This is a genomic window from Streptomyces sp. NRRL F-4489 (assembly GCF_001509485.1).
Classification (GTDB): domain Bacteria; phylum Actinomycetota; class Actinomycetes; order Streptomycetales; family Streptomycetaceae; genus Streptomyces.
In genome coordinates this window covers 1-57,671 of record NZ_LLZI01000180.1, presented here as the reverse complement: position 1 = coordinate 57,671, position 57,671 = coordinate 1, and the positions used below count along the sequence as shown (strand labels likewise).

46 protein-coding genes and 1 pseudogene (1 of these 47 running past the window's edge) are annotated in these 57,671 nt (G+C 74.3%); 23 read left to right on the top strand and 24 right to left on the bottom strand.

Annotation, left to right across the window (positions count from 1 at the left end):
- Positions 1–418 carry the end of a phosphocholine-specific phospholipase C gene (locus tag ADL22_RS14815; protein ID WP_066978462.1) on the top strand. It extends 1,640 nt beyond the left edge of the window, so only the last 418 of its 2,058 coding nucleotides appear in the window; its start codon lies beyond the left edge, outside the window; it ends in the stop codon at positions 416–418.
- A gap of 127 nt (positions 419–545) precedes the next feature.
- A complete protein-coding gene (locus tag ADL22_RS14810) occupies positions 546–1,604 on the top strand; it encodes an aldo/keto reductase (RefSeq protein WP_066978518.1) in 1,059 nt (352 codons plus the stop codon).
- 41 nt (positions 1,605–1,645) lie between these two features.
- Here the strand turns inward: ADL22_RS14810 and ADL22_RS14805 are convergent, their stop codons facing one another.
- Both ADL22_RS14805 and ADL22_RS14800 read right to left on the bottom strand, forming a co-directional pair.
- A complete protein-coding gene (locus tag ADL22_RS14805) occupies positions 1,646–2,821 on the bottom strand; it encodes a L,D-transpeptidase family protein (protein WP_234430706.1) in 1,176 nt (391 codons plus the stop codon).
- 173 nt (positions 2,822–2,994) lie between these two features.
- Positions 2,995–4,245 carry a DUF6777 domain-containing protein gene (locus ADL22_RS14800; RefSeq protein ID WP_079064128.1) on the bottom strand — a complete coding sequence of 417 codons (1,251 nt, stop codon included), beginning with the start codon at positions 4,243–4,245 and terminating at the stop codon, positions 2,995–2,997.
- Positions 4,246–4,499: 254 nt separating this feature from the next.
- Here ADL22_RS14800 and ADL22_RS14795 point away from each other — a divergent pair, with 254 nt between their 5' ends.
- Complete coding sequence (locus ADL22_RS14795; RefSeq protein WP_066978456.1) at positions 4,500–5,849, top strand: streptophobe family protein; 1,350 nt, start codon at positions 4,500–4,502, stop codon at positions 5,847–5,849.
- A gap of 22 nt (positions 5,850–5,871) precedes the next feature.
- Here ADL22_RS14795 and ADL22_RS14790 read toward each other — a convergent pair whose 3' ends face one another.
- Genes ADL22_RS14790 through ADL22_RS14780 form a run of 3 tightly spaced genes read right to left on the bottom strand, consistent with a single transcriptional unit; the run spans position 5,872 to position 9,894 of the window.
- Positions 5,872–6,909: a serine/threonine-protein kinase gene (locus ADL22_RS14790; protein ID WP_079064127.1), complete on the bottom strand. Its 1,038-nt coding sequence runs from the start codon at positions 6,907–6,909 to the stop codon at positions 5,872–5,874.
- On the bottom strand, positions 6,906–7,487 hold the full coding sequence (locus ADL22_RS14785) for a hypothetical protein (protein ID WP_066978453.1): 582 nt from the start codon (positions 7,485–7,487) through the stop codon (positions 6,906–6,908). The genes ADL22_RS14790 and ADL22_RS14785 overlap by 4 nt, the downstream gene beginning before the upstream one ends.
- Before the next feature lie 58 nt (positions 7,488–7,545).
- Positions 7,546–9,894 carry an FHA domain-containing protein gene (locus tag ADL22_RS14780; protein ID WP_066978451.1) on the bottom strand — a complete coding sequence of 783 codons (2,349 nt, stop codon included), beginning with the start codon at positions 9,892–9,894 and terminating at the stop codon, positions 7,546–7,548.
- 264 nt (positions 9,895–10,158) lie between these two features.
- Between ADL22_RS14780 and ADL22_RS14775 the strand changes: the two genes are divergently transcribed.
- Positions 10,159–11,631 carry a nucleobase:cation symporter-2 family protein gene (locus ADL22_RS14775; RefSeq protein ID WP_066978448.1) on the top strand — a complete coding sequence of 491 codons (1,473 nt, stop codon included), beginning with the start codon at positions 10,159–10,161 and terminating at the stop codon, positions 11,629–11,631.
- Positions 11,632–11,681: 50 nt separating this feature from the next.
- Here the strand turns inward: ADL22_RS14775 and ADL22_RS14770 are convergent, their stop codons facing one another.
- The gene (locus tag ADL22_RS14770; RefSeq protein ID WP_079064132.1) at positions 11,682–12,317 is read right to left on the bottom strand and encodes a transcriptional regulator; all 636 of its coding nucleotides are present in this window, start codon (positions 12,315–12,317) and stop codon (positions 11,682–11,684) included.
- Between the two features lie 910 nt (positions 12,318–13,227).
- Here ADL22_RS14770 and ADL22_RS14765 point away from each other — a divergent pair.
- Both ADL22_RS14765 and ADL22_RS14760 read left to right on the top strand, forming a co-directional pair.
- Positions 13,228–15,594: a glycosyltransferase gene (locus tag ADL22_RS14765; RefSeq protein WP_066978444.1), complete on the top strand. Its 2,367-nt coding sequence runs from the start codon at positions 13,228–13,230 to the stop codon at positions 15,592–15,594.
- On the top strand, positions 15,591–16,814 hold the full coding sequence (locus ADL22_RS14760; protein WP_066978441.1) for an acyltransferase family protein: 1,224 nt from the start codon (positions 15,591–15,593) through the stop codon (positions 16,812–16,814). The genes ADL22_RS14765 and ADL22_RS14760 overlap by 4 nt, the downstream gene beginning before the upstream one ends.
- A gap of 43 nt (positions 16,815–16,857) precedes the next feature.
- Here ADL22_RS14760 and ADL22_RS14755 read toward each other — a convergent pair whose 3' ends face one another.
- The gene (locus tag ADL22_RS14755) at positions 16,858–18,828 is read right to left on the bottom strand and encodes an amino acid transporter (RefSeq protein ID WP_066978438.1); all 1,971 of its coding nucleotides are present in this window, start codon (positions 18,826–18,828) and stop codon (positions 16,858–16,860) included.
- A gap of 275 nt (positions 18,829–19,103) precedes the next feature.
- Here ADL22_RS14755 and ADL22_RS14750 point away from each other — a divergent pair, with 275 nt between their 5' ends.
- Positions 19,104–19,568 carry a DUF4118 domain-containing protein gene (locus tag ADL22_RS14750; protein WP_234430705.1) on the top strand — a complete coding sequence of 155 codons (465 nt, stop codon included), beginning with the start codon at positions 19,104–19,106 and terminating at the stop codon, positions 19,566–19,568.
- A gap of 18 nt (positions 19,569–19,586) precedes the next feature.
- Here ADL22_RS14750 and ADL22_RS14745 read toward each other — a convergent pair whose 3' ends face one another.
- Both ADL22_RS14745 and ADL22_RS14740 read right to left on the bottom strand, forming a co-directional pair.
- Positions 19,587–20,069 (bottom strand): hypothetical protein, encoded by a 483-nt coding sequence (locus ADL22_RS14745; RefSeq protein WP_066978435.1) that lies wholly within the window; start codon positions 20,067–20,069, stop codon positions 19,587–19,589.
- 115 nt (positions 20,070–20,184) lie between these two features.
- Entirely contained in the window at positions 20,185–22,956 is a 2,772-nt protein-coding gene (locus ADL22_RS14740; RefSeq protein ID WP_079064130.1) for a SpoIIE family protein phosphatase/ATP-binding protein, read from the bottom strand.
- Positions 22,957–23,431: 475 nt separating this feature from the next.
- On the opposite strand from ADL22_RS14740, the gene ADL22_RS14735 reads away from it, so the two are divergent.
- Positions 23,432–24,490 carry a sodium:calcium antiporter gene (locus tag ADL22_RS14735; protein ID WP_066978428.1) on the top strand — a complete coding sequence of 353 codons (1,059 nt, stop codon included), beginning with the start codon at positions 23,432–23,434 and terminating at the stop codon, positions 24,488–24,490.
- A 68-nt stretch (positions 24,491–24,558) separates the two neighbouring features.
- Here the strand turns inward: ADL22_RS14735 and ADL22_RS14730 are convergent, their stop codons facing one another.
- A complete protein-coding gene (locus tag ADL22_RS14730; RefSeq protein ID WP_079064126.1) occupies positions 24,559–25,692 on the bottom strand; it encodes a cation diffusion facilitator family transporter in 1,134 nt (377 codons plus the stop codon).
- Between the two features lie 69 nt (positions 25,693–25,761).
- Here ADL22_RS14730 and ADL22_RS14725 point away from each other — a divergent pair, with 69 nt between their 5' ends.
- Positions 25,762–26,175, top strand: a complete 414-nt coding sequence (locus ADL22_RS14725; protein ID WP_234430703.1) for an ArsR/SmtB family transcription factor — start codon at positions 25,762–25,764, stop codon at positions 26,173–26,175.
- A gap of 92 nt (positions 26,176–26,267) precedes the next feature.
- Positions 26,268–26,651, top strand: coding sequence for a MerR family transcriptional regulator (locus ADL22_RS14720; protein WP_066978502.1), 384 nt, complete (start codon positions 26,268–26,270; stop codon positions 26,649–26,651).
- On the opposite strand, the gene ADL22_RS14715 is transcribed toward ADL22_RS14720, so the two are convergent.
- Positions 26,648–26,932 carry an Imm53 family immunity protein gene (locus tag ADL22_RS14715; RefSeq protein ID WP_066978499.1) on the bottom strand — a complete coding sequence of 95 codons (285 nt, stop codon included), beginning with the start codon at positions 26,930–26,932 and terminating at the stop codon, positions 26,648–26,650. The two genes, ADL22_RS14720 and ADL22_RS14715, sit on opposite strands and share 4 nt — an antisense overlap.
- A gap of 320 nt (positions 26,933–27,252) precedes the next feature.
- Here ADL22_RS14715 and rsgA point away from each other — a divergent pair, with 320 nt between their 5' ends.
- Positions 27,253–28,386, top strand: coding sequence for a ribosome small subunit-dependent GTPase A (gene rsgA, locus ADL22_RS14710; RefSeq protein ID WP_066978426.1), 1,134 nt, complete (start codon positions 27,253–27,255; stop codon positions 28,384–28,386).
- A 114-nt stretch (positions 28,387–28,500) separates the two neighbouring features.
- Here rsgA and ADL22_RS14705 read toward each other — a convergent pair whose 3' ends face one another.
- Complete coding sequence (locus tag ADL22_RS14705; RefSeq protein WP_066978423.1) at positions 28,501–28,983, bottom strand: DUF456 domain-containing protein; 483 nt, start codon at positions 28,981–28,983, stop codon at positions 28,501–28,503.
- Between the two features lie 297 nt (positions 28,984–29,280).
- Here ADL22_RS14705 and ADL22_RS14700 point away from each other — a divergent pair, with 297 nt between their 5' ends.
- Both ADL22_RS14700 and ADL22_RS14695 read left to right on the top strand, forming a co-directional pair.
- Positions 29,281–31,023: a pyruvate dehydrogenase gene (locus ADL22_RS14700; protein WP_066978420.1), complete on the top strand. Its 1,743-nt coding sequence runs from the start codon at positions 29,281–29,283 to the stop codon at positions 31,021–31,023.
- A gap of 251 nt (positions 31,024–31,274) precedes the next feature.
- On the top strand, positions 31,275–31,760 hold the full coding sequence (locus tag ADL22_RS14695) for an ATP-binding protein (RefSeq protein ID WP_079064124.1): 486 nt from the start codon (positions 31,275–31,277) through the stop codon (positions 31,758–31,760).
- 95 nt (positions 31,761–31,855) lie between these two features.
- On the opposite strand, the gene ADL22_RS14690 is transcribed toward ADL22_RS14695, so the two are convergent.
- Positions 31,856–32,974, bottom strand: a complete 1,119-nt coding sequence (locus ADL22_RS14690) for a DUF2637 domain-containing protein (protein ID WP_066978412.1) — start codon at positions 32,972–32,974, stop codon at positions 31,856–31,858.
- A gap of 197 nt (positions 32,975–33,171) precedes the next feature.
- Positions 33,172–34,020 (bottom strand): (2Fe-2S)-binding protein, encoded by an 849-nt coding sequence (locus ADL22_RS14685; RefSeq protein ID WP_066978496.1) that lies wholly within the window; start codon positions 34,018–34,020, stop codon positions 33,172–33,174.
- A 197-nt stretch (positions 34,021–34,217) separates the two neighbouring features.
- Here ADL22_RS14685 and ADL22_RS14680 point away from each other — a divergent pair, with 197 nt between their 5' ends.
- Positions 34,218–34,961: a GntR family transcriptional regulator gene (locus ADL22_RS14680; protein WP_066978408.1), complete on the top strand. Its 744-nt coding sequence runs from the start codon at positions 34,218–34,220 to the stop codon at positions 34,959–34,961.
- A 27-nt stretch (positions 34,962–34,988) separates the two neighbouring features.
- Here ADL22_RS14680 and ADL22_RS14675 read toward each other — a convergent pair whose 3' ends face one another.
- The 3 genes from ADL22_RS14675 to ADL22_RS14665 all read right to left on the bottom strand — a co-directional run bounded on the left by ADL22_RS14675 (position 34,989) and on the right by ADL22_RS14665 (position 38,983).
- Positions 34,989–35,858 (bottom strand): hypothetical protein, encoded by an 870-nt coding sequence (locus ADL22_RS14675; RefSeq protein WP_420711564.1) that lies wholly within the window; start codon positions 35,856–35,858, stop codon positions 34,989–34,991.
- A 300-nt stretch (positions 35,859–36,158) separates the two neighbouring features.
- Positions 36,159–37,016, bottom strand: a complete 858-nt coding sequence (locus ADL22_RS14670; protein ID WP_234430702.1) for a hypothetical protein — start codon at positions 37,014–37,016, stop codon at positions 36,159–36,161.
- A 305-nt stretch (positions 37,017–37,321) separates the two neighbouring features.
- Positions 37,322–38,983 (bottom strand): PucR family transcriptional regulator, encoded by a 1,662-nt coding sequence (locus ADL22_RS14665; RefSeq protein ID WP_066978402.1) that lies wholly within the window; start codon positions 38,981–38,983, stop codon positions 37,322–37,324.
- A gap of 261 nt (positions 38,984–39,244) precedes the next feature.
- On the opposite strand from ADL22_RS14665, the gene ADL22_RS14660 reads away from it, so the two are divergent.
- The 5 genes from ADL22_RS14660 to ADL22_RS14640 all read left to right on the top strand — a co-directional run bounded on the left by ADL22_RS14660 (position 39,245) and on the right by ADL22_RS14640 (position 46,064).
- Positions 39,245–40,147: an FAD binding domain-containing protein gene (locus ADL22_RS14660; RefSeq protein WP_066978399.1), complete on the top strand. Its 903-nt coding sequence runs from the start codon at positions 39,245–39,247 to the stop codon at positions 40,145–40,147.
- Positions 40,138–40,731 (top strand): (2Fe-2S)-binding protein, encoded by a 594-nt coding sequence (locus tag ADL22_RS14655; protein ID WP_066978396.1) that lies wholly within the window; start codon positions 40,138–40,140, stop codon positions 40,729–40,731. The genes ADL22_RS14660 and ADL22_RS14655 overlap by 10 nt, the downstream gene beginning before the upstream one ends.
- Before the next feature lies 1 nt (position 40,732).
- Positions 40,733–43,117, top strand: a complete 2,385-nt coding sequence (locus ADL22_RS14650; protein ID WP_066978393.1) for a xanthine dehydrogenase family protein molybdopterin-binding subunit — start codon at positions 40,733–40,735, stop codon at positions 43,115–43,117.
- Positions 43,118–43,371: 254 nt separating this feature from the next.
- Positions 43,372–44,835, top strand: coding sequence for an NCS2 family permease (locus ADL22_RS14645; protein WP_066978390.1), 1,464 nt, complete (start codon positions 43,372–43,374; stop codon positions 44,833–44,835).
- Positions 44,836–44,870: 35 nt separating this feature from the next.
- A complete protein-coding gene (locus tag ADL22_RS14640) occupies positions 44,871–46,064 on the top strand; it encodes an XdhC family protein (RefSeq protein ID WP_066978387.1) in 1,194 nt (397 codons plus the stop codon).
- A gap of 188 nt (positions 46,065–46,252) precedes the next feature.
- Here ADL22_RS14640 and ADL22_RS14635 read toward each other — a convergent pair whose 3' ends face one another.
- The gene (locus ADL22_RS14635) at positions 46,253–46,825 is read right to left on the bottom strand and encodes a GNAT family N-acetyltransferase (RefSeq protein WP_066978384.1); all 573 of its coding nucleotides are present in this window, start codon (positions 46,823–46,825) and stop codon (positions 46,253–46,255) included.
- A 118-nt stretch (positions 46,826–46,943) separates the two neighbouring features.
- On the opposite strand from ADL22_RS14635, the gene ADL22_RS14630 reads away from it, so the two are divergent.
- From ADL22_RS14630 to ADL22_RS14615, 4 genes are all read left to right on the top strand, one after another.
- Positions 46,944–47,888 carry a LysR substrate-binding domain-containing protein gene (locus ADL22_RS14630; RefSeq protein WP_066978380.1) on the top strand — a complete coding sequence of 315 codons (945 nt, stop codon included), beginning with the start codon at positions 46,944–46,946 and terminating at the stop codon, positions 47,886–47,888.
- Between the two features lie 204 nt (positions 47,889–48,092).
- Entirely contained in the window at positions 48,093–49,634 is a 1,542-nt protein-coding gene (locus ADL22_RS14625; RefSeq protein ID WP_066978377.1) for an AMP-binding protein, read from the top strand.
- A 282-nt stretch (positions 49,635–49,916) separates the two neighbouring features.
- Positions 49,917–51,605 carry an AMP-binding protein gene (locus ADL22_RS14620; protein WP_066978374.1) on the top strand — a complete coding sequence of 563 codons (1,689 nt, stop codon included), beginning with the start codon at positions 49,917–49,919 and terminating at the stop codon, positions 51,603–51,605.
- Positions 51,606–51,726: 121 nt separating this feature from the next.
- On the top strand, positions 51,727–52,404 hold the full coding sequence (locus tag ADL22_RS14615) for a hypothetical protein (protein WP_066978372.1): 678 nt from the start codon (positions 51,727–51,729) through the stop codon (positions 52,402–52,404).
- Positions 52,405–52,457: 53 nt separating this feature from the next.
- Here ADL22_RS14615 and ADL22_RS14610 read toward each other — a convergent pair whose 3' ends face one another.
- From ADL22_RS14610 to ADL22_RS34765, 6 genes and pseudogenes are all read right to left on the bottom strand, one after another.
- A complete protein-coding gene (locus ADL22_RS14610; protein WP_066978369.1) occupies positions 52,458–52,835 on the bottom strand; it encodes an MmcQ/YjbR family DNA-binding protein in 378 nt (125 codons plus the stop codon).
- Between the two features lie 51 nt (positions 52,836–52,886).
- Entirely contained in the window at positions 52,887–53,411 is a 525-nt protein-coding gene (locus ADL22_RS14605; RefSeq protein WP_066978366.1) for a GNAT family N-acetyltransferase, read from the bottom strand.
- A 53-nt stretch (positions 53,412–53,464) separates the two neighbouring features.
- A complete protein-coding gene (locus ADL22_RS14600; RefSeq protein ID WP_066978490.1) occupies positions 53,465–54,214 on the bottom strand; it encodes a hypothetical protein in 750 nt (249 codons plus the stop codon).
- A 445-nt stretch (positions 54,215–54,659) separates the two neighbouring features.
- Positions 54,660–56,117, bottom strand: coding sequence for a catalase (locus ADL22_RS14595; protein ID WP_066978487.1), 1,458 nt, complete (start codon positions 56,115–56,117; stop codon positions 54,660–54,662).
- Positions 56,118–56,340: 223 nt separating this feature from the next.
- Entirely contained in the window at positions 56,341–57,564 is a 1,224-nt protein-coding gene (locus ADL22_RS14590; RefSeq protein ID WP_079064123.1) for a thiamine pyrophosphate-binding protein, read from the bottom strand.
- A gap of 8 nt (positions 57,565–57,572) precedes the next feature.
- Positions 57,573–57,671, bottom strand: a pseudogene (locus tag ADL22_RS34765) (2-hydroxy-3-oxopropionate reductase); the annotation flags it as partial.

Genomic DNA, 57,671 nt, shown 5'->3' with positions numbered 1-57,671 from the left:
CGAGGCCGGCAAGACCGTCTCCGACACCTGGAACACGGCCTATTCCAAGGGGAGTTACGACCTGACGGTGCACGGGCCCAACGGCTTCCTGCGCACCTTCAAGGGCCCCGGCAAGAAGCTCACCCCCGAGGTCATCGCCCGCCACAACGCCGCCTCCGGGCGCGTCGAGCTGTCCCTGACCAACCCCGGCACGGCCCCCTGCACCCTCACCGTCGCCAACGCCTACACCGGCACCCGGCAGACGGTCCGGGTGGACCCGGGCGGCACCCTCACCCAGGCCGTCGACCTCGGCCCGAGCCGCCGCTGGTACGACCTGACGGTCACCGCCGACACCGACGCCGGATTCCTGCGCCGCTTCGCCGGCCATGTCGAGACCGGGGCGCCGGGCGTCAGCGACCCGGCCCTGCGCACCGGCTGACCGGCCGCCGGCCCCGGGGCACCGGCCGGGAGGCGGCGCGCCACGCGCCTCCCGGCCGGAGCGGCGGCTTGCGCTGGAGCGCACTCCAGCTCCTAGCGTGGGACCGACCACGACCGAAGGGGAGAACGTGCGGTACACACTGTTCGGCAAGACGGGCCTGCGGGTGAGCGAACTGGCCCTGGGCACCATGACGTTCGGCGAGGAATGGGGCTGGGGCAGCAGCCGGGAGACCAGCGCCCGCATCCTGGACGCCTACGCCGACGCCGGCGGCAACTTCCTCGACACCGCCAACAACTACACCGGCGGCAGCTCCGAGACCATCCTCGGCGAACTCCTCACCAGCCGCCGCGACCGGTTCGTGCTGGCCAGCAAGTACACCTGCGCCACCGCGCCGGACGACGTCAACGCGGCCGGCAACCACCGCAAGAACCTCGTCCGCTCCGTCGAGGCCAGCCTGCGCCGGCTGGACACCGACCGGCTGGACGTCCTGTGGGTGCACGCCCGCGACAACTTCACCCCCGTCGAGGAGGTGATGCGCGCCCTGGACGACCTCGTCCGCTCCGGCAAGGTCCTCTACCTCGGCGTATCGGACTGGCCCGCGTGGGAGATCGCCCAGGCCAACACGCTGGCCGAGCTCCGCGGCTGGACCGCGTTCGCCGGCTCCCAGCTGCGCTACAGCCTGCTGGAGCGCACCGTGGAGCGGGAACTGCTCCCGCAGGCCCGCGCCTTCGACCTGGCCGTCCTGGCCTGGGCGCCGCTCGCGGCCGGCAAGCTCACCGGCAAGTACCGGCGCGGCGAGTCCGGCCGGCTGACCACGGAGGGCGCGGCGAGCTTCCGGGACCACAACGAGGACGCGACGGTCACCGCCGTCCTGGAGATCGCCGAACAGGGCGGCTGGAGCCCCGCGCAGGTGGCGCTGGCCTGGCTGCGGCAGCGCCCCGGCAACATCATCCCGATCATCGGCGCCACCAAGGAGGCCCAGCTCGCGGACAACCTCGCCGCCGTGGACGTCGTCCTCGACGAGGACGCGCTGGCCCGGCTGGACGAGGTGAGCGCCGTCCCGCTCGGCTTCCCGCACGACTTCCTCCGCGAGGAGGGCATCACCCGCACCGTCCACGGCGACCGCTGGGCCACCATCGACGACCGCCGCTCCACCTATCGCCGCACGGTCCACGACATCCGCTGACGCGGACCGCGCGGCGGCCGGGCCGCTGGTTCAGGGCCCGGCTACTTCAGGGCGCTGCGCTGCTGCCACTGGGACCAGGACTCCTGCCAGACCTCCAGGCCGTTGCCGACATCGGTCTTCTTGGTGCTGGTGGTGCCCTTCACCTCGACCGTGGAGCCGATCGTGAGGAAGTCGTAGACCCGCTTGGCGTCCGAGGTGGTCATACCGAAGCAGCCGTGGCTGTTGTTGACCACGCCGAGCGACTTGTTCCACGGGGCGGAGTGCAGGAAGGTGCCGGACGCGGTGAGGTGGGTGACCCACTGGGAGTCCAGCATCCACTCGTTGCCGTGGCCGATGGTGGCGGAGTCCATGGTCTCCGCGGCGTTCTTGCTGCGGACGGTGTGCACCCCGCCCCGGGTCGGGTCCTGCGGGGAGCCCGCGGAGCCGCGGATGGTGCCGACCGGCTTGCCGTTGTCGTACATCGTCAGGGTGTGCGAGGGGACGTCGATGACGGCCTTGTGGTCGGCGCCGATGGTGAAGTCGAAGTCGTAGTCCCGGACGAACCAGCGGTCGTCGCCGGAGTTCAGGCCGGACAGCGCGCCCCGGACGGAGACCTTGGTGCCGGACGGCCAGTAGTCCTTGGGCCGCCAGTCGATCCGGTCCTTGCCCGACCAGTCCTTCACCCAGCCCCAGGCGCCCTCGACGCGGGGCTGGGTGGTGACCTTCAGCGCCTTCTCGATCTCGGGGCGGCTGCTCTTGGCGACCGGGTGGTCGAAGAGGATCGAGATCGGCATACCGGTGCCCACGGTCTGGCCGTTGCCGGGCGTGTTGGTGAGCTTGTTGACCTTGGCGGCCTGCTCGGTGGTGAACTTCGAGGTGCCCTCGGACTCCTTGCCGCCGGACGACTTGGCCTTGGTCCGCACGGTGTACGTGGTCGCCGGCCGGACCTTGCCCTCGGAGGTCCAGGCCGATCCGTCGGCGGCCAGCCGGCCGGGCACCGCCGCGCCCTTGTCGTCCTTGACCTCGACGGTGGTCAGCCGGCCGCCGTCGGCCTTGACGGATATCGGGGCGCCGAGCTTCGCGGCGGCGGCGCCGGCCGCCGGGGTGACCGTCACCTTGGCCGCCGGCGCGTCCGCCTGCGAGCCGCCGGTGCCGGTGCCGCACGCGGTCATCAGCAGCCCCGCGGCGAGGACCGCGGGTATCAACCGGGTGGTGGGGCGACGTGTTCCGGCGTGCACGAAGGTTCCTCCAAAGCTGAACAACGGACAGCGGCGGAGCCGTAGGCATCCGCCGCGTATACAGATGGTTTGTCCGCTTCAGAGGTTGTGCGGTGCATCGGATTATTAGGACACAGTTCGATATCGGCGTTCGGGGGATGGGCGTTTGTGCGGGTGGGAGCCCGGGGCGGCGGTCAGCTGGAGGGGCCGCCGGGGGCCGTTTCACCGCCCGGGCCCGTACCGGGACCGCCCGGGGTGACGGGCCCGGGGGTGCCGCCGGGGCCGGTCTCGCCGGGCGGGGTCGTACCGGGCCCCTCCGGAGGTGTCGAACCGCCCGGGGTCTCCGGGGGCGTCCCGCCGCCCGGTCCCGAGGGCGTCCCCGGCGTCGAACCCCCGGGCGACGACGGCGACCCGGGGGCCGACGGCGGCGGGGAGAACGGCGGCTGGGAGGGCGGCGGCGCCGGCTCGTCGGTGTCGCCCGAGCCGCCCTGGGGGCGCTTGAAGTACTGCCCGGTGTCCGGGTCGAGCAGGGTGAACGCGTGCACCGGCCGCGGCGCCGGCTTCACCACCACCACGTTCGAGTCCCGGAAGCCCGGCCACGGCTTGCCGACCATCTTCACCGCGCCCTTGACAGCCACCGGCGGCGTCAGCGGGTTCCCGCACGCGCACCGCACCCGCGGCACCCCGTGCGCGTCCACCAGCACCGCGGTGCCCGTCTGGAGCACCGCCTGGAACGAGGTGGCCCGCCCGTCCCGGAAGCCGTGGTTGGTGACCCGGGTGTCCACCAGCAGCTGCACCGGGGTCAGCGACCGCAGGTACTGCGGGAGTTGGGCCGCGCTCACGCCCTCGGTGCCGGCGAACGCCCGCGCCTTCTCCGCGGAGCCCTGGAAGAAGCGGATCTGCTTCTCGACGTCGCAGCTGGCGTTGGAGCGGCTGCCGCCGTACAGGCCGGGGGCCGCCCCGGACACGCTGGTGTGCCGCTGCGCGCCCTGCGCCGGGACGGACGGGGTGGCGGTCGGGGACGCGGTGCCGCCGCCGTTCACCGTCGAGCCGGTGTACGGGTCCTGGCCCGACGCGGCGGCCGGTTCCAGGAACACCTCGCCCTGTGCGCCGCCGCCACCGCCCCCGTGGGTGAACACGATCGCCAGCACCACCGCGACGACCACCACGGCCGCGGCGATCGCGATCCGCGGCCCCGACCGCCACCACGGCCGCCGCTCCCCGCCGCCCGCTCCGCCGCCGCCTCCGCCGCCTCCGCCGCCGGGGCCGTCCGGGGGCGGGGGCGGGCCGGCGCCGGGGGCGGTGGGCTGCGCCCCCGGCTGCTGCCAGGGGCGGGTCGGCTCGTGCGCGGGCGGCTCACCGGACGGGGGACCGGAGAGCGGACCCGTGGGCGGGCCGCTCGGCCGGCTCTCCGGCTGGCTGTCCGACGGCGGTGGAGATGTCACGGTGTCCTCTTCCCGGCACTGGGCGGCCGTCCGGCGGCGTGGGGCGACGGGCGCGAGGCGGCGAAGGCCGCGGTGGCACGCGGCGGTTCGGCGGATGCGCGCCACTCCGGACGTGACGTATCGGTCATGCCGGTCATGTCGCATATCGCGTCAATTGTTTGCCCGGGGCCGCCGTCTTCCGCAAGCGGGCGGCACCCGCCGTGCGTACCGTTGCCTGGACGGCACTTCGGCCCCCGTGCCCCGTGGGAGACCCCGTGAGCCAGACGCCCGGCCCGGCACCGGCCGGACCCGGACAGCCCGCACCGGCCGGGCCCGCGACCGCGGCACCGCACGGCCGCCCGCCCGCCCTGCGCGGCTGGGGGCAGGCCCTCGGCACGGCGGTGGCGGGCCTGGCGGCCATGGCGGTGACCGCCGCGCTCGGGCTGTGGGCGGCCGGGGCGGCGGACCTGCCCGGCGGCGGCTTCCCCGCGGTGGTCGCGGCCGCCGTGGTCGCCGCGGCCGGCGGTGCGCTCGCCGCGACCGGCGACGCCGGGTTCCTGGCCCGGGCCGGCGCCGCCGTGGACGCCGTACCGCTGTCGGTGACGCTGGCCGGGGCCCTGGTCACCGCGGCGCTCTTCCGGCGGCCGCTGCGCCACCGCGCGGTCGCCCGGTCCGGCGAACTCCTCGGCCGGATCGCCCGGACGGCGGTCTGCTGGCTGGTCCTTCTGCTGCTCGTCGCGCTCGCCGCCCGCCACCGCTTCACCGTCTCGCTCGGCAGCGACCTCGCCGACCGGATCGGCGCCGCCCTCGGCGCCACCCCCACCGTCGGCTTCCGCGCCGACCTGCCGGCCACGCTCGGCTACGGCCTGCTGTGGATCCTCGCCGTCCTGGTGCTGTCGCTCGCCGTCTCCCGCACGGCCCCGCTGCCCCCGGGGCTGCTCCGCCACCGCACCGCGGTCCGCCCGCCCGCGTCCGCGATGCTGCTGGTCCTGCTGGTGTACGTGGCGCTCGGCCTGCTCGCCGGCCTCGCCGAGCCGGCCACCGGCGACCACCCGGCGCGCACCCTCGCGGTCCTCCTCCTCGGTTTGCCCAACCTCGCCTGGACGGCGCTGGGCATCGGCACCGGCGGCGGCTGGACCGGCCATGCCGACAAGGCCCTCGGCCTGCCGCTGCCACACCCCCTGGAACAGGTCCTGGCCCGGGGCGGGGAGCAGACCCTGGACCTCGGCTCGCTCGCCGCGTACGACGGGCGGGTGTGGTGGCTGGTGGCGGTGGCGGCGGTGGTCCTGACGGTCGCCGCGTTCGCCGCCGCGGTCCGTGCCCCGGCCCGTACGCCCGCCTGGCGGCACGCCCTGGAGATGGCGGTGGCGCTGGCGCTCACCCTCCTGGTCGTCGGCGTGGCCACGGGGATCGACGCCCACTACGGCCTGGCCCTGATCGGCGTCGGCGACCTCGGCGGCGATCTGGGCGGCGCGGTCACCCTGCGGCCGCAGCTGTGGCGGCTGGTGGGGGTGGGCGCCGCGTGGGGGCTGGCCACGGGGTTCGCCGGCGCCCTGGCGGCCCGCCGGGTCCGCCATCCCGGGGAGGTGCGCGATGCCTACCGGGGGCCGCCGCCGGGGCGGTGACCCGGGGACGCGCGGGGCGGGCTCACGCCTCCGGGCGGGCGAGCGGCCCCGGGAAGACCGGGAGGGCCCAGCGCGGGGGCGGCGGGGGAGCGGTACCGGGCCGGGGGGCGCCGCCCGTCCGGACGCCCACCGGGTGCGGGCCCGTGGCCGGGCCGGGCCCCGGCGTGCGCCCGGCCGCCCGCAGCGCCACCACGAACGCCCGGCAGGTCTCGTACCGCTCCTCCGGCGCCTTGGCCAGCCCGCGGACGAACACCGCGTCCACCGCGGCCGGCAGATCCGGCCGTGCCCCGCTCGGGACCGGCGGCGGGTCGTACTGGTGGGCCCACAGCAGCGCCATGTCGTCGTCGCGGCGGAACGGCGGCTCCCCGGTCAGCATCTCGTACGCGACGCAGGCCAGCCCGTAGACATCGCAGCGGCCGTCCACCGGGCGCCCGGAGATCTGCTCGGGCGCCACGTAGTCCAGCGTCCCGACGAACTGGCCGACGCTGGTGAAGCCGGTCAGCGACAGCGACTTCTTGGTCAGCCCGAAGTCGGTGAGGTAGACGTGCTCGGGCCGGTCGCTGTCGGTGCCCTCGGCGACCAGGATGTTGCCGGGCTTGACGTCCCGGTGCACCAGGTCGTGGTCGTGCGCGGCGTCCAGCGCGGACGCCACCTGGAGGGCGATCCGGCAGGTGGTGTCCAGCGGCAGCCGGCCGTCCCGGTCCAGCAGCGCCCGCAGATCGCGGCCCTGGACGTAGCGCATCGCCAGATAGAGCAGGCCCTCGGTCTCGCCGGCCTCGAAGACCGGCACGATATGCGGGTGGTCGATCGCCGCGGCGACCCGCGACTCATGCGCGAAACGCTTCCGGAACGTATCGTTCCGGGCGAGTTCGGGGGCCAGCAGCTTCAGCGCCACGGTCCGGCCCAGCCGCAGGTCCTCGGCCCGGTAGACCACCGCCATCCCGCCGCGCCCGATCTCGTCGCCGAGCAGGTACCCGGCGATCTGCCGGCCGCGCAGCCCGGAGGAGTCGGGCACCGTCGTCCGCTCCCGGGGCCGCTCGCCGCCCGGCGCCCCGTTCACGCCCGCTCACCGGCCCCGGACCCGCCCCCGGCCGCCCCCTCGGCCTCCGCTCCGGATCCCGCGCCCTCCTCGGCCTCCGCTTCCCCCGCCGCTGCCGCCTCCCCGGTCACCGCGAACGTGACGAGCGACGCCCCGTCGCAGTACGTCCAGCGCTCGTGGCGGGCGTCGTAGAGCCACACCGCGTCGCCGTCCGCCACCGCGCCGATCCGGGTGCCGCGGGTGCGTTCCGCGAACGCCTCGCGGTCCAGCTGACCGGCGAGCACCTCCTCCACCAACTGCCGGAAGCGGGCCAGCGCTCCCTCGGCGGCGGCCAGCAGCGGGCGCGGGTCGGCGGTCCGGGCGGCGGGCTGCCCGGCGGCCGGCGGGGGGTGCGGCAGCGGCAGCAGCAGCCGCCCGTCCACCCACGCCGACCAGCCGTTGGAGCACAGCGCCCGGGCCCAGTCGCCGTGCCGTTCGACGACCTGGACGGGCAGCAGCGGATCGAGCGGGACCAGCGGCCGGGTGGCGTCCGGGGCCGCCCAGGTCGCCATCCCGTCCGGCGGGACGACATGGCTGGGACGGAACTCCGGCGCGGTCACAGGCGGCTCCTCGGCACGTCACGCGCACGGCCGCGGCGCCGCACGCCCTGGCTCCGGCTCACCGGCGCATGGTCTCGGGCTCGTGGCGCCGCAGCAGCCGGTAGACCAGGAAGCAGAACAGGGCGGAGAGCACCACCAGCATCCCCATGTCCAGCAGCCACACCCCGGGAGTGTGCCGGAAGAGCGGGTCGGCGGCGATCGGCCCCGGCTGGAGGCGGTGCAGATCGAGGGTGCTGCCCATGGCCGCGAACGCCCAGCGGGACGGCACCAGCCACGCCACCTGCTCCATCACCGGTTTGCGCACCGACGTCAGCCCGCCGCAGAACACCACTTGCAGGATGGCGAGGAGGACCAGCAGCGGCATGGTGACCTCCTCCTTGCGCACCACCGCCGACACCAGCAGCCCCAGCGTCATCGCGGTGAACGCCAGCAGGGCCACCGCCAGCGTGATCTCCAGCAGCGGAGGCAGCAGCACCCCCGAGCCGCCCGGCGCGTCGAGCCGCACCCCGAACAGCGCGACCAGCGTCAGCACCACCGCCTGGACGACCGTGACCGTCCCCAGCACCAGCACCTTGGACATCAGATACGCCGACCGGGACAGGCCCACCGCCCGTTCCCGCTGGTAGATCACCCGTTCCTTGACCAGTTCGCGGACCGCGTTGGCGGCGCCGGTGAGCACCGCCCCGACGCACAGCACCAGCAGCACCGTCGCCGCCCCGCCGCCGGTCATCTTCCCGCCGCTGATGCCGTGCGCCATCGCCCCCATCACGAACGGCAGCGCCACCATGATGATCAGGAACGTCCGGTCCGAGGACAGCGCCGCCGCGTACCGCCGCATCAGCGTCCACAGCTGGCCGCGCCAGCTCTGGGCGCGGCGGGCCGGCTCCTCCGGGGCGCGCGGGGCCCGCGGCGCGGGCGGCTGCCGGGTCTCGCCGGTGACGTAGCGGGTGTAGAGCGGTGAGGCCCGGAACTCCCCGGCCCAGTCCCGCCCGCGGTCGTTCTCGAACGCCTCGAAGGCTTCCGGCCACTGGCGGAAGCCGAAGAACTCCAGCGCCTCCTCCGGCGGCCCGTAGTACGCGATGGTGCCGCCCGGCGCCATCACCAGCAGCCGGTCGCAGACGTCCAGGCTCAGCACGCTGTGGGTGACGACGATGACCGTGCGGCCGCCGTCGGCCAGTCCGCGCAGCATGTGCATCACCGAGCGGTCCATCCCCGGGTCCAGGCCCGAAGTCGGCTCGTCGAGGAAGAGCAGCGACGGTTTGGTCAGCAGCTCCAGCGCGACGCTGACCCGCTTGCGCTGGCCGCCGGAGAGCTTGTGGATCGGCAGTCCGGCCCGCTCGACCAGGCCCAGTTCGCGGATCACCTCCTCGACCCGGGCGTCCCGTTCGGCGCGCGCGGTGTCCTCGGGGAAGCGCAGCTCCGCCGCGTAGCCCAGGGCCCGGCGGACGGTCAGCTGGGTGTGCAGGATGTCGTCCTGCGGCACCAGGCCGATGCGGTGGCGCAGCTCGGCGTAGTCGCGGTAGAGGTCCCGGCCGTCGTAGAGCACGGTGCCGCCGTCGGCCGGCCGCAGGCCGGTCAGCGCGTTCAGCAGCGTCGACTTGCCGGCGCCGCTCGGCCCGATCACCGCCAGCAGCGACTTCTCACCCACCGGGAACGACACCCCGCCGAGCAGGGTCCGCCCCTGGGCGCCCTTGCCGATCCGGACGGTCAGGTCCTGCACGTCCAGCGACACCTCGCCGGTGTCGACGAACTCCTCCAGCCGGTCGCCGGCCAGCACGAACGCCGAGTGGCCGATGCCGATGACGTCGCCGGACCGCACCGGGGCGGTGCCCTCGACCGGCCGGCCGTTGAGGAAGGTGCCGTTGTGGCTGCCGAGGTCGGCGAGGACGTAGCCGTCCGGTCCGGACCGGAGTTCGGCGTGCCGGCGGGAGACCGCGAGGTCGTCCACCACCAGGTCGTTGCCGGGCGCCCGGCCGATCCGCACGGTGCGCGCCGGGGGCAGCGGCCGGACCGAGCTGGGCCGCCGGAAGGTGCGGGTGGCCGCCGGGTGCGAGACCGCGGCGGGCCGTCCGGCCGCCGGGGGCCGGGGGGCGTCGCTGAGTACCGCGCACGGGCCGTCGGCGGGGTTGCCGAAGCGGATCACGCTGCCGGGGCCGACGCCGGAGCGCCGCACCCGGCGCCCGTTGGTGTACGTGCCGTTGGTGCTGCCCTCGTCCTCCACCAGCCAGTGGTCGCCGGCGGGGCGGAGGACGGCGTGGTGCCAGGAGACCCGGGCGTCGTCGAGCACGACCTCGCTGTCGGGGTCGCGGCCCACGTGGTACTCGTGGTGCGGTTCCAGCACCTGGGTGACGCCGCCGGACTCGACGAGGAGTTCGGGTGCGCTGGACGCATCCGGCCGCTCAGCCATATTTCCGATATTACGGCGCATTCTCCGCCCGCGCCCCTGATCGGCGGGCGGTCGCCCCCGCGGTTACTCGCGCGGAACGGGAAAGGTCAACTATGGTGAGCGCCCCGACGAGCCCGCCCCGCGCATTCCGGCCAATTCCCGGATTTCCGCTCCGCCGGCCGCACCCCGCCGGGCGCGGAACGGAACGCGCCGCACCGCGGAGGGCACCGCACCACCGGGCCCGGGTTCCCTCTTATTCACCTACCTCGTGAAGGCAAGGCAGAGATGGCACGACTCCCGCGACAATCCTCCCGGCGGTTTCCCCGGCAGCGCGCGCATCCGGTGGACGAGGTACTGCCGTTCGGCAAACTCGCCCTCTACGGTTTCCAGCACGTCCTCGCCTTCTACGCGGCCGCCGTCATCGTCCCGATCATGCTCGGCAACGCGCTGGGACTCTCCCGCGAGGAGCTGGTCTACCTCATCAACGCGGACCTGCTGACCTGCGGAATAGCCTCCATCATCCAGGCGTTCGGGATATGGCGGATCGGCGCGAAACTGCCGCTGGTGCAGGGCGTCACCTTCACCGCGGTCTCGCCGATGATCGCGATCGGGCTGGGCGCGGGCGGCGGCACCGCCGGACTCCTGGTGGTCTACGGCGCGGTGATCACCGCCGGTATCGCGACGTTCCTTTTCGCCCCGTTCTTCAGCAAGTTGGTGAAGTATTTCCCGCCGGTGGTCATCGGCACGATTCTCACCATTATCGGCCTCACCCTCATCCCGCAGGCCCTCCAGGACGCGGCCGGCGGCGCCCAGTTGCGGGGCACCCCGGAATTCGGCGACCTGCGCAACCTCGGATACGCGCTCGGCACGCTGCTGTTCATTCTGCTGCTGGTCCGCATCGGAAAGCCGGTGCTGAGCAGCGTCGCGGTGCTGCTCGGACTGGTCGGCGGAACGGCCGTCGCCTGGCTGCTCGGCGACGTCGATTTCAGCGCCGTCGGGCACACCGACTGGTTCGGCGTCAGCACGCCGTTCCATTACGGGATGCCGGTCTTCGAGCCGTTCCCGATCCTGGCGATGATCGTCGTCATGCTGATCACGATGGTGGAGACCACCGGCGACGTCTACGCCATCGGGGAGATCACCGGCAAACCGGTCGGCAACGACACGGTGGCCAGGGCGCTGCGCGCGGACGGCGTCGCCACCGTCCTCGGCGGACTGTTCAACTCCTTTCCCTATGTGGCCTTCGCGGAGAACATCGGCCTGGTCCGGATGTCGAAGGTGATGAGCCGGTTCGTGGTGGTCGCGGCCGGCGGCTTCATGATCGTGCTGGGGCTGCTGCCGAAGGCCGGTTCGGTGGTCGCCGCGATCCCGCACCCGGTCCTCGGCGGCGCGGCGCTGTCGATGTTCGGCATGGTCGCCGCGGTCGGCATCCAGATCCTCGGCAAAGTGGACCTGCGCGAGGAGCGCAACGCCCTGATCCTCGCGGTGAGTCTGGGCGCGGCCTTCCTGCCCACCGCAGTGGCGCCGTTCTTCGAGCGGATGCCGCAGGGCGTCCGCGCGGTGCTGGACAGCGGTATCACCCTCGGCGGTCTGACCGCGATCGTGCTCAACCTCGTCTTCAACGTCTTCACCCGCCGCCGGTCGGTGGAGATCGACTGGGAGGAGTTCACCGAGGAGGAGGACGCGGACGGGACCGGTACCGAGCCGGAGGGGCCCGCGCCCGCCGGGCCGCCGCCGTACCCCCGCGGCGCGTACTGACGCCCCGCCCACCGGGCGGCGGGACGCGGGCCAAGCCCCGTCCCGCCGCCTCAGCTCACGGAGTTGAACGGCGGCGCCTCGCCCGCCTCGCCGATCAGGTCCCAGAAGTGGTCCACCAGCCGCCGCAGATACGCCGACCGCTCGGCCGCGACCTCCTTCAGCCGGGCGTCGGCGTTCCGCGCCACCACATGCCCCATGTACCGCTCGGCGAACTCCGCGAACTCGCCGTGCATCACCCGCAGCGCGTCGCCCACCCGCGTGCGGTTCAGCGTGGTGATCTCGGTGATCGGCGCGATATGCGACTTCCAGCGGCCCTCGACCGCCGCCCGCAGATGGCCGGCCAGCTCCTCGACCCGCCCCATCACCCCGATCAGCTTCCGCAGCGACAGCCCCAGCGCCTCCACCAGCGCCTTGGTCTGGCGGTAGTCACCGGGCCACTCGTTGGCCGCCTCCGCCGCCCGGTACGCGTCCGGGTCCATCCCGACCAGCTGCGCCAGCCGCTCCACGCTCAACTGCCGCGCCAGCCGGTGTTCGGCCAGGGTGCGCGGCTCGACGCCCATCAGCACCGACGGCGCGCACCACAGCACATCGGCCAGGGCGAACAGCTGTGGTTCGGTGGGCACCAGGGAGCCGAACTCCCATGCCTCGATGACCTCGGGGCGCACCGGGGCGCCGCACGCGGTCATGGACTGGGCGACCTGGCCGGTGGTCAGGCCGATCCGGGCCCGGGCGGACCGGGCCTGAGCGGCAGAGAACGGAACGCTGTTCACGTACGCGACACCTCGCTGCACCCGGTGGGACAAGGGGCGCTGGGGGAGCGGAAGGGAGTGACGGGGAGGGGGGAGTGCCGGAGCGGATATGGAGGAATGTCCAGGGGCGGGCAGATTAACAGATGGGTCAGAGGTACGAACCTCCAGCTCAAACTCGCGTACCGGGTATAGCCGATGGACCGGTGCCTACCGGGTGGTAGCGCCCGCCGATACGGCTCCGAGGAGCGGACGTAATGAAGGTGTTACGTGGCTGACGGTGCGGTGTCACAGTGCTCGCGGAGGCTGGCGGATACCGGTGGGGCCTTGCCGAGCGGGGCCGCCCGGTGTACACCTGACATCCGGTCCTCCCCCCACGATCCGATCAGGATGGGACCCTTCCTATGCGATACGCGCTCGACCGCCCCCGCGCGGTCCGGAGCCCGAGAACCGCCGTACCGCCCGCGCCCGCGCAGGCCGCGCCCCGCCGCGCCGCCCTCCGTTCCGCCGGCGAAAGACCCGGCCCGGCGCGCCCTCTCCCGTCACCGCGGGCCAACGCGCTGGTGTAGTCGGGTAGTTGGCCATCTGGCTGTCATGACTCTGACAATCGCTGCGGGCACGGTACGGCGCCCACCCCGCGACCGGCGACCGCCGGCCGCCTGACCGCCGCCGCCCGCACCACGCGCATCCGGACCACCGGCCCGCACCACCACCCGGACCGACGGCACCCCGACCCGCCGCCGGCGGGCGGTCGCTCCGCCCTGCCCGCGTACGGCGCGCCGGGACCCGCCGTCCCCCACCGGTCCGCGCCGGGAGTCCGCCTGCCGGAAACCAGAAAGGACCACCCCAGGTGCTCACTTCGCACCCCGCACCCTCCCAGGGCTCACCCACGGCCCTGCTCGGCGGAACGGGCCGCGCCACCCCCGGCCCCCGCCCCGCCGGCCGCGTCCTCGTCATCGGCACCCCGGGCCCCCGCCTGGAACGCCTCACCCGCACCCTGCGCACCACCGGGCACGACGTCAGCCACGCCCCGCCCGACGGCGCCGGCCCCGGCGTCCGCCAGGCCGCCCCGGACGCCGTGGTCGCCCTGGACGAACCGGGCACCGCCGGAACGGATGTCGTGCGCGCGGTCCGCACCGACCCCGCCGGCCGCGCCCTGCCGCTGATCGTGGTCACCGGCGCCCCCGGCCGCACCGGCGCCGCCGATCTGCTCCGCGGCGGCGCCGACGACTGCATACCCGAGACCTCCGATCCGGACGAACTCTCCGCCCGCATCGAGGCCAAGCTCCGCCGCGTCCCGGTCCCCGTCGAGCACCTGCTCCGCGACCCGCGCACCGGTCTGTACTCCCGCGCCCACTTCCTGGACGAGGTCGAGCGCGAGCTGCGGCGCCCCGAGGCCGCCCGGCACGGCGGCGTCCTCGCCGTCCTCGCGGTCGCCGAACTCCCCGCCCTGGAGGACCGCCTCGGCCCCCGCGTCCGGCGCGAGACCGCCGAACGGCTCGCCGCCCTCGCCGAACGGCTCGGCGGCGCCTGCGGCCGGCTCGGCCACGACGACGAGGGCCGGCTGCTGATGCTGCTCCCGGGCATCGGCGAGGACGCCGCCCGCCGCGCCCTGACCGACCTGGCCACCGCCGCGGCCGGCACCCGCTTCGTCGTCGCCGACGAGCACGTCCGCCTCACCCCCGCCATCGGCTGGCTCCCGCTCACCGAGGCCACCGAGGCCACCGGCGCGGCCGACGCCGCCGACCGCGCCCGCGACGCCGCCCGCGAGGCCCTGCGCCACCGCGACCTGCGCCCGGTCCGCTACGCCCCCTGGATGCGCGAGACCCCGCACCGGCACCGCCGTCCCCCGCTGCGCGCCCTGCTGCGCCCCGCGCTGCTCGCCCTCTCCCCGGTGCTGGCGCTGCTGCTGGGCATCGGCGTGCCGTTCGCCGTCTACCGCCAGGCGTACCTGGCCGGCTGGGACCTCGGCTCGGCGATGTACTGGGTGGTGGTCGCCGGACTGGTGCTCTCCGCGCTGCTGATCATCCTCGAATCCCTCTACGCGCTGGACGCCCCGCCCCGCCCCGAACGGCCCGGCGCCCCCTACCCGCCGGCCAGCGCCGTCATCGCCGCGTACCTCCCCAACGAGGCCGCCACCATCACCGAGACCGTCGAGGCGTTCCTGCGCCAGGACTACCCGGGCGAGCTGGAGATCGTCCTCGCCTACAACACCCCGCACCCGCTGCCCGTCGAGGACACCCTGCGCGCGATCGCCGCCCGCGACCCCCGGCTCGTGCTGCTGCCGGTGGCCGGCTCCACCTCCAAGGCGCAGAACGTCAACGCCGCCGCCACCCGGGTCCGCGGCGAGTTCGTCGGCATCTTCGACGCCGACCACCACCCCGCCCCGCACGCCTTCCGGCACGCCTGGCACTGGCTCTCCAACGGCTACGACGTGGTCCAGGGCCACTGCGTGGTCCGCAACGGCGACAGCTCCCGCACCGCCCGGCTCGTCGCCGTCGAATTCGAGGCGATCTACGCCGTCAGCCACCCCGGCCGCACCCGGCTCCACGGCTTCGGCGTCTTCGGCGGCTCCAACGGCTTCTGGCGCACCGACCTCCTGGCCCGCACCCGGATGCACGGCTCGATGCTCACCGAGGACATCGACTCCACCCTGCGCGCCCTGACCGCCGGCGCCCGGATCGCCGTCGACCGCACCCTGCTCTCCCGCGAACTCGCCCCCACCACCCTCACCGCGCTGTGGAACCAGCGCTCCCGCTGGGCCCAGGGCTGGCTCCAGGTCTCCCTCAAACACCTCTGGCGCGGCCTGCGTTCACCCGCACTGACGGTACGTCAGAAACTGGGGCTGCTGGCCCTCCTCGGCTGGCGCGAGATCCAGCCCTGGCTCACCCTGCAGATCCTCCCCGTCCTCGGCTACGCCGCCTGGAAGGCCGGCGGCCCCCAGAACCTCCACTGGGCCGTCCCGCTGTGCGTACTCGCCGTCCTGCTCACCCTCGGCGCCGGACCCGTCCAGGCCCTGTTCGCCTGGCGCCTGGCCGTACCCGAACTCCGCGCCCGCCGCGGGTGGTTCTGGTCGTACCTGCTGGTCTCGACCGTCTTCTACAGCCACTTCAAGAACATGGTCGCCCGCCAGGCGCACCTCAAGGAGGCCCTCGGCGACCGCCGCTGGCGGGTCACCCCGCGCGGCCGCACCGCCCCCGCGGAGGCCCGCCGATGACCACCGCCACCGCCGCCGCCCCGCCCGCGCCCCCGGCCGCCGGCCGGACCGCCCCGGCCCGCCGCGCCCGCGATATCGACGGCTTCCGCGGCCTGGCCGCCCTGAGCACCGTCGCCTTCCACGTCTGGCAGCAGTACACCGCCTACGACGCCGCCGGCGCCCACCCGCCGGTCGACAACGCCGCCCTCGACGCCCTGCTCTCCCTGGAGGTCATCGACCTCTTCTTCGTCCTCTCCGCCTTCCTGCTCACCCACTCCTACGCCCGCGCCGCCCTGGACGGCGGCACCACCCGCCCGGCCCGCGCCTTCCTCTTCCGCCGCGCGGTCCGCATCCTCCCGCTCTACGTCCTGGCCGTCCTCGTCGTCTGGGCCACCCGCAACCCCACCCTCCCCGGCGACTGGCGCGACCTGCTCGAACACCTCACGTTCACCCACGTCTTCGACCAGGACCGGATCTTCTACACCCTCGGCCCGACCTGGTCCCTCTCCCTGGAGGTGCTCTTCTACGCGGTGCTGGCCGGCCTCGGCCCGCTCGCCGTCCGCGCCTGCCGCCGGCTGCGCCGCCGCGGCAGCCGGGTGGCGCTGCTGCTCGCCGGCTGCCTGGCCCTCTACGCCGCGCCGCTGGCCTGGATCACCGTGGCCCACTACGGGCTCGGCATCCCGCACACCGACTGGGTCGCCTACTTCGGCCCGCAGGCCCGCTTCGGCGGCTTCGCGGCCGGGATGGCGCTGGCGGTGGTGCTGGCCGCGCTCGGCGACCGGGCCCGGCTGCCGCGGCGCGCCGCGCTGCCGCTCACCGTGCTCACCCTGGCCGGCCTGTTCACCCTCTCCCTGCGGTCCGACCCGGAGAGCTTCCCCTTCACCTACTACCACCCGATCGCCGCCGCCCTGTGGGCGCTGCTGCTCCTGAGCACCCTGCACATCCGCCGGCGCACCGCCTGGAACCGCTTCCTCACCGCCCGCTGGCTCACGCCCGTCGGCCTGGTCAGCTACTCGCTCTTCATCTGGCACGAGCCGGTGATGCTGCTGCTGCACACCGCCGGCCTGCTGCCGCCCGGACCGGCCGGCTTCCCCTGGGCGCTGCCGCTGGTCTTCCTCGCCGCGCTCCCGGTGGCCGCCGCGAGCTACTGGCTGATCGAGTACCCGGCGGGCCTGCTCGGCCGCCTCAAGGACGGCCGCGGCCGGCCCCGGGACTTCTACCCGGGCGTCGCGGCGCGCTGAGCCGGCCCCGGCGGCGGGCGCGGGGCCGGCCCGTGGGCGGGACTCAGCCCACGTGCACCCGCGGCCGCCGCCGCAGGTCCGGCTCCGCCCGCCGCAGTACCTCGCGGGTGACCGGCGCGACCTCGCCGTCACCGAACACCAGGAACCGCAGCAGATGGCTGAGCGGATGCCCCTCCGTCCAGTTGAAGTAGATGTGCGGCACCTGCCCCGTACGGTCCCGCAGCCGCATCAGCACCGCGGCCAGGGTGTTCGGCACGCCCGCGCCCTCCACCCGCAGGATCCGCGTCCCGTACCGCTCCACGCCGTGCACGTGCAGTTCGGCGGTGAAGTCCGAGGAGTCCTCGACCAGCACCTCCAGGAACAGCACCGGCCCGCCGTCGGGGATATGGGTCTCCTCGCGCTGGCTGTACTCCTTCTCGCGGTAGTCCTCGGCGTCCTGCTCCTGCGGTTCGTTGGCGATCACCCGCAGCGGCCCGGCCGCCATCGCCTCCTCGATCAGCCGCTCCGCCGTCGCGTCGAACACCACGTCGGCGGCGCGGAGTTCGAACGCCCGGTGCACCCGGGAGGCGAACGACGTCAGCAGGATCCCGAGGATGAACAGCAGCGCGATCTTCAGCCCGTCCGGCCGCTCGATCACGTTCGTGACCAGCGTGTAGCCGAACACCAGGGTGATCGCCCCGAAACCGATGGCCGCGCCCCGGTGCCCCCGGTGCCGCGCCGCCACCGTCGAGGCGAACGACGCCGAGAGCATCAGCACCAGCACACCGGTCGCGTAGGCGCCGCTCTGCTCGTCCACGCTCGCGTCGAAGACGACCGTGATGGCGAACGCGATCGCCAGGAAGATCAGCACCAGCGGCCGCACCGCCCGGGTCCACTCCGGCGCCATGCCGTAGCGCGGCAGGTAGCGCGGGACGAGGTTGAGCAGCCCGGCCATCGCCGACGCCCCCGCGAACCACAGGATGGCGATGGTCGACAGGTCGTAGACCGTGCCGAACGCCTCGCCCAGGTGCTGGTGCGCCAGATACGCCAGCGCGCGCCCGTTGGCCGCGCCGCCCGGCGCGAACTCCTTCTGCGGGATCAGGATGGTGGTCGCCAGACTGGACAGCAGCAGGAAACCGCTCATGATCAGCGCGGCGGTGGTCAGCAGCCGCCGGGTGTCCCGGATCCGGCCGGCCGGCTTCTCCGGCGTGTCCCCGGCGCCCCCGCGCACCTGCGGCATCACCGCCACCCCGGTCTCGAAACCGGACATGCCCAGCGCCAGCTTCGGGAAGACCAGCAGCGCCACCCCGGCGATCGCCAGCGGCGACGAGTGCTGCGCGGTCATCGCCTGCCACCAGTCGCCGATCGCCACCGGGTGCGCGAGCACCTGCCAGGCCGAGGTGGCCAGCACCACGACATTGAGCACCAGATAGACGCCGACCAGCGCCACCGCTATCCCGATCGCCTCCCGGAAGCCCTTGAGGAAGACGGCGCCGAGCGCGGCGAGCAGCAGCAGCGTGATCCACAGGTTCGCGCCGTGCAGCGCCGCCGGGGCGAAAGGGTTCTCCACGACATGGGCCGAGGCGTCCGCCGCCGACAGCGTCATGGTGATGACGAAGTCCGTGGCCGCGAAGCCCAGCAGCACCAGCACCAGCAGCTTCCCCGCCCACCAGGGCAGCAGCCGCTCCAGCATCGCGATCGAACCCTCGCCGTGCGGGCTCTCCTTGGCCACCCGCCGGTAGACCGGCAGCGCGCCCAGCAGCGTCAGCGCGATCAGCACCAGCGTGGCGAACGGCGACAGCAGCCCCGCCGCCAGCGCCGCGATACCGGGCTGGTACCCGAGCGTGGAGAAGTAGTCGACACCCGTCAGGCACATCACCCGCCACCACGAGTGCCCCTTGTGCTCGGCGGGCGGCGTCCCGTGCGGTCCGGGGTGGCGGGCGCTCTGCTCGCTGAGTCCGTCCAGCAGCCAGGACCGCCACCTCGGTGCGGTGGCGGTGGACGGCGGAGCGGGGTCCACCTGCGTACTGGTCATGCGGCCACGTCCTGCCGATCGTTCAGTCATCCGGAGCAACGAGGAGCGAGTATGCAACACGTACCCCGCACTCCCCGCCCCCAGGGGCGCCTGACGGAACCATCCGGCGCCGGGCCCCCGCGTCAGGAACGCGTCAGAAAGCCCCCGCCCGCCGTACACACCGCGTCAAGGTCCCCGCCGAACCGGCCACCGGCGCCCCGCCGCGCGCACGCTGGCACCAGACGGTCCCCACCCCACCGGAGCCCCGCGCCCGGGCCACCCCAGGAGGTGTCCCCATGGCCACCCTCCAGCACCCCCCGACTCCTCCCGCCCTCGCCCCCGTTCGCGCCCCGGCCGCGTCAGCCGCCCCGCGCCGGGAGCGCCCCGCGCGCCCTCCGGACGACCTGGGGCGGGATCTCGCGCTGCCGGTCGGGGCCGCGGCGGCGGCCGTGGTGGCGACGGCCCTGCTGGCCACCGGCCGGGCCGCCCCGCTGCCCTTCGCGCTCGCCGCGTTCGCGCTGCTGACCGTCGCGGTCGCCGCGGCGGCCCGGCTCCGGCTGGTCCCGGCCGTCGTCCTGGTCTCCTGGATGTTCTTCGACGGCTTCGTGGTCCACCAGCGCGCGGAACTGGCCTGGGGCCAGGCCGACCGTACGAGCCTGTGGGCGCTGGCCGCGGCGGGACTGGCCGGAGCCGCCTGCGCGGGCGCGGCCCGGACGGCCCGGACCCTCCGCGCCCGCCGGGAGGCCGCCCGACGGCCGTGAAGCGGCGGCCGCCGCGCCTCAGCGGCGGCCGCGCGGGCAGTGGTGGCCGCGGTGGTGCCGGGCGCGCCGGCAGCGGCAGGGGGCGGCCCCGCGCGACCGGGCGCACAGCAGCCCCAGCCCGGAGCCCAGCATCCAGACGTCCTTGGCCACCGGCATGCCCTCCTGGGTGGGGCGGATGCTGCCCGGTTCCCGCATACCGGGCAGCCGGAGGTAAAGCCCCACCAGACCGCCGGCGAAACCGGTCAGGGCCAGGCCCGCCAGCCGGGACGGGACGACCGGCGCGAGCAGGGCGCCGCCGAGCCCGATCTCCGAGGCGGCGAGCAGCCGGGTGAAGCGTTCGGGGGGCAGTTTCGCCAGGAACGGGTAGGCCGTGGCGGCCATGCCGTGCACGGATTCCGCGGTCTGCCGGTCCGCGCCCCACAGCGTCAGCCCGGAGTTCAGGATGAACGCGCCGGTGGTGAGGCGAGGGGCGATATCGCGCGCGTCGAGCAGCTTCCGCATGGGGCCTCCCTGCGTCCGGGCCGGGCCGCGCCGGCGGTCCTGCCGGTCCTTCGGTCGAGGTTAGCCAGGGGAGGAGCGGGCTGCATCCGGTGGGCGCGCGGGGGCGGCACCGGGGTCAGAGGGCCGGCTCGTCCCACTGGTCGAGGAGGGTGTCGATACCGTCGTCCCCGGGGCCGCCCGGCGGCCGCAGCCCGTCCAGGGACTGCTCGGTCCAGATGACCTTGCCGCCCGGCGTGTAGCGCGTCCCCCACCGCTGCGCGAACTGGGCGACGAGGAACAGCCCGCGCCCGCCCTCGTCGGTGGTGGTGGCCCGCCGCAGGTGCGGGGAGGCGCTGGTGCCGTCCGAGACCTCGCAGATCAGCGCGCGGTCGTACAGCAGGCGGACGCGGATGGGCTGGGCGCCGTAGCGGATCGCGTTGGTGATCAGTTCGCTGAGGATCAGCTCGGTGGTGAAGCCGGCCTCGGCCAGCCCCCAGCTCTCCAGCGTCCGCATGCAGGCGGAGCGGATCGAACCGACGGCCGCCGGGTCGGAGGGCACGTCCCACTGGGCGACGCGGTCCGGGTCGAGCAGTTTGGTACGGGCCACCAGCAGGGCGATGTCGTCGCTGGGGTGCTCGGGCAGCATCGCGTCCAGGACGGCGGCGCAGGTCTCCTCCGGGTCGCGGTGCGGGCCGGCGGCCAGGGTGCGGTGCAGCAGGTCCAGCCCGGTGTCGATATCGCGGTCGCGGTCCTCGACCAGGCCATCGGTGTAGAGGACGAGCCGGGAGCCCTCGGGGAGGACGAGGTCGGTGGTCTCGACGGGCAGGCCGCCGCCGAGGCCGAGCGGCGGGGCGACCGGGACGTCGGGGAAGGACACCGTTCCGTCCGGGCGGATCACGGCCGGGCCGGGGTGGCCGGCGCGGGCCAGGGTGACGCAGCCGCCGACCGGGTCGTAGATGGCGTAGAGGCAGGTCGCGCCGGTGATGCCGGTGCCGCTGTCGCCGACCAGGGACTCGTCCAGCGGCTCCGCCGGCGGGCTCCCGTCCGGACCGTCGCCGTCCCCGGGGCCGGCGGGCGGCCCGGGCGGTGGCCGGTACGGGGCGTGCGGGAGCGGCGGGACGGCGTCCTCGGTCCACTCCGGCCCGGCCTCGTCGGTGTCGATATGGCTGACCAGCTCGTCCAGGTGGCCGAGGAGTTCGTCGGGGGGCAGGTCCAGGGCGGAGAAGTTCAGCACGGCGGTGCGCAGCCGGCCCATGGTCGCGGCGGCGTGCAGGCCGTGCCCGACGACATCGCCGACGACGAGGGCCACCCGGGCGCCGGGCAGCGGGATCAGGTCGAACCAGTCGCCGCCGACCCCGGCCTGCGCGGGCAGGTAGCGGTGGGCCACCTCCAGCGCCGACTGGCTGGGCAGCGCGCGCGGCAGCAGGCTGCGCTGGAGGGTGATGGTGGTGGCGTGCTCGCGGGTGTAGCGGCGGGCGTTGTCGATGGAGACCGCGGCCCGCGCGGCCAGCTCCTCGGCGAACGACAGGTCCTCCGCGCCGAACGGTTCGGACGTCCCGGCCCGCCAGAAGCTCGCCAGCCCCAGCACCGCCCCGCGGGCCCGCAGCGGTACGGCGATCAGGCAGCGGATGCCGTTGTCGAGGATCCGCTGGGTGTCGGCGGGGTCCCCGGCCCGCCAGCCGTGCTCGGCGCGCAGATCGGGGACGAGGACCGGGCGGGCCGCGGCGATGCCCTCCGCGACGGGGCTGCCGGGGGCGAAGCGGATCCGCTCGCCGACGCGGTAGACCGCCGAGTCCTCCGGGACCCCGCAGACCGCCAGCCGCCGCATCGGTCCGGGCCCGCCGTCCGGCTCCTCGCCGCGCAGGACGGGCTCCAGCAGTTCGACGGAGGCCACGTCGGCGAAGCGCGGGACCGCCACGGCGGCCAGCTCCCGCGCGGTCCGGGCGATGTCCAGCGTGCTGCCGATCCGCATGCCCGCGTCGTAGAGCAGCTTCAGCCGCCGCTGGGCGACCTCGGCCCGGCCGGTCAGCGCCTGGAGTTCGGTGGTGTCGCGCAGGGTGACGGCGGTGCCCTGGGGGCCGCCGTACGGGGCGGTGGGGCGGATGTTGACCGCGAGCATCCGCTCGCCGGCCGGGTGCACCTCGTCGGTGGCGGCGCGCCCGGAGGCCAGCAGGGCGGCCATGTCCGCCTCCAGGCCGAGTTCGGTGACCCGGCGGCGTTCGGCGTCGTCCGGGAGGCCGAGGAGGCGGCGCGCCTCGTCGTTGACGAGCACCAGCCGGCCGTCCCGGTCGATGATCAGGACGCCCTCGCGGACGGCGTGCAGCACGGCGTCGTGGTGGTCGTACATCCGGGCCATCTCGGCCGGGTCCAGCCCGTGCGTCTGGCGCCGCAGCCGGCGGCTGACCAGGGCCGTCCCGCCGACGCCGATGACCAGCGCGCCGGCCGCGCTGCCGATCAGCAGCGGCAGCCGCTGGAGCGCCCACTCGTTCGTCCGCTGGACCTTGATGCCGGCCGCGACCAGCCCGACGACCGTGCCGCGCGGGTCGCGGACCGGCACGGTGGTGTCGACGGCGCGGCCGAAGGCCGAGGAGGAGGTGGAGGTGACGGTCCGGCCGGCGAGCGCGGGGCCGTAGCCGCCGGGGACGCGCTTGCCGATCAGCTTGGGGTCCGGGTGGGTCCAGCGGATGCCGGTGGGGCTGAACGCGACGAGGTAGTCGAGCCCGGCCTCCTTGCGGGCCTCCTCGGCGCGCGGCTGGAGGTGGGCGGTGGGGTCGGCGGACTCCATCGCGGCGGCGGTGCCGGGGGCGTGCGCGAACGCCTGGGCGGCGACCGCCGAGCGCTTCTCGGCCTCCTCCATCGTCGCCTGCCGGGCCTGGAGCACGAGGGTCACCCCGGCGGCCAGCACCATCAGCACCACGAGCGCCAGCTGGAGGACGAGCACCTGCCCCGCGACGCTCCGCACGTTCGGCCCCGGCCGAGGACGACGCCCGTCATCGCCCTTTCGCCCGAAATTTTCCGTCACGCGCCATATTTAGCATTCTGCGCCTCCGGGGGCGATCAGTCGGCCGCGTCGCCACCGCGGCTCCAGGGCTCCGGCCGGGGCGACGCCGCCCGGGGCCCGCCGCCCGCTGACGCGGCCGCGCGCCCGCGGTGTGTAGGGTGGGTGGCTGCGAAGGGGAGTAGCCCCGCGAACCGGTCGTCGACACACTGGAGCCCCACGGCTCCCGGTGGCCGGGCCCACGCAGTCACTGTGCGGGCGGGCGAGACCTTCGGCCCTTTGTCGACGATGTTTTGTGCTGTGCGTCGGCGGGGTCGAAGCCGTGCCGCCGCTCCCACGCCGGTCGTCCTCGAAGCCCGCCGGAGCGGAAAGGCTGACGATCAGCGTGTTGCATTTCGTCCTGCTCATCGTGTGCGCGGTGGCGATCTACCTCTCCTGCGAGTGGTTCGTCAACGCCGTGGAATGGCTCGGTGAGCGGCTCAACGTGGGCCGGATGGCGGTGGGCACCATCCTCGCCGCCTTCGGCACCGCCCTCCCGGAATCCGTCGTGACCCTCGTCGCGGTCACCACCGGCGCCACCCCCGAGGCCAAGAACATCGGCGTCGGCGCGGCGATGGGCGGCCCGCTGGCGCTGGCCACCGTGGCGTACGGCGTGACCGGCGCGATGCTGCTGCTCCAGCGGCGCCGGCGGCGTACGGCGGTCCCGGCGGGCGCACCGGGCGAGCCCGGCTCCGACGCGTCGCCCGGCCCCGACGCCTCCCTCGGCTCCGAACGGGATCTGCGGCGGCTGGCCAAGGACCAGACGTGGTTCCTGCCGGTCTTCCTGGTCAAGGTCGCGCTCGGCCTGGTCGCCTTCGCCTTCAAGCCCGTACTGGGCCTGGCCTTCTTCGCCGTCTACGCCGTCTACTTCTGGCGCGAGATCCGCGGTGACCACGAGGACGACGACGAGGGCGTCGAGCTGGAACCGCTGAAGTTCCAGCCCCGCGCCGCCTCCCCGGCGACCTGGGCGGTGGTCGCGCAGACCCTGGCCACCCTGGTCGTGATCTTCTTCGCCTCGCAGCTCTTCGTCCACCAGCTGGACGCCATCGGGCCGATGCTCGGCCTGTCCGCCACCGTCACCGCGCTGCTGCTCTCCCCGGTCGCCACCGAACTCCCGGAGATCATGAACGCGGTGATCTGGGTCCGCCAGGGCAAGACCAAGCTGGCGCTGGCCAACATCTCCGGCGCCATGATGATCCAGGCCACCGTCCCCAGCGGCCTCGGACTGCTCTTCACCCGCTGGCACTTCGACACCGCCCTGGTGTGGTCCGGCATCGTCACCATGGTGGCGATCGGCTACCTCCTGCTCCTGATGAAGACCCGGTCCCTGACCGCCGGGCGGTTGGCCCTGGCCGCCGGGTTCTACGCGGTGTTCGGGGCGGGGTTGCTGGCGATTCTGGCGTGACGGGGGCCGCGGCGGGGCGCGTCCGCGGCTCGTACGGGCAGTTGTGCGCCCCCCCCGCCGTACGGCCGTCAGGCGCGATGGCGGGCGAGTTCCGCGTGCGGATCCGTCCCGCCGTCCTCCGGCGTGTGGTCGGTGTGCACCGTGGCCGCCGCCAGCCGCGGTACGCCGTGGATCAGCGCGTGCTCGGCGGCCACCGCGATCCGGTGCGCGCGGGCCACGGTCAGCCGCGGGTCGAGGACGATATCCGCCTCGGCCCGCAGCGTGTGCCCGATCCACCGCATCCGCAGCTGCCCGACGCCCCGGACGCCCGGCACCCCGCGCAGCGCCGCCTCCGCCGCCGCCACCAGCTCCGGGTCCACCGCGTCCATCAGCCGCCGGAACACCTCCCGCGCCGCGTCCTTGAGCACCACCGCGATCGCGCCGGTGATCAGCAGCCCCACGACCGGGTCGGCGGCCGGCACGCCCAGCGCCGACCCGCCCGCGCCCAGCAGCACCGCCAGCGACGTGAAGCCGTCGGTCCGGGCGTGCAGGCCGTCCGCGACCAGCGCCGCCGAGCCGATCCGGCGGCCGGTGCGGATGCGGTAGCGGGCCACCCACTCGTTGCCGAGGAAGCCCGCCAGCGCGGCGGCCGCCACCGCCCACAGGTGCGTCACCTCCCGCGGGTGCAGCAGCCGGTCCACCGCCGTCCACAGCGCGGGCACCGCGGAGGCCGCGATGGTGAGCACGATGACCACCCCGGCCAGATCCTCGGCCCGCCCGTACCCGTAGGTGTAGCGGCGGGTGGCCGCCCGCCGGCCGAGCAGGAAGGCCAGGCCCAGCGGGACGGCGGTCAGCGCGTCCGCGGCGTTGTGCAGGGTGTCGCCGAGCAGCGCCACCGAACCGGACAGCACCGCCACCGCCGCCTGCACCGCCGTGGTCGCCCCGAGCACCGCGAACGACAGCCACAGCGTCCGCAACCCCTCCCGGGAACTCTCCAGCGCCGGATCGACCCGGTCCCGCGCCTCATGGCTGTGCGGCCTGAGGACATGCCCGACCCGGTGCCGCAGCCGCGCCGCCCGGGAGCGGCCGGGGGAGTGGGGGTGGGGGTGGGGGTGGTGGTGCGCATGGGTCTCCGGGGTGCCGTCCCCGTGGGCCTGCCGGTGCGGGGGACCGCCCCCGTGCGACTGGGACTCCGGACCCGGCACTCGCGCGTTCACCGTCATCGCACCCTCACACCCTCCGCGGCCCGGGGCCGCTTGTGCCGCACCCCGCCATCCGCCCATTATGTGCGTATGAGCGCACGCATGCACCTCTCACCTGCGCACGGTACGCAGCAGCCAACCGACGAGAACGCCGAGAACGACGAGAACGACGAGAAGGAGGGGAACGACGACGGGGACGACGCCGCCCGGCTGGCGGCCGCCGTCGAAATCCTCGCCCTGCTCGCCGACCGCACCCGCCTGGCCCTGCTCCGCCGCCTGAGCGCCGGCGAGGCCGACGTCACCACCCTGACCGAAGCCTGCGGCGCCTCCCGCACCTCCGTCAGCCAGCACCTCGCCCGGCTCCGCCTCGCCGGCCTCGTCACCACCCGCAAGGAAGGCCGCCGCGCGGTGTACGCACTGCACCACGGCCATCTGCGCCGCCTGGTCGACGAGGCGCTGAACGCCGCCGACCACCGGATCCGCCACCTGCCCCCGCACGACTGACCCGCCCTCAGGCCGCCACACCGCCCGTATGCTGGCTCCGTCGTACGCGCGCGGAACCGGCGTACGCGCACGCCAGGGGGAGGGTGGACACCGTGCGGATCGGAGAACTGTCGGAACGGACCGGCACCCCGCGCCGGCTGCTGCGCTACTACGAGGAGCAGGGCCTGATCGCCGCCGCCCGCACCCCGAACGGCTACCGCGACTACGACGAACGCTTCGTGGACCGCGTGCTCCAGATCCGCGGCCTGCTCGACGCCGGCCTGCCGACCCGCATCATCAAGCAGATCCTGCCCTGCCTGGACCAGCCCCGGACCATCTACTTCCCGGACGCCACCCCGGAGATGATCGCCACCCTCCGCCGCGAACGCGACCGCATGACCGAACGCATCACCTGCCTCACCCGCAACCGCGACGCCATCGCCGCCTACCTCGACGCCGTCCTCACCTACGAGAACAACACCCAGCGCGCCGGCTAGGGGGCGTGCAGCGCCGCGAAGTCCCTGAACCGCTCCAACGCGCGACCGAGGTCGGCGGGCCCGCAGCGGAGATGGAAGGCCGAGCCGTCCGACCAAGCCTGGATCCAGGAATCCCCGTCGGCAGCCGCTGTTCGATCGAGCGTGATTCCGCTGAGCCCGGTCTCTTCGAGGTCGATCTCGACCGACCAGCCGGGATTGTCCAGCGTCTCGATACGGATGCCGTGTTCATGCTCCCAGTCACCGTCGCACTGACTGGCGTACCAGGCGGTGACAGCGCTCAACGGGTCTACGGGCACGGCGTGTTCTCCCAGGGTTCGGTCGGGCGAGCGGGCGCGAAAAACGCGTGGCGGGTCGGTTGGTCGCGTGGCTAGGGTGGGAACGCACGTCGCCGCGACTGTACGGACTGTATGGATCGGTTTTATCGGCGTGCGGTTCGGCTGTGGTTGACGGAGGAGGTGGGATCGATGGCTGTTCTTGCGAGGGGCGCTGCCCGCACTCAGGAGATCATCAATTCCACTTCCGCGGTCACCGGCTGACACCTCGATTGCTTTCTTCCGCGCCTTCTGCGCGGTGCCGGGGCCGCCCTTGTGAAGGGTTTCCCTTGAATCTCTCTTCTGGTTCCTCTTCCGCTCCTTCGCCGAGCCCGCTGTTGTCGTACGGCTGGGACGAAGGGTTCGCGGAGAGTTTTCTTCCGTTTGCCGGGCCGGGCTGTGTGCCCGGTCGGATCGTCCGCGTGGACCGCGGACGGGTGGATGCCGTCGTTCCTGACGGCGACGGCGTCCGGACCGTTCTGGCGGACACCGCGCTCGTGGCGACCGGCGACCCCACCCGGGTGCCGTGCACCGGTGACTGGGCCGTCATCGACCTGGTGAACGGGCGGGCCGGGGACCATCTCGACGGGCTGGTGCGGGCGTTGCTGCCGCGGCGTACGGCGCTGGTGCGGTCGGCCTCGTCCAAGCGGTCGGAGGGGCAGATCCTCGCCGCCAACGTGGACCGGGCCGTGGTCGCGGTGTCCCTGGCGGAACCGCTCGACCTGGGGCGCGTCGAGCGGTTCGTGTCGCTGGTGTGGGAGAGCGGCGCCGAGCCGTTGGTGGCGCTCACCAAGGCCGACCTGGTGGCCGATCCCGCCGTACGGGACCACCTTGTGGCGGACGTGGCGGCCGCTGCCCCCGGGGTGCGGGTGCTGGCCGTCAGCGCGGCGACCGGCGACGGCCTCGACGCGCTGGCCGCCGAACTGGCCGGTGCCACCTCCGTCCTCCTGGGGCGGTCCGGGGCCGGGAAGTCCACCCTGGCCAACGCGGTGGTCGGCGCGGACGTCCAGGACGTGCGCGCGGTCCGCGACCGCGACGGGAAGGGGCGGCACACCACCACGACCCGCGATCTGCTGGTGCTGCCCGGTGGTGGCGTACTGATCGACACGCCGGGGCTGCGCGGGGTCGGGATGTGGGACGCGGAGGCCGGGCTGGCCCGGACGTTCGCGGACGTGGAGGAGCTGGCCGCGCGCTGCCGTTTCCATGATTGCGCGCATGGGGCGGAGCCTGGCTGCGCCGTGCAACAGGCCGTCGAGTACGGGGAGTTGGCGTATCGGCGGCTGGAGAGTTATCGCAAGCTGCAGCGGGAGAACCAGCGGATCGTGGCCAAGACGGACGTCAGGCTGCGGGCCGAACTGCGCCGCGAGTGGAAGCGGAAGCAGGCGCTGGGGCGGCACATGATGGAGCGGAAGCGGGGGAGGTAGGGGCGTTTGCCGGGTGCGGGGGCCGGGCCGGTGGGGCGGTGGTCCGTCGCCTCGCCCCCGGGCCGGTGCCTGGCCTGGCGCCCGGCCCGCTGGCCCGCGCCCCGGCCCGGCCCGTCAGCCCGCCAGCACCGCGCCCAGCCAGGCGCCGAGCACCGCCAGGCAGGCGAACAGCTCCACCAGGACGCTCAGGCCCACCGCCCGCAGAACCGTGCGGGTGGCGGCCCAGGCGTCGCCGTGGCTGCCGAGGCGGACGCGTTCGAGGACGTAGAGGCCGCCGATCGCGGCCAGCGGGCAGCCGATCACCGGGAGGAGGAAGAATCCCGCGATACCGGCGGCGCCCGCCAGGACCAGGGTGCGGTACGGCACGCCCGCGCCGCGCAGGCTGCGGGCCGGGAGCAGCCAGGTGAGCACCTGGCTGAGGAGCAGGACGGCGGTGGCCGCCATCAGCACCGTCCAGGCGAGGACGGACCGCTCGGTCACCGCCCACCACAGCAGTCCCGCCCACACCACCAGCGGCCCCGGGATACCGGGCACCAGCACCCCGAACACGCCGAGCAGCAGGACGAGGCCCACGGCGGTCAGCTGCCAGGCGTTCATACGGCGGCCCCGGGGCTGTCGGCGCCGGGCCGCGAGCCGAGCGGCGCACGCGCCGTGACGGCCCGTCCGCCGCGCTCTCCCAGGACCCGCATGGCCCAAGCCTGCCGGACGCCGCCCGGACGCGCTTCCCGGAATGCCCTGTCCCGGTAGCGGGGCCCCGGCCCTGCCCCCAATGGCCGCCCCGTCCGCCCCGCCCGCCAGGCGGATCGCCGGGCGGCGTGGGTTGATGGGAGGCGGTGGTTCCGGCGCGGCCGGGACGGCCGCTGTCCCCGCCCCTGGCCCGAGGAGGGTGCTGCCGTGGCCAAGCAGACCGTTGCCGAGCAGTTCATCGACATCCTGGTGCGGGCCGGGGTCCGGCGGCTCTACGGGGTGGTGGGGGACAGCCTCAACCCGGTGGTGGACGCCATCCGCCGCAACGCCGCCCTCGACTGGATCCAGGTGCGGCACGAGGAGGCCGCCGCCTTCGCCGCCGGGGCCGAGGCCCAGCTCACCGGCACGCTGGCGGCCTGCGCCGGCTCCTGCGGCCCGGGGAACCTGCATCTGATCAACGGCCTGTACGACGCGCACCGCTCGATGGCCCCCGTACTGGCGCTGGCCTCGCACATCCCGTCCAGCGAGATCGGCACCACGTTCTTCCAGGAGACCCACCCGGACCGGCTGTTCGCCGAGTGCAGCCACTACAGCGAACTGATCTCCAGCACCCGGCAGATGCCGCGGGTGCTCCAGACCGCGATCCAGCACGCGGTCGGCCGGAGCGGCGTCGCGGTGGTCTCGCTGCCCGGCGACATCGCCGCCGAACCGGCCCCGGAACGCGCCTTCGAACACGCCCTGGTGACCAGCCGCCCCTCCGTCCGCCCCGGGGACGGCGAGATCGACGAACTGGCCCGGATGGTCGACCGCGCCGAGCGGGTCACCCTCTTCTGCGGCAGCGGCACGGCCGGCGCGCACGCCGAGGTGATGGAGTTCGCCGAGCGGGTGAAGGCCCCGGTCGGCCACGCGCTGCGCGGCAAGGAGTGGATCCAGTACGACAACCCGTACGACGTGGGGATGAGCGGACTGCTCGGCTACGGCGCGGCCTACGAGGCCACCCACGAGTGCGATCTGCTGATCCTGCTCGGCACGGACTTCCCGTACACCGCGTTCCTGCCGGACGACGTGCGGATCGTCCAGGTGGACGTCCGGCCCGAGCACCTGGGGCGGCGCACCAAACTGGACCTCGCGGTCTGGGGCGACGTACGGGAGACGCTGCGCTGCCTCATCCCCAAGGTGCGCGAGAAGACCAGCCGGAAGTTCCTGGACCGGATGCTGCGCAAGCACGCGGACGCCCTGGAGGGCGTGGTCCGCGCCTACACCCGCAAGGTGGAGAAGCACCTCCCGATCCACCCGGAGTACGTCGCCTCGGTGCTGGACGAGGAGGCCGCGGACGACGCTGTTTTCACTGTTGATACCGGTATGTGCAATGTCTGGGCGGCCCGGTACCTCACGCCCAACGGGCGCCGCCGGGTGATCGGTTCGTTCAGCCACGGCTCGATGGCCAACGCGCTGCCGCAGGCGATCGGCGCCCAGTTCACCTACCCGGGGCGGCAGATCGTCTCGATGTCGGGGGACGGCGGGTTCGCCATGCTGATGGGCGACTTCCTCACCCTCGTCCAGTACGACCTGCCGGTGAAGATCGTGCTGTTCAACAACTCCTCGCTGGGCATGGTCGAGCTGGAGATGATGGTCTCCGGGCTGCCGTCGTACGGCACCACCAACCGCAACCCGGACTTCGCGGCGCTGGCGACCGCGGCCGGTGCGTACGGTGTGCGGGTGGAGAAGCCCCGGCAGCTGCGCGGGGCGCTGCGCGACGCGTTCCGGCACCAGGGCCCGGCGCTCGTGGACGTGGTCACCGATCCGCACGCGCTGTCCATCCCGCCGAAGATCAGCGCGGAGATGGTGTCCGGCTTCGCGCTGTCCGCGGGGAAGATGGTGCTGGACGGCGGGGTGGGGCGGATGGTGCAGATGGCCCGGTCCAACTTGCGCAATATTCCGCGGAGATGAGGCCCCGGCGTACGAGGGCGGCCTGGCCTCCTGGCGCCCCGGCCCGTGCCCGGCGGGAGCCCGGAACGGCCCTCCGGAGGCGTCCGGACCCTCCCGTCCCGGAGGAGCGGCGCAGACCGGCCCGGTAGCCGGGGCGGCGGGCGGAACGGCGGCCGGCGCCAAGCGGAAGCATGGGGGCGGGCCCGGTGGGAATGCTGACCGTGAGGCTGTTCGAGGCAGAGCGCTGGTGGTTCGTTGGGGGCGGGGGGAGCATGCGTCAGCCCGTGCGGTGCGAGGGACCGGACAGACGCCGGGAGGCGGACGAGGGGAGCGGGGGCCGGGCGGTCGCGGTGCGGGCGCCCGGGATACTGGAACGGAAGGTGCGGCAGGCCGATCGCAAGGCGGTCGGCGAAGTGCGCCGGGAGCTGCGGGAGTTATTGGACCGCTGGGCGCCGCCGGACGGCCGCGCACCGGCGGATCCCGAGGTCGCCGTGCTGCTGACCAGTGAACTGGTCACCAACGCCCTGCTGCACACCGAGGGCGGCGCGGTGGTCACCGCGCGGGTCACCGACCGGCTGCGGGTGGAGGTGCGGGACTTCGCCGCCCGCCGCCCCGAGCCGCGCGCCCCGTCCGCCGCCGGGACGTCCGGGCGCGGGCTGATGCTCGTCCGCGCCCTGGCCGACGACTGGGGCATCCGGCCCGAGGGCAACGGGAAATGCGTGTGGTTCGAGCTGGGCGGCGGAGGCGGACCGGCCTGACGCGGCGCCCGGGGATGGCGGGTGCGTAAGCCGGGGCGCCCCGGCTCGTCCGGCCCCTCCAGGCCGTCCGGCGGCCGCCCCGGTCCGCCCGGTGCTCAGCCGAACTGCCGCTCGATCGCGGCGAGTTTCTCCTCCAGCGAGTCCAGCCGGGGGAGCGTACGGGCGTCGTCCTCGCCGGGGAGGTCCGCCGCGGCGCGCCGCGCGGCCGCGTCGGGCTCGGCGCCGGCCACCGCCTTCAGGGCCGGCCGCGGCCGCTTGACCGGCTCGCCCGGCCGCGCCGGCGCCGGACCGTCCGCACCGGCGGCGTCCGGGCCGGGGAGCGCTCCGGGGAGCGGTCCGGCGTCCGGGCCGGCGGGCGGGAGCGCTTCCGCGGCCGCGGGGGCGCCCGCGGTGACCGCGACGCGGCGCCCGCCGCCCCGGCCCCACGCCCGGTGCTGCCGGTTGATGGCCTTGATGCGGGCCCGTTCGAGCTTGCCCTGCTCCCGGCGGCGCAGCCGGTTGCGGGCCTTCTCCCGCTTGTCCTCCCGGACCTCCTCCACCGCCTCGTCCAGCGTCCGTACGCCTTCCAGCAGCATCAGCGACCAGGCGGCGAAGGTCTCGCGGGGCGCCCGCAGCCAGCGCACGATCCGGATCTGCGGCAGCGGGCGCGGCACGAGGCCCTGCTCGCGCAGCGCCGCGCGGCGGGTCTGCTTCAGCGCCCGGTCGAAGAGGACCGCCGCCGACAGCGACATCCCGGCGAAGAACTGCGGCGCGCCCGCGTGGTCCAGGCCGCGCGGCGCGTGCACCCAGTTGAACCACGCGGCGGCGCCCGCGAACGTCCACACCAGCAGCCGGGAGCCGAGCGCCGCGTCGCCGTGGCTGGCCTCGCGCACCGCCAGGACGGAGCAGAACATCGCCGCGCCGTCCAGACCGAACGGCACCAGGTACTCCCAGCCGCCGGACAGGCCGAGGTTCTGCACGCCGAAGCCGACCAGGCCGTGGAAGGACAGCGCGGCGGCGACCGCGGCGCAGCAGAACAGCAGCACGTACGAGGCCGAGGCGAAGACCGCCTCCTTGCGGCGGCGGCGCTCCTCGCCGCGCTCCCAGGAGTCGTCGGCGGCGGTCCGCGCGCCGTTCCTCCGGCCGCGCAGCAGGACGAAGGCGGTGGCCATGATCCCGGCGATCACCAGCGCCGCCGGAATCAGCCAATTCAGCGATATATCGGTCATTCTCATTCCGGACCCCTTGCCTCGGGTTGCGGCGCTTTCGCCGCTGCGCGATTGCGCGCGCCATCCTGGCGGAACCGGTCAAGGCCGGTTGGGGGTTTCAGGCGAAGAGAACGCCAAGGGGTGCCGGGAGGGGCAGGGGGGCGGCCCGTTGCTCGAACTGCCTTGCGGATGTTGGCAGTTGTGTGCGACGCGAGGCCGCCGGGTCAGGAGGTCGCCGTGAGGCGGCTGATGCGCTCCGCGTCGCAGGTGCGCGGGCAGGTCACACAGGTGTCCTCGGGCCGCAGGGTGTAGTACATGCAGCAGCTGGCGCGGTCCCGGGTGGGCAGCGCGGTGCCGTCCGGCGCGGTCAGCTCGCGGAAGCCGGCGCCGGCCGGGAACGGCGCGGTGGCCCCCGGCAGCAGCCGGGCCAGCTCGGCGACCGCGCGCCGCTCCTCGCCCAGCAGGTGCCCGAGATACCACAGCCCCTCGGCGATCTCGTCGGACACCATCCCCCACAGCGCCCGCGGTCCGCGCCGCACCCGGGGGCGGAAGCCCTCCAGGACGGGCCCGAGGTGCCGGGCCACCGCCGCCCGGACCTCCGAGCGCAGCGCCGCCTCGTCCGGCACCACCCGGGCGCCCGGCAGCGCCGCCGCCGGATCGTCCGGAAGGCACCCGAACGAGGTCAGGCGGACCGCCATCCGGCCCAGTCCCCGGTGGAGGTGGACGTCCCCGGTGGAGAGATGCGGCACCCGGCGGTGCAGGAACCACGGGACGGTGATCAGCAGGCAGGCCGGCCAGGCGTAGCGGTGCAGCGCGAAGCTCGCGGCCACGTCCGGGCGGGCCGGCTGCCCGTACTCCCGCTCGATGCGGGCCGCCTCGTCGGCGAGGAAGCCGTCCAGCACCGCGCCGCCGGCGGCCAGGCCGGCCGCGGGCAGCCAGTCGCCGCCGGGCGGCGCCGCGTCCACGAGCGTGACCCGCAGACCGGGGAAGACCTCGGTCAGCCGGTCGTAGGCAGCGGCCGCGGGGTGCGCGGCGGGGCGGGCGACGGGCCCGGCGGCAACGGCAGAAGGCATGCGGGGGACCACCGAATCGCGAGCGTTGACAGGTAAGGCTTACCTTATCGGAGATCCCTACCCGCGCCCGCCGAGATGTGAACCGGTGCCCCGGGCGCTTATGGTGCTGGGGCCCGCCGCCCGGGTCCCGTTCCGTCCGCCCGGCCGGTGGGGCGCGGCGGCCGGCCCCCGCACAGCCGTCAGCAGGAGGAACCCACATGGAGCAGGGCACCGCGGAACCGCTGCCGCACCCCCGGCTGTGGCTGCCCGCCCAGGCCGCCGGCGCCGGCCGCGCCGAGCCGCCCGCCGGCGGTGGACCGGCCGCGCCCCGGCGGCCGCGCCGCCACTCGGTCCGCGGCCAGGTCCTGGACGCGCTGCGCCGGGCGCTGACCGCCGGGGAGCTGCTGCCCGGCGAGGTGTACTCGGCGCCCGTCCTGGCCGAGCGGTACGGCGTCTCGGCGACCCCGGTGCGCGAGGCGATGCAGCAGCTCGCCGGGGAGGGCGCGGTCGAGGTGGTGCCCAACCGCGGCTTCCGGGTGTGCGAGGGCAGCCCCCGGGACCTCGCGGAGCTGGCCGAGGTCCGCACCCTGCTGGAGGTGCCCGCGGTCGTGCGGCTGGCCCGGGCGGTGCCGCCGGAGCGCTGGGAGGAGCTGCGCCCGCTGGCCGAGGAGGGGGTGGCCGCGGCGGCCCGCGGCGACCTGGCGGGCTACGCCGACGCCGACCACGCCTTCCACCAGGCGCTGATGGCGCTCACCGGGAACCGCCGGCTCACCCAGGTCGCCGGTGAGCTGCTGCGCCGCGCGCAGTGGTCGGCGGGCGCCGGCGCCCGGCCGCGTACCGCCGAGCTGCTGGCCGACGCCTCCGAGCACACCGCGCTCCTCGACGCCCTGATCGCCCGCGAGGACGCGGTGGCGGAACGGATCGCCCGCGAGCACCTGTCGGCGGCCCGGCACCCGCACTGAGGACGCCGGTACGGAGGTTTCGCCCCTTCAGAGCGCCGGCAGCAGTTCCGCCAGCGGGAGGGCCGCGACGTCGGCGGCCGGGCGGGAGACGTACAGCTCGGCGTGGTAGAAGCCGTCGGCCTCCTTGCCGCCGACGGTCAGCCCCCGGGCCGCCAGCGCGTCCAGCGCGGCCCGCCGCTCGGCGTCGTCCGCGAACCGCCGCTGCCGGAACGTCCGGGTGGTCACCCGCTCGGTCACCAGCCCGGCGCGCGCCAGCACCTCGGAGATCGGCCGGTACGACACGGTGCGCAGTACGAACGCGGCGACCCAGGGCGGCGCCGCGACGCAGTCCACGAGGTGTCCGAAGGTGCGGGCGGTGATGTAGCCGACGCCGCCGGTGACGGTGATCAGCTCGGTGCCGGCCAGCTCCCGGCACAGCGCGGGGCCGGGCGCGGCCAGCTCGAGGTTCTCCGCGAAGCCGCGGTCGAGCAGGCCGGCCGCCTCGGCATAGCCCACCGCGTGCTCGGCGGCGTCGATGCCGGTCACCCGGGCCGCCCCGGGGAGGCGGCGGCCGGCGAAGTAGGCGCGGTCCGCACGGGCCAGCCGCTCGCCGGCCGCGGTGCCCGCGCCGCCCTGGGCGTAGCGGCGGTAGAGGTCGTCGAGGGTCACCCGGTGGTTGAGCAGCGCGGCGTTGACCCCGTAGGAGCAGCAGAGGTCCACGACGCGCAGCGGCGGCCGGTCGCCGCGCCGCCGCCGCAGGGCGTCGGCCAGCGCGCGGAACACCGCCTGGCCGTGGTGCGGGATCTGGTAGTCGAGGGGGTGCAGCGTGCTGAAGTACCGGCGCGGATCAGGGCAGTTGTAGATCGACTCGAAATGTGCCTTGCCCCAGTCGGTGCCGGTATGGGCCACTCCTGCCACGGTGGGCCTCCTCGGAAGGCGTGCCAAAGGGAGCTGGACGCGGACCAGCATCCAGGCCGCACCTGGCGGGCCGCAGTGCGACTTGTGGCCATTCTCGGGGCCGGTGGGGCGTGGCGCTACCGACCGGTCGGCGGCCCGGGGGCGGCGGCAGCCACCGCGGCCCGGCCGATCCGCCGCCCGCACCGCAAAGAACCGGCCAAACGGCGCGGGGCGTGGCATGGCCGAGGCCGGGGGGTTGACGCGCGGCGGAACGGCATCGTCCGGCCGCGGCGGGTGCCCGGAGGCTCGTCGCGGACCCGGCTACGACCGCTCCGGCTCCGGTGGCGGCGGCGGGAGCTGGGCCGCGAGCCAGGTGGGGACGCCGCCCATGAGCCGGAACAGCCGGGCGGCCTCGGTGCGCAGCCGCACCGCCTCGTCCTCGGGCGCGGCGTCGGCCAGCGCCGCCAGCGCCGGGGCGGTGCCGACCAGGAATCCCAGCTCCTCGCGGATCCGCAGGGACTCGGTGAAACCGTGCCGGGCCTCGGCCAACTCCCCGTCACGCAGGGCGAGTCCGGCCAGATGGCGCCAGGTGAAGGAGAGCAGTAACGCGTCGCCGCGGGCGGTGGCGCCGGCGTGCGCGCGGCGGTACGCGGCCCGGGCGGCGTCCGGGCTGTCGGCGAGGTGCTCGGCCAGCAGCCCGCGCCGGAAGTCCAGCAGCGGGCGGCCGGCCGCGTCCGGGGCGAGCAGCGCGGCGGCCCGGCCCAGCGCCGAGCGCGCCTCGTCGGCCCGGTCGCGGACGCCGAGCACGGTGGAGGTGTAGGCGAGCTGGCCCCGTTCGCAGGCGGCGGCGCCGCGCTCGTCGTCGTCGCCGGCCAGCGCCTCGGCGGCGCGCAGCGCGTCCTCGGCCTCGGCCCAGCCGCTCGCGGTGAACATGCAGCGCTCCACCAGGAGCGCGGCCCGGCGCAGCGCCGCGGACGCCCGCCGGGCGGCGTACGGCTCCAGCAGGGCGGCGGCGTCGAGCCAGCAGCCCCGGGAGCGCAGTCGCCACACCGCGCGGTCGAGGGGGTCGGCGGCCTCGGGGCCGGTCACCGGCGGCGGTGCGGCGGCCGGCCGCGGTGGCGGGACCGGAACCGCGTCCGCGGCGTTGATGGCATCCGCGGGATCCGCGGATCCTGGCATGGCGGTATCCGCCACAGTGCCCTCCCCGAGCGCGCCATTGAGACGGGAATGCAGGATGCTGTGCGCGCATCTCAGCACGAATCCCGCCGCCGGGCCAAGGGGGCGGGTGAAAGAATTCACAATCGCTCGGGGCGGCCGCGGTGGCCGGTATGCGGCGTTTCGGCCGAGGCGGCGCGGCCGTACGGCGGCGGGGCGGCACCGGCCCGCCGGCCCGTACCGCCCCGCACCCCCGGTCCGCTGCCGCCCGATCGTGGTACCCCGAACGGGCCAGACCCGGCGTCAGCTGACGCCACATCAGCCCGGCGTCACGACATCCGCAGCGCCAGGAAGAAGTCCAGCTTGTCCTCCAGCCGCGAGAGGTCCCGGCCGGTCAGCTGCTCGATCCGCCCGACGCGGTAGCGCAGGGTGTTGACGTGCAGGTGGAGGCGGGTGGCGCAGCGCGTCCAGGAGCCGTCGCAGTCCAGGAACGCCTCCAGCGTCGGGATCAGCTCGGCGCGGTGCCGGCGGTCGTAGTCGCGCAGCGGGTCCAGCAGGCGGGCGGTGAAGGCGCGCCGCACGTCGTCCGGGACGAACGGCAGCAGCAGCACGTGCGAGGCCAGCTCCTCGTGGCCGGCGGCGCAGACCCGGCCGGGGCGGGCGGCGGCGACCCGGCGGGCGTGCCGGGCCTCCTCCAGGGCGCCGCGCAGCCCCTCGGCGGAGTGCACCGAGGCGCTGACGCCGACCGTCAGCCGGCCGTCGTCGGCCAGTCCGCGGCCCAGCGGCTCGCGGATGGCCCGCAGCAGCTGGCCGGCGTGCAGGCCGTCCGCCGCGCCGGCGCCGTCCTCCGGGACGGCGGGCAGCGGCACCAGCGCCACCGCCTCGTCGCCGGTGTGCGCCACCGCGATCCGGTCCGACGGCTCCGGGCCGAACGTGCCGGGGTCGACCAGCACCTCCTCCAGCAGGCTCTGCGCCACCGGGCCGCCGGGCACGTCGCCGCCCTCCCACTCGACCCGCGCCACCACGATCTGCCAGTGCGGGGCGGCGCCCAGCCCGGGCAGCAGGACCGGCGCGGCCACCCGCAGGCGGGCGGCGATCTCGGCCGGCGGCGCGCCGGTCTGCACCAGCTCCAGGACCTCCTGGGCCAGCCGCCGGCGGACCGTGCGGGCGGCGTCCCGGCGGTCCCGTTCGACCGCGATCAGCTGGGTGACGCCGTGCAGCAGGTCCAGCCGCTCCTCGGGCCAGTCCCCGGCGTCCGCCTCGACCGCCAGCAGCCAGTCGCTGAGCAGCGTCTGCCGCAGGTCGCGGCCCTCGTGGCGGATCGGGAAGAGCGAGTACGTGGCGCCGGCCAGCGAGATCCGGTGCGGGCCGCGGCGGCCCGCGCGGGCGGCGGCCAGGTGCTCGCCGGCCAGCCGGGCGGCCAGCTCGGCGGGCAGTTCCGGGCCGGCGCCGGCCAGCGACGAGCCGGCGATCTGCCGGCCGGTGGGGGAGAGCACCCAGGCCCGCAGGTCCAGGTCGGAGCCGAGCAGGTCCAGGACGACCTCGGGGCCGCCGCCGGCCGGTCCGGACGTCATCAGGCGGCGGTGCCGGTCCACCACCGCGGCCAGGTCGCCGGCCCGCTCGCTGGAGACCTGCCGCACCACGTACTCGGTGATCGAGGCGAACGAGACCGTCTCGTCGACCGCGAAGAGCGGCAGCCGGTGCCGGACGCACGCCTGCACCAGGTCGTCCGGGATGGCGCCCAGCTCCGCCTCGCCGGCGCCCAGCCCGGCGACCCCGGCGCCGGCCAGGATGCGGACGAACCGCTCGGAGTCGTCCGGGTCCCGGCGCCAGGCCAGGCCGGTCAGGACCAGCTCGCCGCCGGAGAGGTAGCGGCTGGGGTCCCGCAGGTCGGTGGTCATCACGCCACGGACGGTGCGGTCCAGCTCCTCCTCGCCCCCGAGGAGCTTCAGGCCCAGAGTGTGTGTGTCCAGGAGTGCGCGGAGCCGCATGACCTCGCCCGCCGTTCTGTGCTGTCTCGTGTTGCCGGTGGAATGCCGCGAGGTTGTGATCCCTCGTCTTTCGTTCGAATCTACAAGACGGGCAGCGTGGCCAGCCAACCGCTTCATGGTTTCGGTGACTGCACCGGGTGGGTGCAGTGCGCGTTCACTAAGCCCAACCGCGTTAACAAGACATGAACGACTCCCCGGTGACGAGGGCCGAAGGTCCCGCCGGGAGCAGCGAACGACCCCATTTCGTAGAAGAGGCCAACCATGGACTTCCTTCGCCCCGCCAGCTGGGAGGAGGCGCTCGCCGCCAAGGCAGAGCACCCTACCGCTGTGCCCATCGCGGGCGGTACGGACGTGATGGTCGAGATCAACTTCGACCACCGCCGCCCGGAGTACCTGCTCGACCTGAACCGGATCGGCGACCTGTACGAGTGGGAGGCCGGGGAGAAGACCGTCCGTCTGGGTGCCTCCGTTTCGTACACCAAGATCATGGAGAACCTCCGGGCCGAGCTGCCGGGCCTGGCCCTGGCCTCGCACACCGTCGCCTCCCCGCAGATCCGCAACCGCGGCGGCGTCGGGGGCAACCTCGGCACCGCCTCCCCCGCCGGTGACGCCCACCCGGCGCTGCTGGCCTCCGGCTGCGAGGTCGAGGTGGAGTCCGCCGAGCGCGGTGTCCGCATGATCCCGATCGACGAGTTCTACGTCGGCGTCAAGCGCAACGCGCTCGCCGCCGACGAGCTGATCCGCGCCGTGCACCTGCCCAAGGCCGACGGGCCGCAGCAGTTCTCCAAGGTCGGCACCCGCAACGCGATGGTGATCGCGGTGTGCGCCTTCGGTATCGCGCTGCACCCCGAGACCCGCACGGTCCGCACCGGCATCGGATCGGCCGCGCCCACACCCGTTCGGGCCAAGGAGGCGGAGACGTTTCTGGCCGCGGCGCTGGAGGACGGCGGCTTCTGGGAGTCCGGCAAGCCGATCCCGCCGTCCGTCGCCAAGCAGTTCGCGCAGCTGGCGTCCGGCGCCTGCAACCCGATCGACGATGTGCGCGGCAGCGCCAAGTACCGCCGGCACGCCGTGGGCATCATGGCGCGCCGCACCCTCGGCTGGACCTGGGAGTCCTACCGCGGCAACGCCCATGGCACCAAGGGAGGCGCACAGTGCGCGTGAATTTCACCGTCAACGGCCGCAAGCAGGAGGCCGACGACGTCTGGGAAGGCGAGAGCCTGCTGTACGTGCTCCGCGAGCGGCTCGGCCTGCCGGGCTCGAAGAACGCCTGTGAGCAGGGCGAATGCGGATCGTGCACGGTCCGTCTGGACGGTGTGCCGGTCTGCTCCTGCCTGGTCGCGGCCGGTCAGGTCGAGGGCCGCGAGGTGGTGACCGTCGAGGGCCTGGCCGACTTCGCCAAGCAGCGCTCCGAGGGCTGCGCGTCCGGCGCCTGCGGCACCGAGCTGAACAAGGCCCAGCAGTGGGAGGCCAAGCCCGCCGACTCGCGGACCGGCGAGGGCTCCGACCTCTCCCCGATCCAGCAGGCGTTCATCGACGCCGGCGCCGTGCAGTGCGGTTTCTGCACCCCGGGGCTGCTGGTCGCCGCCGACGAACTGCTGGAGCGCAACACCTCCCCGAGCGACGCGGACATCCGGGAGGCCCTGTCGGGCAACCTCTGCCGCTGCACGGGTTACGAGAAGATCCTCGACGCGGTACGGCTCGCGGCCGCCCGCGGCGAGACCGAGACCGCAGGAACGGGGGTCTGACATGGCCGGCGTCACCCGTACACCCACCAACCTGACCCAGGGCAGCAAGACCAAGGGCGGAATCGGCGAATCCACGCTGCGCCCCGACGGCACCCTGAAGGTCACCGGCGAATTCGCCTACTCCTCGGACCTGTGGCACGAGGACATGCTGTGGGGCTTCACGCTCCGCTCCACCGAGGCGCACGCCGAGATCGTCTCCATCGACACCTCCGAGGCCCTGGCCCAGCCCGGCGTCTACGCCGTCCTCACCTACGAGGACCTGCCGACCGACGTGAAGAACTACGGTCTGGAGATCGAGGACACCCCGGTCCTGGCGCACGGCAAGGTCCGGCACCACGGCGAGCCGGTGGCCATCGTGGCCGCCGACCACCCGGAGACCGCGCGCCGCGCCGCCGCCAAGATCAAGATCGACTACAGGCAGCTGCCGCTGGTCACCGACGAGGCGAGCGCGCTCGCCGCGGACGCGCCGCTGATCCACGAGAACCGCGACGACCACCACATCGGCCACGTCCCGCACCCGAACATCGTGCACCGCCAGCCGATCATCCGCGGCAATGTCGCGGAGGCCCGCAAGCGCGCCGATGTCATCGTCGAGGGCGAGTACACCTTCGGCATGCAGGACCAGGCGTTCCTCGGCCCGGAGTCCGGTCTCGCGGTGCCGGCCGAGGACGGCGGCGTGGACCTCTACGTCGCCACCCAGTGGCTGCACTCGGACCTGCGCCAGATCGCCCCGGTGCTCGGCCTGCCCGAGGAGAAGGTCCGGATGACGCTCTCCGGCGTCGGCGGCGCCTTCGGCGGCCGCGAGGACATCTCGATGCAGATCCACGCCTGCCTGCTGGCGCTGCACACCGGCAAGCCGGTCAAGATCGTCTACAACCGGTTCGAGTCCTTCTTCGGCCACGTCCACCGCCACCCGGCGAAGCTCTACTACGAGCACGGCGCCACCAAGGACGGCAAGCTCACCCACCTCAAGTGCCGGATCGTGCTGGACGGCGGCGCCTACGCCTCCGCCTCCCCGGCCGTCGTCGGCAACGCCTCCTCGCTGTCCGTGGGCCCGTACGTGGTCGACGACGTGGAGATCGAGGCGCTGGCCCTCTACACCAACAACCCGCCCTGCGGCGCCATGCGCGGCTTCGGCGCGGTCCAGGCGTGCTTCGCGTACGAGGCGCAGATGGACAAGCTGGCCGATAAGCTCGGGATGGACCGGGTCGAGTTCCGGCAGCTCAACGCCATGGAGCAGGGCACGCTCATGCCGACCGGCCAGCGGGTCGACTCGCCGGCCCCGGTCGCCGAACTGCTGCGCCGCATCAAGGCGATGCCGCTGCCGCCCGAGCGCCAGTGGGAGTCCAGCGAGGGCGCCGACGTCCGCCAGCTGCCCGGCGGCCTGTCCAACACCACGCACGGCGAGGGCGTCGTCCGCGGTGTCGGCTACGCCGTCGGCATCAAGAACGTCGGCTTCTCCGAGGGCTTCGACGACTACTCCACCGCCAAGGTGCGCATGGAGGTCATCGGCGGCGAGCCGGTCGCCACCGTGCACACCGCGATGGCGGAGGTCGGCCAGGGCGGCGTCACCGTCCACGCGCAGATCGCCCGCACCGAGCTGGGCGTCACGCAGGTCACCATCCACCCGGCCGACACCCAGGTCGGCTCGGCCGGCTCCACGTCCGCCTCCCGCCAGACCTACGTCACCGGCGGCGCCGTGAAGAACGCCTGCGAGCTGGTGCGCGAGAAGGTCCTGGAGATCGGCCGCCGCAAGATGGGCACCTTCCACCCGGCGTGGGCCACCGCCGAACTCCTCCTGGAGGGCGGCAAGGTCGTCACCGACGGCGGCGAGGTCCTGGCGAACCTGGCCGACGTGCTGGAGGGCGAGGTCGTCGAGGTCGAGGCGGAGTGGCGCCACCGGCCCACCGTCGCCTTCGACCTCAAGACCGGCCAGGGCGACGGCCACGTCCAGTACTCCTTCGCCGCGCACCGCGCGGTGGTCGAGGTGGACACCGAGCTGGGCCTGGTCAAGGTCATCGAACTGGCCTGCGCCCAGGACGTCGGCAAGGCGCTCAACCCGCTCTCCGTCGTCGGCCAGATCCAGGGCGGCACCACGCAGGGCCTGGGCGTGGCGGTGATGGAGGAGATCATCGTCGACCCCAAGACCGCGAAGGTGCGCAACCCCTCCTTCACGGACTACCTCATCCCCACCATCCTCGACACCCCGACCATCCCGGTCGACGTGCTCGAACTCGCCGATGAGCACGCCCCCTACGGCCTGCGCGGTATCGGTGAGGCTCCCACCCTGTCGTCCACCCCGGCCGTCCTCGCGGCGATCCGGAACGCGACCGGGCTGGAGCTCAACAAGACTCCGGTACGGCCCGAGCACCTGACGGGTACGTAACGGAGCCGCCTGGGGGCCACCCTCCCCAGGCCCCCAAGCCTCCGGGCGGCGCGGTACCAGGGGTGTCCCTGTCCGTCCTCCTGCGCGCGCCGCCCGGAGCCCTCCCCGCAACACCCCCGGACTGACCTGCTACAACACTCCGCGCAGGCAGTATCACGTTCGTCTCGGGCCGTCCCCCGGGTCGTGCAGCCGAAGATCCATCCCAAATCTCGCCGCCGGCGAGTGCCCCTATGAACCTTGGGAGTTAAGGCACCATGACCCAGCAGTCCACCGAGCCGAGGACCACGGCGGAAGACGCGGGTGACGGCTCACGCCAGCCCGCCGGCCGATCCTGGCTCGACCGGTACTTCCACATATCCGACAGAGGGTCCACCATCGCGCGGGAAACCCGCGGCGGCATCACCACCTTCATGGCGATGTGTTACATCCTGCTCCTCAACCCCGTGATCCTGGGGTCGGTGCAGGACGTGCAGAAGAACACCCTCGAACACACCGCCCTGGTCACCGCCACCGCCCTGGGTGCGGCGATCTGCACCCTGCTGATGGGCTTCGTCGGCAAGGTACCGCTGGCCCTGGCGGCCGGCCTGAACGTCTCCGCCGCGCTGACCACCCAGGTGGTCCCGCACATGACCTGGCCGCAGGCCATGGGCATGTGCGTGATGTACGGCGTCGTGATCTGCCTCCTGGTCGTCACCGGTCTGCGCGAGATGGTCATGAACGCCATCCCGCTGGCCCTGAAGCACGCGATCACCATGGGCATCGGCATGTTCGTCGCCCTGCTCGGCCTGGTGAAGGCCGGCTTCGTGGGCGTCGGCAAGCCGGGCAGCCCGGTCACCCTGGGCATCGACGGCAAGCTGGCCGGCTGGCCGGTGCTCTTCTTCTGCATCACCCTGCTGCTGATCTTCATGCTGCAGGCCCGCAAGATCCCCGGCGCCATCCTCATCGGCATCGTGGTCGGCTCCGCGCTCTCCATCGGCGCCACCAAGTTCGGCGGGCTGACCGCCAAGGACTGGGGCGGCTCGGCCCCGACCATGGACGGCAGCGCCGTCTCCATGCCGGACTTCGGACTCTTCGGACACGTCGAATTCGGCGGCTGGGGATCCATCGGCGCACTCAGCGTCACCATGATCGTCTTCACCCTGGTGCTGGCCGGCTTCTTCGACGCCATGGCCACCATCATCGGTGTCGGCACCGAGGCCAAGCTCGCCGACGACAAGGGCCGCATGCCGGGCCTGTCCAAGGCGCTGTTCGTGGACGGCGCCGGCGGCGCCATCGGCGGCCTGACCGGCGGTTCCGGCCAGACCGTCTTCATCGAGTCGGCCAGCGGCGTCGGCGAGGGCGCCCGCACCGGCCTGTCGTCCGTCGTCACCGGCCTGCTCTTCGCGGCCTGCCTCTTCTTCACGCCGGTCACCCAGCTCGTGCCCGGCCAGGTCGCCGCCGCCGCGCTGGTCGTCATCGGGTCGATGATGATGAGTGTCGCGGGGCACGTCGACTGGAGCGACCGGGCGACCTCGATCCCGGTGTTCCTCACCGTGGCCTTGATGCCGTTCACCTACCAGATCACCACCGGTGTCGGCGCCGGCGTCATCGCCTACACCGCCATCAAGGCGGCCCAGGGCAAGTGGCGTGAGATCGGTGCCTTCATGTGGGTGCTGACCGGAATATTCCTCGTCTACTTCTCGCTCCATCCGATCGAGCAGTGGCTGGGCGTCAGGTAACGCCCACGCCCGTTCCCGTCCGTAAGGAGACCGACATGCTGGACATCGCCGACGAGCTCAACCGGTGGATGGAGCAGGGACGCACGTTCGCGGTGGCCACGGTCGTCGCCACCAACGGCAGCGCCCCGCGCCAGCCCGGCGCCGCGCTCGCCGTCGACAGCGACGGCACGGCGATCGGGTCGGTCTCCGGAGGCTGCGTGGAGGGCGCGGTCTACGAACTGTGCCAGGAGGCCATGGAAACCGGCCGTCCGGTCCTGGAACGGTTCGGCTACAGCGATGAGGACGCCTTCGCCGTGGGTCTGACCTGCGGCGGAATCATCGACATCGTGATCACCCCGGTACGGGCGAGCGCCCCCGGGACCGCGGCCGGCAGCGGTACCGCGGGGAATCCGGTGGACAGCAGCACCGCGACGCTCGCCGCCGCGCTGGCCGCCGCCGCCTCGGGGGAGGCGGCGGCGGTCGCGCGGATCATCGAAGGGCCGGACGAACTCCTCGGCCGCGCCCTCCTCGTCCGCCCCGACGGCAGCCACACCGGCAGCCTGGGCGGCCACCCCGCGCTGGACCGCACCGCGGTCGAGCACACCCGGGCCCTGCTGGACGCCGGGCGCACCACCACGGTCGAGATCGGCGCGGACGGCTCCCAGTGCGGCAGCCCGGTCGTCCTCCTGGTGGAGTCCTCGGTCCCGGCGCCCCGCATGATCGTCTTCGGGGCGATCGACTTCGCCTCCGCGCTGGTCCGGGTCGGCAAGTTCCTCGGCTACCGCGTCACGGTCTGCGACGCCCGCCCCGTCTTCGCCACCCGCACCCGCTTCCCGGACGCCGACGAGATCGTCGTCGACTGGCCGCACCGCTACCTCGACTCCCAGGAGCTGGACTCCCGCGCGGTGCTCTGCGTCCTGACCCACGACGCCAAATTCGACATCCCGCTGCTGGAGCGGGCACTGCGGCTCCCGGTCGCCTACATCGGCGCGATGGGCTCCCGCCGCACCCACCTCGACCGCCAGCAGCGGCTGCGCGACGCCGGCCTCACCGAGATCGAGCTGAACCGCCTGCGCTCGCCCATAGGACTGGACCTCGGCGCCCGGACGCCCGAGGAGACCGCGCTGTCCATCGCCGCCGAGATCGTCGCCAACCGCCGCGGCGGCACCGGCGCCCCGCTGACCGGCGCGCACACCCCCATCCACCACGACGCCCCGCGGACGGTGGGCCGGATCGGAGAGGTTGCCTGACGCTACGTCAAGTGTGCGCGGGGCGGCCGCCGTCGGACCGGCCGCCGTCCGCGCGGAAGACCTGCGGGACCGGCGTACCTGACGCCGCCGGCCCCGCGGGACGGCGGAGTCCGGTCCGCCGGGGCACGGGCGCGGAGCCATGTGGGGGCCGCGCCCGTGCCGTTTCCCTTTCCCGGCCTGACGACCCATCAACTGCCGCTGGAACGGCCGTCGTTGCCCCCCGGCCGCAGCGCCGCCATCAGCAGTACGTCATGCCACGCCCCGTCCCACCGCAGCGCCTCCCGCTGCCGGCCCTCCACCGCGAAACCGCACCGCTCGTACGCCCGCCGGGCCCGCTCGTTGAACGCGAAGACCTCCAGCTGGACGCGGTGCAGCCCGACCCGCTCGAAGGCGTACCCGAGCAGCAGCCGGACCGCCTCGGAGCCCAGACCGCGCCCGCGGGCGGCGGGGGAGAGGGCGATCCGGAAAGCGCCGTGCGCGTTGTCCGGGTCGATCCGGCTGAGCGCCAGATCGCCGAGGTAGCCGCCGGTCGCGCGGTCCTCGACGGCCAGATCCAGCCGATCGGGGCGCTCGGCGCATTCGGCGATCCAGGCGTCGATCTCGGGCCGCGTCCAGTCGTGGTGGGTGCCGGTCAGGCGCCTGGTCTCCGGGTCCTGGAACGTCGCGTGGAAGGCCCCGGCGTGCCGTGCGGCGAGCGGCACCAGCCGGATCCGGCCGCCTTCCAGGACCGGCTTCTCGCGGAGCGCGCGGGCATCGATCATGGGGTGATGATGTCCGCCTCGCGTCCCGGCGGGCAAGGGAATTGACCAGGGGGCGGCCGTCGTTGGAGCCGGTGCGGTACGGGCCGGAGGTCCGAGGGGGCCGGGGGGAGTGACGGATGTGGAGCTGCGTCAGGTGCGCGCTTTCGTGGTGGTCGCGGAGGACGGGGAGCTGGGGCGGGCCGCCCAGCGGCTGGGCCTCGTACGGTCGGCGGTCGGCGGGCAGATCCGGCGGCTGGAGCGGGAGCTGCGCACCGAGCTGTTCGACCGCTCGGTGCCCGGGGCGCGGCTGACCGCCGCCGGGGAGGCGTTCCTACCGGCGGCCCGGGCGCTGCTGGCCGCCGAGGAGCGGGCCCGCGCGGTCGTCGCGCACCGCCCCGCGGCCGGTCCGGCGCCCGGCCCGGACCGCACGCTGCGGCTGGGCACCAGCCCCGGCCTGGCCGGGCATCTGGACCGCGTGCTGGCCGCGCTCGCCCGGCTCGCGCCCCGGCTCGCCGTCGATCCGGTCACCGCACCGGCCCGGGAGCGGCCCGGCCTGGTCGCGGCCGGCGCGCTGGACGCCGCGTTCGCCCGCTGCCACGACCCGGGCCCCGGGCGGAACGGCCTGCGCCAGGTCCCGCTCTGGCAGGACCCGCTGGTCGCCGCCGTCCCGGCCCGGCATCCGCTCGCCGCCGCGCCCGGCGCGGTCAGCCTCGGCGAACTGGCCGGCGTCCCGCTGCTGCTGCCCGACCGCGACGACAACCCGCCGCTGGTCGACCTGGTCCTGGCCGCCTGCCGCGCCGCCGGTTTCGCACCCCTGCCCGGGCCCCGGCAGCCGACGCTGGACGCGACCCTCGCCGCGGTCGGCGCGGGGACCGCCACCGACGGGCGGTGGACCGTCGTCTACGACGCCTACGCCCGCCGGCTGCCCGCGCCCGGTGTGGTGTATCTGCCGTTCCGCGGACCCGGGATGGAGCTGACGACGTGCCTGCTGGTGCGCCGGGCCGATCCGCCGCCGGGCGTGGACGCGCTGCTGCGGGCCTGCGCGGCGGCGGGCGCGAGCGGCGCCCCGGCGGTCTGCCGCTGATCCCGGACGTACGGGAACGGCTCCTCGCCGGTCCGAGGGCGGCCGGCCGTTTGACCGGCCCGCTCGGTGGGCAGTCACCGCGATCACCGGGCAGCGTGCTCACCGGGCACCGCGATCGCGGGGCAGCGCGCCGGTCCGGCGGTGCGATCGCGATCCCGGCGCGGTCGTGCGGCGGCGGATCCATCCGAGCACAGGAGAGAGAGCATGCGGACACCGATGACCATCGCGGACTTCCTCAACCGGGCCGAACTGGGCTTCCGGGACAGCCCCGGGGTGGTCGACGAGCCGCACCAGCCCGCCCCGCCGGTGCCCGACGCCACCTACGGCCGCTTCGCCGAGCGCGTCCGCGCCTGGCAGGCCGGTCTGGACGCGCTCGGCGTCGGGGAGGGCGAGCGGGTCGCGGTGGCCGCGCACAACTCCGCCCGCCTGCTGGAGCTGCTGTTCGCGGTGCCGATGAGCGGCCGGATCTGCGTCCCGGTCAACTTCCGCCTCAAGCCCGACGAGGTGGACTACATCGTCCGGCAGAGCGGCGCCTCGGTCCTGCTCGTCGACCCCGAGCTGGACGGCGCGCTCTCCGGCGTCACCGCCCGCCACCGCTTCGTCCTCGGCGAGCGGACCGACAAGGAGCTGATGCGCTTCGACACCGAACCGCGCCCCTGGTCCCGGCCGGACGAGGACGCCACCGCCACCATCAACTACACCTCCGGCACCACCGCCCGCCCCAAGGGCGTCCAGCTCACCCACCGCAACATCTGGGTCAACGGCCTGACCTTCGGCCTGCACACCCGCGTCTGGGAGGGCGACGTCTACCTCCACACCCTGCCGATGTTCCACTGCAACGGCTGGGGCATGCCGTACGTGATGGCGGGCCTGGGCGTGAAGCAGGTGGCGCTGCGCAAGGTCGACGGCACCGAGATCCTGCGCCGCGTCGAGGAGCACGGCGTCACCCTGATGTGCGGCGCCCCGGCGGTGTGGAACATGGTCCTGGACGCGGCCGCCGACTGGTCCGGCGAGATCCCGGGCCGCGACCGGGTCCGCGTGATCTGCGCCGGCGCCCCGCCGCCGACCCGCACCATCCAGCGCGTCGAGGAGGAGCTGGGCTGGGAGTTCACCCAGCTCTACGGCCTGACCGAGACCTCCCCGCTGCTCACCTTCAACCGCGCCCGGCCCGCCGACGCCGCCCTGCCCGCCGCCGAACGGGCCCGCAAACTCTCCCGCGCCGGCGTCCCGGCCCTCGGCGTCACCCTGCGGATCTCCGACGCCGGCGAGGTCCTGGCCCGTTCCAACACCGTGCTGGAGGGCTACTGGGACAAGCCCGAGGAGACCGCCGCCGCGCTGGCGGACGGCTGGTTCCACACCGGCGACGGCGGCACCCTGGACCCGGCCGACGGGACGCTGACCATCTCCGACCGCAAGAAGGACGTGATCATCACCGGCGGGGAGAACGTCTCCTCCATCGAGGTGGAGGACGCCCTCTTCAGCCACCCGGCCGTCGCCGAGGTCGCGGTGATCGGCGTCCCGGACGAGAAGTGGGGCGAGACCATCAAGGCCCTGGTCGTGCTCGCCGAGGGCGCCACCGCCGGCGAGGCCGAGCTCATCGCCCACTGCAAGGCGCGGCTGGCCGGCTACAAGGCCCCCACCTCCGTGGAGTTCCGCGACTCCATCCCGCGCACCGCCACCGGCAAGATCCAGAAGTTCCGGCTCCGCGAACCGTACTGGGCGGGTCTGGACCGCGGCGTCAACTGACCCGCCCCGCCCCCGCCGACGCGGCGAAACTTCCTTCGCCAGGGGAAAGCACAGGCGAGCCGGGGGTGGTCCGGGCCCGCCCGCCGCCATGCTGGAGCGGACCCGTACCGGTTGCCCGCGGAGTGGCACGTCCGCTCCGTGGGCAGCTGTGCGGATGCAGTACGCAAGGGCCGAAGCGGCTGAATCGGGCTGGTAGGGAGCAGCTGATGCACGCATGGGTGGAGACGCCGGGGGCCGTACTCCCCGGGCAGGGCGGATCGTTCGCGGGAGGAGACGCAGGCGTTGACCGGTAAGCCGCACACCGAGCTGTCGTACGCGAGCGGGGTGGCCGACCGGCCGCTGCTCGGCCGCACCATCGGCGCCGACCTGGCCCGCACCATCGCCCGCTGCGGCGACCGCGAGGCGCTGGTCGACGTGGCCGCCGGCCGCCGCTGGACCTACGCCGAACTGGGCCGCGCGGTGGACGAGGTGGCCCTCGGCCTGCTCGCCAAGGGCGTCGGCAAGGGCGACCGGGTCGGCATCTGGGCGCCCAACTGCGCCGAGTGGGTGCTCGTCCAGTACGCCACCGCGAAGATCGGCGCGATCCTGGTCAACGTCAATCCGGCCTACCGCGTCCACGAGCTGGCCTACGTCCTGAAGCAGGCCGGGGTGGCGGTGCTGGTCTCCGCGGTCGCCCACCGCTCCAGCGACTACCGCCGGATGATCGAGCAGGTGCGGGCCGACTGCCCGGCCCTGCGCGATGTGGTCTACCTCGGCGACCCGACGTGGGGCGGGCTGCTGGCGGCCGGCGCGGCCGTACCGCAGACCCGGCTCGCCGAGTGCGAGCGGACGCTGACCGCCGACGACCCGGTCAACATCCAGTACACCTCCGGCACCACCGGCTTCCCCAAGGGCGCCACCCTCTCCCACCACAACATCCTCAACAACGGCTACTGGGTCGCCGAGACCCTCGGCTACACCGAGCACGACCGGGTGTGCCTGCCGGTGCCCTTCTACCACTGCTTCGGCATGGTGATGGGCAATCTCGGCATCACCTCGCACGGCGGCTGCATCGTCATCCCGGCCCCCGCCTTCGACCCGGCCGCCACCCTCCGCGCCGTCCAGGACGAGCGCTGCACCGCGCTCTACGGCGTGCCGACGATGTTCATCGCCGAGCTGGACCTCCCGGACTTCGCCGCCTACGACCTGTCCACACTGCGCACCGGCATCATGGCCGGCTCGCCGTGCCCGGAGGAGGTGATGAAGCGGGTGATGTCGCAGATGCACATGACGGAGGTGGCCATCTGCTACGGCATGACCGAGACCTCGCCGGTCTCCACCCAGACCCGCCGGGACGACGACCTGGAGCACCGCACCGCCACCGTCGGCCGGGTGCTGCCGCACATCGAGGTCAAGGTCGTCGATCCGCAGACCGGCGTGACCGTCCCGCGCGGCACCCCGGGCGAGCTGTGCACCCGCGGCTACAGCGTGATGCTCGGCTACTGGGAGGACCCCGAGCGCACCGCCGAGGTCATCGACCGGGCCCGCTGGATGCACACCGGCGACCTCGCGGTGATGAACGGCGACGGCTACGTCCGGATCGTCGGCCGCATCAAGGACATGATCATCCGGGGCGGGGAGAACGTCTACCCGCGCGAGATCGAGGAGTTCCTCTACTCCCACCCCAAGATCGCCGATGTGCAGGTGGTGGGCGTCCCGGACGAGAAGTACGGCGAGGAGATCGCCGCCTGCGTCATCCTGCGCGACCCCGAGGCCACCCTCACCCGCGACGAGCTGGCCCGCTACTGCCGCTCCCGGCTCGCGCACTACAAGGTGCCCCGCTATCTGGAGATCACCGACGCCTTCCCGATGACCGTCAGCGGCAAGGTGCGCAAGGTCGAACTCCGCGAACGGCTCGCCGCGAAACTGCGCGGTCCGGCGCGGCAGGCCGACTCGGGGGCCGCCGCCGGGCCCGCGCGGACCGGCCGATAGGGTCCCCACCTGGCCCGTTCCCGGATTCCGGGAGCGGGCTGAAAGGCCGTCAACCAGGCCGAAAACCAAGGCCGTTCACCAGGCGGGTATTCCGCGGGATTCCCGTCAAGAGGGGACATTCATGACCCGTATCGCACGTTGGGCGACCACTGCCGCCGCCGTGGCCGCCGCCCTGGGGAGCTTCGCCGCCCCCGCCTACGCCGACGTCGTCCAGCCCGGCACCCCGGACGGTCCGACCCGCGAGGTGCTCACCGCCGGCTGCGCGAGCGGCGAGGACGCGGCCACCGTCGCGCCGACCGTGGTCGACGCCGACAGCGCCGCCCGCTTCTACCGCTGCGACCCGGTCACCCACCGGGTGGCGGCCCAGGAGGGCCACGCGACCTGCGCGCCCGGCGGGCTCTTCGACTGGAGCCGCGGCCTGTGCGAACCGGCCGCCGAGGTGCCCGAGATGGCGACCCGGCTGACCGCCGGCAAGGCCACCCTGTCCACCAAGCCGCTGAAGGTCATCGGGCTGCACGCCACCCTGATGCGGGCCCGCGCCGCCGGCCCGCAGGACGCGGTCTGGAACGCCACCGTCACCTTCAAGGACACCGCCGGCAAGGTGCTGTGCGTGGCCCGGACCGACACCGCCGGCCGGGCCTCCTGCGACGCCGGCCGGCCGCGCTCCGGCGTCGAGGTGCTCAGCGGCGGCTACACCGCCGAGTACGCCGGCAACGGCGCGGTCAACGGCGGCTACGACACGCTCGCCCCGGCCACCGCGCGGGGCGGCATCCGCGCCGTCCTCCCGCCCGCGGCCTGATCCGGCGCCTGGCCGCCGCCGCCCGGAGTCGTCCGGTGCCCGGCCGGCGGCGGTCAGGCCCGCTCGCCCGGCCAGTCCAGGCGGAGCCGCTGGCTGCGCGGCAGCGAGGCGACGACGAGGTCGTAGGAGTCCTCGACCAGCTCCCGCACCAGCCGGTCGGGCAGCGCGCCGGCCAGCGAAACGGTGTTCCAGTGCCGCTTGTTGAGGTGGTAGCCGGGCACCACCTCGGGGTGCTCGGCCCGCAGCCGGAGCGCGGTCTCCGGGTCGCATTTGAGGCTGACGGTCAGCGGGTCCGCGTCCAGCGGCGCCAGCGCGAAGATCTTGCCGCCGACCTTGAACGTCGAGATCTCCGGGGCCCGGGGGAAGGGGTTCTCCTCGGTGGCCCCGTTGAACTCCAGGCAGAGGGCGCGCAGCGCGTTCGCATCGATCACCGGGCCATTATGGCCGGACGGTCTGACAACTGACGGAGCGTCAGGCATGGGTCAGGCGGCCCCGCCCGTCGCCGCCTCCCGCCGCATGCAGAGCCGCGGCCAGCGGTCCAGGCCCAGCTCCGCCTCGTGCGCGCGGATCGCCCGCAGGCCCGGTGTCAGCTCCGCGGCGGCCAGCCGCCGGAAGCCGAGCCGGGCGTAGTAGGGGGCGTTCCAGGGGACGTCGGCGAAGGTGGTCAGGGTCAGCGCGGGCAGGCCGCTGTCCCGTCCGGCCCGGTCGATCAGCGCCCGCCCGACGCCCCGCCGGGCCCGGTCCGGGTGGACGGAGACCTGCTCGATGTGGGCGCAGCCGTCGACCGGGTCCCACAGCAGATAGCCGGCCGGGGCCTCGCCGGGGCGCCCGGTGTCGTAGGCGGCGAGCAGCCGGCCCGCGCGCAGATAGCCCGCGAGCAGGTCGAGCGGCGGCGGTTCGTCGTCGGCGACCGCCGCCATGCCGAGCGCGCGGAACGCCTCCCCGGCGGCGCGCTCCAGGGCGCGCAGGGCGGGCAGTCCGGCGGGGTCGGGGGCGCGCAGCAGCATGCGGCCAGTGTGGCCGCCGGGGGCCGCCGGGGGCGAAGGGTTTTCCCGGCGGCTCAGCCCGGCCGGTCCGCGCCGAAGGCGATCAGCTCGTCGGCCGCGTCGTTGACCGGCTGCGGGGTGCCGGTGAGGTCCATGACGAACAGCGGGACGTGCAGCGCGTCGGCCCGCTCCCGGGCGTCGCGGGCGTAGCCGGCCAGCGAGAAGAAGACCGCGACCGCGGAGTCCGCCAGGCCGTTGAGCCAGACGCACTCGATGTCGCGGACGGCGCTGGCCCGGGTCGACGGATCCACCTGGGCCACCACGCCCGTACCGCGCAGATCGACCCCGGCGGCGCTGCGCTCCTGGGTGCGGGCCACATCGCCGAAGCCCAGCCACTTCAGATACTGCGCGGCGGCGGTGACGCAGTCCCGGGCGGTGCGGATGGTCACCGGGTGGAACACCGGCCGCTGCGGCGGCGGCCCGGCGGCCGGCCGGGTGCGCGGCGCCGTGCGGGCCGGGCCGGCGGCGGGCGCGGGCGGTTCGGGCGCGGGCGGCGCCGGCGGGAGCGGGGCGACCGGTACCCGGACGACCGTGCCGCAGGCGCAGCCGGCCTCCGGCGCCGGCCAGGCGTCCTGCCGGCCGCAGACCGCGCACCGGACCTCCACCCAGGACGCCTCCCAGGTGCGGTGCAGTATCTCCACCGGCACCCCGCCGCGCAGCACCGGCAGGGTCAGCGGGGCGCCGCAGGCGCACGGGAAGGTCGGCGGGGTGAAGGCGTTCTCGCGGCGGCACGTAGGGCACCGCACCGGCACGCTGTCGGCCATGGTGGGCTCCAGGCAGGTCGGGCAGGCGCTCGGTCCGGCCTGCTTGCCCTCCATGGTCCCTCCAAAAGCCGCCGCCCGGGGCCGGATTCGCGCCGACGGTGGCGGTCGGCGCGGGTTCCGGACCCGGGCGGCGGCACAGGGCCCGCGACGTCGTGACCGTACGAGTCGCGGGCCCTGTGGGTGGTTCCCGTCCGACAGTGCGAGAGATGGGCGCGACGGGACATCGCACCGCCGGACGGAGTCGGTGGGAGGGGTTGCGAGGGTGGAACGGGGCAGCAGGCGGGCTCCGCGGCGGGGAAGCGGCCCGTCCACCTTGTCGGGCGGGCCTGCCACCGCACTGGAATCTCCCCGGACGTGCCGCGGAGCTCCGCGCTACCTTCCCGTACCGGCCGACCACCCCTCAACGGGCCGGCCGGTACGGGTGCGCAAGGAAGCTGACCTCCCGTCAGTCCTCGCGCAGCTCGCGGACGCGCGCCTCGACGCGCTTGCCGTAGTCCGGGTCGGCGGCGTGGAAGTGGGCGAGGTTCTTCTCGATCACGTCGTCGCGGCTGACCTGGGACAGACCGCCGGCGATGTTCTCCACCAGGCGCTGCTTCTCGTCCTCGGACATCAGGCGGTACAGCTCACCGGCCTGGAAGAAGTCGTCGTCCTTGGTGTGCGCCGGGGCCGCGTGGGTGCCGACGTGGCCGGAGACGGCCAGCGGCGCGGACAGCGGCTGGCCGGTCTCGACCGGGCCGCCGTAGGAGTTCGGCTCGTAGTTCTTCGCGTGCCGGTCGTAGGCGTTGGACGCCATGAAACCGTCCCGGCCGTAGTTGTTGGCCTGGGTCGCCTTGGGGGCGTTGACGGCCAGCTGGGTGTGGTTGACGCCCAGGCGGTAGCGGTGCGCGTCGGCGTAGGCGAAGAGCCGGCCCTGGAGCATCTTGTCCGGGGACGGGCCGATGCCGGGCACGAAGTTGTTCGGCGAGAACGCGGCCTGCTCGACCTCGGCGAAGACGTTGTCGGGGTTGCGGTCCAGGACCATCCGGCCGACCCGCTGCAGCGGGTAGTCGGCGTGCGGCCACACCTTGGTCAGGTCGAACGGGTTGAAGCGGTAGTTCGCCGCCTCGGCCGCCGGCATGATCTGCACGTAGAGGGTCCAGGAGGGGTACACGCCCCGCTCGATGGACTGCAGCAGGTCGGTCTGGTGGCTGTTGGCGTCCTTGCCGACCAGCTCCTGGGCCTGCTCGGTGGAGAGCGAGCGGACGCCCTGGTTCGTCTTGAAGTGGTACTTGACGAAGAACGCCTCGCCCTCGGCGTTGGTCCACTGGTAGGTGTGGGAGCCGTAGCCGTTCATGTGGCGGTAGGAGGCCGGGATGCCGCGGTCGCCCATGAGCCAGGTGACCTGGTGGGTGGCCTCGGGGGCGTGGGCCCAGAAGTCCCAGACGTTGTCCGGCTCCTGCTTGCCGGTGAACGGGTCGCGCTTCTGCGAGTGGATGAAGTCGGGGAACTTCAGCGGGTCCTTGATGAAGAAGACCGGGGTGTTGTTGCCGACGAGGTCGTAGTTGCCCTCCTCGGTGTAGAACTTCACCGCGAAACCGCGCGGGTCCCGCACGGCGTCCGCGCCACCGAGGCTGTCGGCCACGGTCGAGAAGCGGATGAACAGCTCGGTCCGCTTGCCGACGGTGTTCAGGAAGTCGGCCCGGGTGAAGGCGGTGACGTCGTCGGTCACCTCGAAGTAGCCGTACGCACCGGAGCCGCGGGCGTGCACGACGCGCTCCGGGATGCGCTCGCGGTTGAAGCGCGCGAGCTTCTCCAGCAGGTGCTGGTCCTGGAGAATGATCGGGCCGCCGACGCCGGCGGTGGCGGAGTTCTGGTTGTCGGCGACGGGGGCGCCTGCCTCCGTAGTGAGAGTGCGCGCCGTCAGCGTGGGCTTCGACATGGTGACCTTCCGTACGAGAGCGCGGAAGTTGGCTTCCGCATGTCGGAGCGTAGAAAGCGCTCCGACCAAACGTCAACAGTTTGTTGAAACAAACCTGGGTGGGTATTCCGGGCGGTGGCCGCGCCTGGGCGCGACAGGACAGGTGTCAGCGCGACCACCGCCCGGAAGCTTGTTTCCGCACGGGTCCCGGGGACCCCGCGCGGGGCCGTCAGGTCCCGTACGCGCGGGCGAGCACCCGAGCTCCCGGCAGACCCCCGCGGGCGTCCGCCGCCCGCGCGGCGCGGACCTCGACGAGGACCGGCCGCCGGGTCGAGACGGCTTCCTTGCGGGCCCACTCGACCGCCGAGCGGAACTCCGCCGGATCGCGCACGTCCCGGCCCGCGCAGCCGTACGCCTCGGCGAGCTTCACCGGCGAGGTGAACGGATCGGCCTCCTCGGGGGCCCCGAGCAGCACGATCACGAACGGCACCGCGTACTCGGCCGCGGCGGCCAGTTCCCCGGCCGTCAGCGGGAAGCCGCGGGCCTCGACCACCACGACGACCTCGGCCGCCCGCTCGCCGCGGGCGTCCAGTGCGGTCCGCACCCCGATCGCGGTCGGCACCTCCCACCCCGGCGGTCCGCCGCGGCGCGGCACCCGGTGCCGGCCCGCGGTCCCGGCGGCGGCCGCCTCCGGCAGTCCGCTGACGACATAGGTGTCCGCGGCCGGCCGGGCCGCGAAGACCTCGGCGAGCTCCGCCAGGGCCCAGGGGGCCGGGGCCTCGGGGACCTCGGGCGCCGCCCGGTCCGGCGGGAGGGCCAGCGTCACCACCGCTCCCGGCGCCGGCGACCGGACGCCGTCCACCAGGGCCGGACCGGCACCGGGAGCGGGTGGGGCGGCCGGCACAGGACCGCATACGATCTCCGCCGCGGCCAGATCGGCCGGTACGTCGATCAGTACGGGCCCGGGCCGGCCCTCCCGCGCGATCCGGAACGCCTCACGGAAAGCGCCCGGGATCCGCGCGGGATCCTCGATCCGCTCGGCACGCTTGGTGACCGGGCCGGCCAGCCGGACCAGGTCCGGCGGCCGGTGGCCGGCGTGCCGCAGCGGTACGGCGGGGGCGGCGGCCGGCGGGGACGCCGGCCGGCCGGTGACGCACACCAGCGGGACGGCGTCCTGCTGGGCGGCGGCCAGCCCGGTGAGCAGCCGGACCGCTCCGGGCCCGGCCGCCACCGCGGCCACGCCGGCCTTCCCGGTCGTCCGGGCCCAGCCGTCGGCCATGTGCACGGCGGCCTCTTCATGGCCCGCGGACAGGTGGGCGAGGCCACCGGTCCGCTCCATCGCCGCGTACAGCGGGAGCAGCGCGGCACCGGGGCATCCGAAGACGGTGCCGGCACCTTCGTCCCGCATGATCTCAACGGCCGCCTGCGCGGCGGGAATCCGACGTGCCCCCATGGTGGGTCTCAGCCCTTGAGGTCGTATCCGGAGAGGCGCTCGACGCCGCGGAGGAGGGCGGAGTGGTCCAGGCCGCCGTCGCCCTGCGCCCGCAGCGAGGCCACCAG

Excerpts from the sequence above, each read along its gene's own strand:
- ADL22_RS14780 (WP_066978451.1), bottom strand. The coding sequence starts at position 9,894 with ATGGCTGAGCGGCCGGATGCGTCCAGCGCACCCGAACTCCTCGTCGAG.
- ADL22_RS14770 (WP_079064132.1), bottom strand. The coding sequence starts at position 12,317 with ATGACCGCGTGCGGCGCCCCGGTGCGCCCCGAGGTCATCGAGGCATGG.
- ADL22_RS14650 (WP_066978393.1), top strand. The coding sequence starts at position 40,733 with ATGGCCGGCGTCACCCGTACACCCACCAACCTGACCCAGGGCAGCAAG.
- ADL22_RS14645 (WP_066978390.1), top strand. The coding sequence starts at position 43,372 with ATGACCCAGCAGTCCACCGAGCCGAGGACCACGGCGGAAGACGCGGGT.
- ADL22_RS14635 (WP_066978384.1), bottom strand. The coding sequence starts at position 46,825 with ATGATCGATGCCCGCGCGCTCCGCGAGAAGCCGGTCCTGGAAGGCGGC.
- ADL22_RS14605 (WP_066978366.1), bottom strand. The coding sequence starts at position 53,411 with ATGCTGCTGCGCGCCCCCGACCCCGCCGGACTGCCCGCCCTGCGCGCC.
- ADL22_RS14640 (WP_066978387.1), top strand. The coding sequence starts at position 44,871 with ATGCTGGACATCGCCGACGAGCTCAACCGGTGGATGGAGCAGGGACGC.
- ADL22_RS14615 (WP_066978372.1), top strand. The coding sequence starts at position 51,727 with ATGACCCGTATCGCACGTTGGGCGACCACTGCCGCCGCCGTGGCCGCC.
- ADL22_RS14740 (WP_079064130.1), bottom strand. The coding sequence starts at position 22,956 with ATGGTGCTGGCCGCCGGGGTGACCCTCGTGCTCCAGGCCCGGCAGGCG.
- ADL22_RS14725 (WP_234430703.1), top strand. The coding sequence starts at position 25,762 with ATGAGCGCACGCATGCACCTCTCACCTGCGCACGGTACGCAGCAGCCA.
- ADL22_RS14775 (WP_066978448.1), top strand. The coding sequence starts at position 10,159 with ATGGCACGACTCCCGCGACAATCCTCCCGGCGGTTTCCCCGGCAGCGC.
- ADL22_RS14670 (WP_234430702.1), bottom strand. The coding sequence starts at position 37,016 with ATGCCAGGATCCGCGGATCCCGCGGATGCCATCAACGCCGCGGACGCG.
- ADL22_RS14755 (WP_066978438.1), bottom strand. The coding sequence starts at position 18,828 with ATGACCAGTACGCAGGTGGACCCCGCTCCGCCGTCCACCGCCACCGCA.
- ADL22_RS14705 (WP_066978423.1), bottom strand. The coding sequence starts at position 28,983 with ATGAACGCCTGGCAGCTGACCGCCGTGGGCCTCGTCCTGCTGCTCGGC.
- ADL22_RS14730 (WP_079064126.1), bottom strand. The coding sequence starts at position 25,692 with ATGACGGTGAACGCGCGAGTGCCGGGTCCGGAGTCCCAGTCGCACGGG.
- ADL22_RS14695 (WP_079064124.1), top strand. The coding sequence starts at position 31,275 with ATGCGTCAGCCCGTGCGGTGCGAGGGACCGGACAGACGCCGGGAGGCG.
- ADL22_RS14590 (WP_079064123.1), bottom strand. The coding sequence starts at position 57,564 with ATGGGGGCACGTCGGATTCCCGCCGCGCAGGCGGCCGTTGAGATCATG.
- ADL22_RS14750 (WP_234430705.1), top strand. The coding sequence starts at position 19,104 with ATGGCCACCCTCCAGCACCCCCCGACTCCTCCCGCCCTCGCCCCCGTT.
- ADL22_RS14625 (WP_066978377.1), top strand. The coding sequence starts at position 48,093 with ATGCGGACACCGATGACCATCGCGGACTTCCTCAACCGGGCCGAACTG.
- ADL22_RS14745 (WP_066978435.1), bottom strand. The coding sequence starts at position 20,069 with ATGCGGAAGCTGCTCGACGCGCGCGATATCGCCCCTCGCCTCACCACC.
- ADL22_RS14760 (WP_066978441.1), top strand. The coding sequence starts at position 15,591 with ATGACCACCGCCACCGCCGCCGCCCCGCCCGCGCCCCCGGCCGCCGGC.
- ADL22_RS14690 (WP_066978412.1), bottom strand. The coding sequence starts at position 32,974 with ATGAGAATGACCGATATATCGCTGAATTGGCTGATTCCGGCGGCGCTG.
- ADL22_RS14660 (WP_066978399.1), top strand. The coding sequence starts at position 39,245 with ATGGACTTCCTTCGCCCCGCCAGCTGGGAGGAGGCGCTCGCCGCCAAG.
- ADL22_RS14685 (WP_066978496.1), bottom strand. The coding sequence starts at position 34,020 with ATGCCTTCTGCCGTTGCCGCCGGGCCCGTCGCCCGCCCCGCCGCGCAC.
- ADL22_RS14665 (WP_066978402.1), bottom strand. The coding sequence starts at position 38,983 with ATGCGGCTCCGCGCACTCCTGGACACACACACTCTGGGCCTGAAGCTC.
- ADL22_RS14680 (WP_066978408.1), top strand. The coding sequence starts at position 34,218 with ATGGAGCAGGGCACCGCGGAACCGCTGCCGCACCCCCGGCTGTGGCTG.
- ADL22_RS14600 (WP_066978490.1), bottom strand. The coding sequence starts at position 54,214 with ATGGCCGACAGCGTGCCGGTGCGGTGCCCTACGTGCCGCCGCGAGAAC.